Origin of the sequence: Bacillus sp. FSL R7-0685 (genome assembly GCF_038002425.1) — a bacterium.
Classification (GTDB): Bacteria; Bacillota; Bacilli; order Bacillales; family Bacillaceae; genus Bacillus; species Bacillus subtilis.
The window spans coordinates 3,197,272-3,253,910 of the sequence record NZ_JBBOCN010000001.1 but is presented as its reverse complement, the minus strand read 5'-3'; the positions used below and the strand labels follow the sequence as shown (position 1 = coordinate 3,253,910).

The following is a 56,639-nucleotide window of genomic DNA, read 5'->3' as shown; positions in this document are numbered from 1 at the left end:
CAATGACTGCCGCACCCTCTTGCAGAAAGCTTTTTGCGGCGGCTTTCCCGATGCCGGACGTCGAGCCGGTGATTAAGACGAGTTTGTCTTTTAGCTGTAAATCCATAAGAATCATTCCTTTTGATTGATGATGGTATTAAGTATACAAGATCAAATTTAGTGTTTACGAGGATTTTGCTTCCATACACAATATGGGGAAAAGTCATTCAGGACACATATACAAGCCTGTCAGTCATATAGTATAATTACTCCGAAAAACGGATACGAATGTCAAATAGGTGCCGGTCCGTGAACAACAGCCGGCTTAAAAGGGAAACCGGTAAAAGCCGGTGCGGTCCCGCCACTGTAATTGGCAAAGCGCCAAGAGCCAGGATACCTGCCTGTTTGATCAGCACGAATTCTGCGAGGACAGATGATGTGTAAACAATAGGCTTTTTTGTGTTGTTTACAGCATCTTTACCGTCGTAGAGATGCTTTTTTAGTTCGTTTAGGAGGAAAAGATTATGAAAAAACGAGCCGGGATATGGGCTGCGCTTCTGTTGGCTGCTGTTATGCTGGCAGGCTGCGGCAATCCTGCGGATCAGAAGGATTCAAAGACAAAACAAAAAACAGAAGCGTTTCCTGTCACCATTGATGATGCGTCAAACCAAGATGTAACCATCAAAAAAGAGCCAAAAAAGATTGTTTCATTAATGCCGAGCAACACAGAAATTACATACGCACTCGGCCTTGGTGACAAAGTGGTCGGTGTCACCACAAACGATACCTATCCAAAGGAAGTCAAAAAGGTTGAGAAAGTCGGAGATATGAATGTAAACGTTGAAAAAGTCATTTCTCTAAAACCAGATCTCGTTCTGGCCCATGAGTCTTCCATGTCAGCATCAGCAGATGCCATCAAACAGCTGAAGGACGCGGGCATTACAGTGCTGACTGTCAATGATGCACAATCATTCTCCGAGGTGTACAAATCAATCGAAATGATCGGAGAAGCTGGCGGGGCGGAGAAAAAAGCTGATCAGCTCGTGAAACGCATGAAATCAGATCTAAAGGATATTAAAGAAAAAGCGAAAACCATTTCAAAAGACGAGGAGAAAAGCGTATTTATCGAGGTTTCTCCTGATCCTGACATTTATACAACCGGAAAAGATACGTTTATGAATGAAATGCTGAATGTCATCCATGCTAAAAACGCAGCTGCGGATCAGACAGGATGGGTGCAAATGACAGACGAGGCGATCGTAAAACTCAATCCTGATGCAATTGTTACAACGGACGGTGTGAAAGCGAAAGCTGTGGAAAAACGCGATGGCTGGAGCGAAATCAATGCTGTGAAACATCATCGTGTATATGATGTGGACCCTGATCTTGTGACACGTTCCGGTCCCCGTCTGATCGAAGGGGTCGAAGAACTTGCGGAAAGCATTTACCCGGATACGTTTAAGGAATAATCGTTATGCCGCATATATCATTGGTTTCTCATTTTTAGCCGTGAGCATCATCTTAGGAATTTCTTGCGGCAGCCTGCATATTCCTATTCCCGCTGTTTTTCGTGTCTTTTGGCATCAAGGTTTCGGCGGCTCTATCGGTTCTGATGATCCGATGTACACTAATATTATGATGAATATCAGACTGCCGAGAGTTGTGCTGGCCGCCCTTGTGGGGGCGGCTCTTTCTATTGCAGGGGCCGCTTTTCAAGGATTGTTGAAAAATCCACTTGCTGATCCCTATACGCTAGGTGTGTCATCCGGTGCTTCAGTCGGAGCTGTTGTGACTCTGTTCTTAGGTCTGCACCTTCCTGTCATCGGAGAGTTTACACTCCCGGTTGTGAGTGTAGCCGCGGCACTTGCCACGATGGCGGCAGTCCTTTTCTTCAGCCGCCTCGTTCATGCTTCGATGTCTGTTTCCACCCTCATTTTGACCGGTGTCATCACCAACTCTTTTTTGGGCGCATTTATTTCTCTTATCATCGCCTTGACAGGAGACAACCTGCTTCCGATTGTGCATTGGCTGCTTGGCAGCGTCTCAATGAGGGGCTGGAGCTATGTTATTTTGTTTCTCCCGTTTTTTCTTTTGGGAATCACTTTATTGATTATAAACGGAAGGGAACTGAACGTGATGACATATGGAGAAGATAAAGCAAAGCTTCTTGGAGTCAGCGTTCAGCAGAGGAAGATGATGATTTTAATAGCCGGATCTCTTTTGACGGGAAGCGCTGTGGCAGTATCGGGCACGATTGGCTTTGTCGGCCTTGTGATTCCGCATATCACAAGGCTTTTGTGGGGAACCGACCATCGGCATTTACTGCCGCTGTCCGCCTTGCTCGGGGCAGGGTTTCTCGTTTTAGCCGATCTGCTTTCCAGAACCATCATTGAGCCGATTGAACTGCCGATCGGGATCATTACGTCCTTGGCGGGAGCGCCTGTGTTCGCTCTTATTTTAATTCGGCAGCACCGCGGGGGGAGAAGCTTATGATGAAGGCAGAAGGGCTGTCGGGAGGATACGGGGACCGCCGCCTAATCAACAATGTCAGCTTAACAGTGGAGAAAGGAGAATTTCTCGGAATTCTCGGCCCCAATGGAAGCGGAAAAACCACGCTTTTGCACTTGCTGACAGGTACGCTGCCGGCCAAGGAAGGCAGGGTTTATCTGGCCGGAAAACTGCTGGCGGACTATAAACCGAAGGAACTGGCGCAAATCATGGCTGTCCTGCCGCAAAAAACGGATCAAGCCTTCACCTTTACCGTCGAAGAAACTGTAGCCTTTGGCAGATATCCATTCCAAACGGGGCTGTTCAGACAGCAGACTGAAAAGGATGAAGCCATTGTACAGGAAGCAATGGAGCAAACAGGAGTGGCCGATTTTGCGCAAAAGCCGATTCGCGAACTAAGCGGAGGGGAACAGCAGCGGGTGTATTTGGCACAAGCTTTGGCGCAGCAGCCGCGTATTTTATTTTTGGACGAGCCGACTAATTTTCTCGATCTGGCTTATCAAAAAGACCTGCTTGATCTGATCAAACGCCTGACGAGAGAAAGCGGATTGGCAGCTGTCAGTGTTTTTCATGATCTGAACACCGCAAGCCTGTACTGTGATGAGCTCATGTTTATGAAAAACGGTACCGCCGGGCCTAAGCAAAAACCGGAATATGTTGTTACAGAACAAAGCATAAAGGCGGTGTACGATACAGATGTCACCGCCTTGGTACATCAAAGCTCACCTAAACCGATGATTGTGGTTCAGCCTGAAAAAGATAGCGTGAAGCGGCAGTCTATCCCATTTGAAGCATTGCTCCAAGCGGGGCGTGATGACATTCTTCTGCAAACGGAAATCCCGCTTCGAACATTGTCCTCGACGCCTATCGGTGCAGGGTTTTCGTGGAGCAGGACGCTGATCCATAAACGGCTGCCAGATCAGCCAGATCCGATAGAAGGACTTACGGCCTGTCTTTCAGAAAGCGGTTTTCAACTGCAGGAGACGTGTGCGATGGCTTCTTCAGAAAGACTTGACCGTTTCGTGTATCGAACATATGAAGACGGAGAGTTATCCGTTTTTATATGCGTTCAGACCGGCTTTTCGATTTGGATTTTGATTAACGGCTATGCGGCAGATCAATTCTTCATCAAAGCTCTTATGGCTGCCGAAGCAGAACGGACGAAAGTGCTGGGAGACGGAGGAGGCACAGGTGATATTCTCATCGCCGCGACTCAAACTCAGCAATCAGAAAACATAGAACAGCGGCTGAACCAATTGATAAAGAAAGGGACAGCTGAATGTATAAAAGAGGCTGCTGAGTTGTTTGAATAAGTCTGTAAAGGAGATTCAGGGTATGAAACTATATACAAAAACAGGCGATAAGGGACAAACGGGCTTAGTCGGGGGCAGAACGGACAAGGACAGCCTACGCGTCGAAAGCTACGGCACGATTGACGAGCTTAACAGCTTTATCGGGCTTGCTTTGGCAGAGCTTTCCGGGCAGCCCGGCTTTGAAGATCTGACAGCCGAGCTGCTGACCATCCAGCATGAGCTGTTTGACTGCGGAGGCGATCTGGCAATCGTCACAGAAAGAAAAGACTACAAACTAACGGAAGAATCTGTTTCCTTTTTAGAAACGCGCATTGATGCCTATACTGCAGAAGCGCCGGAACTGAAGAAATTTATTCTTCCAGGCGGATCAAAGTGTGCTTCGCTTCTCCATATCGCACGCACCATTACAAGGCGGGCAGAACGAAGAGTGGTGGCGCTGATGAAATCGGAGGAGATTCATGAAACAGTGCTGCGTTATCTCAATCGTCTGTCCGATTATTTCTTTGCCGCCGCCCGGGTTGTAAATGCAAGAAGCGGTATTGGCGATGTAGAATATGAAAGAAGTGCCATTGTGTTTCGGGACCGAAACAGCAGTGAATCATAAAAAGTGAAAACGAAAGCCGGCGTGTTCAAATACATGCCGGCTTTTTTTGTTTTTCACTCTGTCAATTTCCCATTTTACGACAAAAAATGAACCTTATGAATTATTGACTGAAAAATGGAAAAATGAGATATTGTAATAAATAGATGTAAAAAATAGGCAGTGGGGGGCTCTGATGGATGGTGAAATTGATTGAAAGTGATAGCATCTGGAAGAGAAATTTCAATTATCTGTTTTTCTCAAGAATAGTCAAGATATCCGGCGATATGTTCGCATTTAATTCAATATTATGGTTTTTAATTTATGACGGCAAAGGTGCGATCGGCACTGCTTTATTGATTGCTGTCACGTTTTTGCCGGAAGCCGTTCTGGCGCCTGTGACGGGGCCTTTTATGAAACAGACCACGCTGAAATTTTGGATGTACTTTTCAGATCTGACAAGGGCGGCGATTGTTTTGATTATCCCTCTATGTCATTTTGCGGGCTTCTCTCCGCTGTGGTTTGTCATGACGCTTATGATTGTGCATTCAGCTACTGGAGCTGCCTACAATCCCGCCTCTATCGCTTTGATCCCTCAAATCGTCAATGAACAGGGCATTCAAAAAGCAAACGCTGTGCTGCAATCCTCCGCTCAAATTGTACGGCTTGGGGCTGTCACATTATGCGGCGCTTTTCTTACATTTATCAGTCCTTCTTATACCATGCTTATCGCGCTTGTGCTCTATTTGGTGTCAGGTTTTCTCGTTCTTTTTATTAAGTACACTGCGGTTGAATCTCAATCAGAGTCTGCGGTTGTTACACAGAGAGGCACATATATCGGAAGACTGAAACGCGGCTTTAGGCTCGTCAGAAAACACCAGATTTTATATCCGCTCGCCATTTACTGTATCTTTATGAATTTCGCGGCTGCCCCATGGGAAGCGCTCTCTGCCGTATACGTAGCGGAAGATTTAAACGGCCAGCCGATCGTATACTCGCTTTTAAAGGCCACCACCGCCGCGGGCGCGTTTTTATTAGGATTTGTGCTGGCGAAAGTCAAAGTAAACAGGTACGGCCTGCTATTTGTTACTGCCGGCATTATTGAAGGATTTGCTTTCTTTATTACCGGGATGAACACCTTTTTGCCGCTCGTCTTTTTCGCTGCGTTTACCTTTGGCGCCGCAGTCAGTGCTGTTAATGTTCCTGAGTACACGATTATCCAGACGTCTGTGGATAGTGAGGATCAGCCGCAGGTTTACGCCGTTATACATATGATCTCCAATATTTCGATCCCTGCCGGAGCTGTCATTTGCGGGTATGCCGCAAATGCTTTCGGCTCAGGTAAAGTGATCGCTGTCGGCGGGATTGTCGAAATTATTGCGGGTATCGGAATCTTGCTGTTTACAAAACTGGCCAAAGCAGAAAGGTCCGACCTAATTAAAGAAAGGGAAGCAAGTGTTCATCTGTAAAGGGTTTTAAAACGCCATGCCTCGTGCATGGCGTTTTTTTGTGCCGATGGGTCCGGTGCGAGATACGACTCCGGTCTTATATAAAAATCAATCTCTGATTCGTTTTGCATATCTTCCAACTTGTATAAGATGAGACAAGGAAAACGAAAGGAGGATCTGCATGAAGATCAACAAGAAAACAATAGGCGGATTCTTATTAATTGTATTTGGGATCTCTGTCTTTTTTGGAGGAGGAAGCTTTGGCTTTATCATCCCGCTCGCCGTCGGGAGCTTAATGACATACGCAGGAATCAAAAGGTTTGCTGCGGGAAAAACCATCACGGGAATCATCGTGGGCGGTATCGGAGCGATAATGCTCATTTGCTCACTTCCATTTGTCGTCGGAATCGCGCTGGCGGCCGCTATGGTGTATTACGGCTGGAAGCTGATGAAAAACGGATCAGCTGATAACGGTGTATCATCTTTTGATCCTGAACCGGCTTCTGCTGCCTACCAATCTCACTTTGATGACGAATGGGAAGAATTTTTGAAGAAAAAATAATATCAATATATTAGGAGGAATCAGGTATGGTATTAAAAAGAATCAGAGACATGTTTGTTGCGTCAGTTCATGAAGGACTTGATAAAATGGAGAATCCAAAGGTAATGCTGAATCAATATGTACGCGATATGGAAAGCGACATCGCAAAAGCAAAGCAAACAATTGTGAAACAGCACACGATTGCCTATCAATTTAAGAAAAAATATGAAGAAGCCGCTGAAGTGGCTGGCAAACGGAAAAATCAGGCACAGCTTGCATTTGACGCGGGTGAAGAAGAACTGGCGAAAAAGGCGCTGACTGAAATGAAGTATTTAGAAGGGAAGGCGGCCGAGCATAAAGCGTCCTATGAACAGGCAAACAGTCAGCTGGCTGATCTGAAAGAGCAGCTGGCTGCACTTGAAACAAAGCTTCAGGACGTAAAGGATAAAAAACAGGCGCTGATTGCGCGGGCAAATGCGGCGAAAGCTAAAGAGCATATGAATACGACATTTGACAAAATTGACAGTGAAAGCGCGTATCGTGAATTTTTACGTATTGAAAATCGTATTGAAGAAATGGAAATCCGCGCGAATTATTCAAAGTCAGCGGAAGCCGGCACAGAACTTACACGTAAAGAATTCGCAGACGATGTGGAAGCGGAGATTGAAAAAATGCGGACACTCTCACTGCAAAAATCAGACCAGACACAAGCGGCAAATGAATAAGCGGAACGGGGAAGGATTTGCGGTCAAGTCCTTCCCTTCCGCACGTATCAATTCGCAAGCTTTTCCTTTATAATAGAATGAATGAGAAGGATGAAACCGAATGAAAAAAATGCTTGGCAAACTGTTGATCACTGCCGGTATTCTGGTTTTTTTCGCCGTCGTCGTAAAAGATGTGTTTGCTGCAGGCCTGGGTTTCATAAATGGCACAGAAGCCGATTCAGCCAGCGCATCGCCGCGGGACATTGACAGCATGGTCATTGAGTCGGATAGCAAGGATGTCCGGATTATAGCGGAAGAACGAAGTGACATATCGGCAGGCATTTCAGGAGACTCAGGAAAGTTATTTGTTACTGAAAACAATAGAAAACTGGAGCTGACCGTAAAGGAAAAAGAATTTCAATTTTTGAATGGGTTTAACCGTTCAACTCTTATCGTCAGGCTTCCGTATGATTATAAAGGTGATCTGGCAGTACGAACCTCAAGCGGCGACGTGTCTGTAGCCGGGAATGACCATCTTGCGCTTTCCGGGCTGAACGCAGTATCTGCGAGCGGAAATACGAGCGTGACGGACGTCCGCCTTCAAGACCTGAAAGTGAAGGCATCATCGGGGGATGTTTCCATTTCAAATACCGTCTCCAAAACAGCCGGCATTGATTTAGCTTCAGGGGACGCAAATCTGGTTCATGTATCAGGCTCTCTTGATGTGAAAATGACTTCAGGAGATTTTAATGCTGTATTGAAAAAGGTAACCGGTCCCGTATCTGTCACGCTGACAAGCGGTGATGCCAATCTAAGCCTTCCCAAAAACGGCAGCTTTACAGTCAAAGCGAAATCAGCGAGCGGTGACGTCAGTTCGCCGTATTCTTTTGCTGACAAAGCACATAAAGAACAGCATCACATCACAGGCACGCAAGGAAGCGGCCGACATCCAATCGACATCAAAACGGACAGCGGGAATCTAGCGATACGGTAGCACCAGGCAGAAGAAAGGAGGCGGACACCAGGAATGACAAAAAAACAGCTTCTCGGATTGATCATTGCTTTATTCGGCATCAGTATGTTTTTGCAAATTATCGGAATAGGCGATCTGCTGTTTTGGCCGCTCTTTTTTCTGATTGCCGGCTATTTCCTTAAAAAATATTCCCGTGATTGGCTTGGCTCCGTCATGTATATCTTTGCCGCGTTTCTATTTTTGAAAAACCTCTTCAGCATCACCTTTAATTTATTCGGCTATGCGTTTGCCGCATTTCTGATTTACGCCGGCTACAGGCTTGTCAAAGGGAAGCCGATATTCGAACCGAATGAGAAACAGGTCAACCTCAATAAAAAAGAACATCATGATCCGCCAAAAGATGTAAAACATCCCGACATGCGCAGCTTTTTTATCGGAGAGCTGCAAATGATGAAGCAGCCGTTTGACCTGAATGATTTAAATGTCTCTGGTTTTATCGGTGATATCAAAATCGATTTGTCTAAAGCAATGATTCCCGAGGGAGAAAGTACAATCGTCATTAGCGGAGTCATTGGAAATGTTGATATTTATGTACCATCGGACCTTGAAGTGGCTGTCAGCTCGGCTGTTTTTATAGGGGATATCAATCTGATCGGCTCGAAGAAAAGCGGATTAAGCACGAAGGTATATGCCGCGTCAACCGATTTCAGCGAGTCGAAGCGCCGGGTCAAAGTGTCCGTTTCTTTATTTATCGGTGATGTGGATGTGAAGTACGTATGAGAAAAAAAATGCTTGCCAGCCTCCAATGGCGCGCCATCCGCATGACAACGGGAATCAGCCTGCTCCTTTTTGTTTGCCTGATTTCCTTTATGATGTTTTACTATCGGCTCGATCCGCTTGTTTTGCTGTCATCTAGCTGGTTCGGAATTCCGTTTATCCTGATTTTGCTTCTGATCAGCGTGACCGTCGGTTTCGCCTCAGGGTATATGTACGGCAACCGGTTGAAGACAAGGATTGATACATTAATTGAATCCATTTTAACCTTTGAAAACGGCAATTTCGCTTATCGGATACCGCCGCTCGGTGATGATGAAATCGGCCTGGCTGCTGATCAGCTGAACGAAATGGCGAAGCGCGTGGAACTTCAAGTCGCATCCCTCCAGAAACTTTCCAATGAACGTGCGGAATGGCAGGCTCAAATGAAGAAGTCGGTTATCTCAGAAGAACGCCAGCGATTGGCCAGAGATCTTCATGATGCGGTCAGCCAGCAGCTCTTTGCAATATCGATGATGACATCAGCCGTGCTGGAACATGTCAAGGATGCTGATGACAAAACAGTCAAGCGGATCAGGATGGTAGAGCATATGGCAGGCGAAGCCCAAAATGAGATGAGGGCGCTGCTGCTCCATTTACGGCCTGTTACCCTTGAAGGAAAAGGGCTGAAGGAGGGCCTTACGGAGCTTTTGGACGAGTTCCGAAAAAAGCAGCCGATTGATATTGAGTGGGATATACAGGACACAGCGATATCCAAGGGTGTTGAAGACCACTTGTTCAGAATCGTGCAGGAGGCCCTTTCAAACGTATTTAGACATTCAAAAGCGTCAAAAGTAACCGTGATTCTGGGCATAAAGAACAGCCAGCTCCGTCTGAAGGTGATTGATAATGGAAAAGGCTTCAAAATGGACCAGGTGAAAGCATCCTCATACGGATTGAATTCTATGAAAGAACGTGCAAGTGAAATCGGCGGGGTCGCCGAAGTGATTTCAGTAGAAGGAAAAGGCACCCAAATCGAAGTGAAGGTCCCGATTTTCCCGGAAGAAAAAGGAGAGAACGAACGTGATTCGAGTATTATTGATTGATGATCATGAAATGGTCAGAATGGGGCTCGCGGCTTTTTTGGAGGCGCAGCCCGATATTGAAGTCATCGGCGAAGCATCGGACGGCAGCGAAGGTGTTCGGCTTGCTGTGGAACTGTCGCCTGATGTCATTTTAATGGACCTTGTCATGGAGGGCATGGATGGCATTCAAGCTACAAAGCAAATTTGCCGGGAGCTTTCTGACCCGAAAATTATTGTGCTCACTAGCTTCATTGATGATGACAAAGTGTACCCGGTTATTGAAGCTGGCGCGCTCAGCTATCTGTTGAAAACCTCAAAAGCGGCAGAAATCGCCGATGCCATCCGCGCCGCAAGCAAGGGAGAGCCGAAGCTGGAGTCAAAAGTGGCGGGAAAAGTATTATCCAGGCTGCGCCACTCAGGTGAAAACGCGCTCCCTCATGAATCGCTTACGAAACGGGAGCTCGAAATACTCTGCCTGATCGCAGAAGGAAAGACAAACAAAGAAATAGGCGAGGAACTGTTTATTACGATTAAAACAGTCAAAACACATATTACGAATATTTTATCAAAGCTGGATGTCAGTGACCGGACGCAGGCGGCGGTGTACGCACACCGAAATCATCTCGTGAATTAGGCGGCTGTTATTTGTTTGCGCCTTTCGTTCCGAAGTCTCTGACAATCACATTGACCCGGTAGTCTATTTCCGCATTGCTGAAATAATCATCATCCCATTTTCTTGAGATCTTTTTCCACTTTTGAGGATAATGAATTCTGACTTGGTTTCCCAATCCGGTCACATCCGCTTTGATCTCTTTCTGCAGTTTCTCTGTAATAAATGTCGTTACTGTTTTGTGTACTTGTTTTTCGACTGTCTTTTCAATGCTTTTAATATATGAATCCTTAAACGAATCTTCACTAGGATTCCAGTCCTCAGATAGACGACCTTCAATATTGCGGGTAACGGTGAATTTGAACTTTCCGTCCTTGTATGCCGTCTTGATCTTCCGATTGCTCGAATATACTTCATAAGAAAAGAGATGGCCATCGCGCTTCAAGTCAATGACGCCTCCTTCGACAGTGCCTGAAAATAAGTTGATATTTTGAATCTCAATCGGGGTGAGATCCCGGTGCCATAATTTGTTTTTGATGATAGAGGCTCCGTTTATCGCGAGCTTGCCGTTTTCTTTACCGACATGAGGGATGAGGAATGAATCGTCAGAGGTTAAGTGTTCTGAGATCTCCCCCAATGTAACTGGCTCCATCATTCTGATCGTCACCTTATTCTTCTCTGTCAGATCATATATCACGTTGGATGCGGGTTCGCCTTCATCATTCATTTTAAATATATCCTTAGTTCGGCCGTTGGTGATAAAGACGTAGGAACTCCTCCTTGTTCCGTTGTCTCTGACAAACTGGTTAATGATCGCGTCCATTCCAATTTGATCCGCAATCACGCTTTTGGAAAGCAGAATGAGACGCAAATGCTGTGAAAACGTAGGATTATGCTTTAATGCAGAGGTTCTCATCATTTGATGGACAGTTTCACCCTTTGTGATAGAAAGCTGTGTCGGGTCAGACGAAGAGCCCTCCTTGGCGCTGATTTTTTTCGGCACGAGAATTTGCTGTGTCAGCTCTAAATTTTCATCGTCAGGCTTGTCTAGCCCTACTCCGATCACTAAGCTTAATTCCTCGATATTCTCACTGTCCCAGCATCCGGACAGCAATAGGGTGCATATACACATACATAAAATCCGGATTTTCATTTTGCTGTAATCCTCCTCTTGAGAGCTACAATGAAAAAGAGAATGAAGGGAAGCAGAAACAGGCAGACGAAAATATAGCCGAGATAATCGCTGTACATCATGACTTGATTGGCGTCATCCGGCCAGAGAGAAAAATAAAAGACCGTTATGCCGATAATCACCATGCTTGTTTTAGTCGATAACCCAAACGTCTTCTTTAGCCCGTTAGCGGCAAAATATCCGTAAATGACAAAAGTCGTGAAAAACTGGATAATCCAGACGACCAGTAAAAAGGATTCAAACCGTTCAATGAATATGCCTTTAAGCTCAAAGGACTGAAAGAGAGAAATGGTCGGCCAAATCAGCGTTTTCACCTCGGGAGCGGTCAAAGCTCCGACAACGAGAATATACGTCAAGATATATAAAATAATCGGAATCAAAAATCCTATAGATGCATACCTGAACGTGTATTTCTTTTTCTTCATATGTTCAGGGAGAAACAGCATTACTTCCATTCCTAAAAAAGAGATGGAAACGACGGTAAGGGAGTTTGCAATGGGTCCAAGGCCTTCGCCTAAAACAGGACGCAAATTATTGATATCAAAAATTTTAAAACTGATCCCGAACACAATCAGCAAAATAATAATGGTTACCGTTAAATAAAAGGGAAACAGCCGCGACACATCACTTAAGCCCCCAACGATTAAATAAATACCGCAGCAAATAAACGTTAAAATAATGACTTGAATTGGGGTTCTCTCCAACAGGAAAAACTTCACCATTTCAGCCATTGCCCGGGTCTCGAAGCTGGCTACGCCGAGGAAATAGCCGCAGATCAAAAGGCCGATGATGCTGCCGATCCATTTCCCAAGCCCTTCCTTCAAATATTCAAAGAGTGAAGGGTATTGATGTTTTTTCTGAATGAGCGTGTTTAAATAAATGAAGAAAATAAAAATGAAACCTTCTAATATCAGCGTGATCCAGCCGTCAGGCGTATTAGCCTTAGTGGTCAGCGCTCGCGGCAATGTTAAAAGTCCGGCCCCAAGCATTGTATTTGCAACAATAGAAATACCTTGAAAGGTATTAAGTTTCAGTGGAGTCTGTTTTTGGCTCATTTGGATTATTCGCCTCTTTTGGTTTGTTTTTAATTGGGAGACGGATAATGGAGTCATCCGTATTTTTCAGGCTAAAGAATCCGTTTGGCGAAAAATACGGAGACCCAAAGCTCGTTTGTCTCGTTAAGTGCGTATAAACGACAAGCATAAATAAAATAATGCCGTACAGCCCTAAAATAGCGGCGGAAAACATCGAAATAAAACGCAGCACCCGGAAAGACAGACCCATTCCGTATTGAGGAACGGTAAAGGATGCCAGGGCAATGACACTGACGACAATGACCATAATCGAACTGACGAGATTCGCTTCTACAGCAGCCTGTCCGATGACTACGCCCCCAACGAGGCCGATCGTCTGTCCGAGCGGATTGGGGAGTCGCAGTCCGGCTTCCCTTAGCAGCTCGATGGTGACTTCCATCAGCAGGGCTTCAAATATCGGAGGGAACGGCACGTTTTCCCTGTTCGCCGAAATCGTGACGGCGAGTGCGGTCGGCAGCAGCCCCTGATGGAAGGAAACGAGTGCAATATAAATCGATGACAAAAACAAGGTGATGAAGATAGACGCAAAGCGCAGCGACCGGATAAGAGATGCTGAAATCCAGCGTTCATAGTAGTCATCCGGGGATTGCATCAGGATGCCGAGAGAAACCGGCACCAGCAGCACAAATGGTGAACTGTCGACCAAAATTGCCACACGGCCGTTAAACAGGGCTGAAGATACTTTGTCAGGTCTTTCCGTATTTTGAATCTGCGGAAATGGTGAATATTTATTATCTTCAATGAGCTCCTCGAGCGTTCCGCTGTCCTGGATATCTTCCAGCTGGATATTTTTAAGCCGCGCCTTCACTTCTTTTATGACGGACTTTTTTGCTTTGCCTTCAATGTACATAATGGCTGCAGGCTTCAGCTTGTTTTCGCCGATCATGATTTTTTTGGTGATCAATTTCGGATGAGAGGTTCTTTGTCTGATCAGAGCGAGATTTGTATCAATATCCTCTACAAACGCTACTTTTGGGCCCCGAACCACTTTTTCAGTTGTCGGCTCTGTCAGGCTTCTTGTTTTTTTCTTTCCTGTGGTCAGAATATAGGCTTTATCCAATCCGTTGATAAACACAGCACAATTGCCGTTGAGAATCGATTCAATCGTTTTTTTTGCAGTTTCAACAGGTCTTGCGTCAAGCTGGTCAAGGCGTTTTTTGACCTGGTCAAGCGTTAAGGTCTCCTCATCTTTAATCAAAGTTTTAATGGCTTCTGACACCTTATTCTCATCAGTCATTTCACTGAAATAGAGATAGTAAAAAACCAGTCCGTTCGCAAGCATTTTTTTGTTTTTCACCAGATCATCGTTTTCTTTTAATTTTGGCAGCACCAATGCTAAATTATCGTGTATATATTCCTTAAACTCTGTTTGTTCCAATGAGGTCACCTCTTATCCAAAACCTTAGTAGAGGTTATCTTTTCCTGTTAAAAAAATGATATACTGTGTTAGAGTATTTCATGGAGTAAGTTTTTTTATGAAAGCGGAGGATACGAAGTGGCACAGGTAAGGCTAGCTGGAAAACAAGAAGAAATTGAACAGCTCATTAGATCATTTGAACAGCATTATGATGTCTCTTATACATCAAAGGAGTACGGAAGGACGAATCCAAAATACAAATATTCAAAGGATTCCCGCGTATATCTTGAATTAAAATTAAAATCTGCCAAGATCGAAAAATAAAAAGGATTTTTTGTGTCATTGGCGAATTATGATCTATTGAAGCAACCGTTATGGAGGGATACATAAATGGAATACAGAATTGAACGAGACACCATGGGAGAAGTAAAAGTTCCTGCTGATAAATTTTGGGGCGCCCAAACACAGCGAAGCAAGGAGAACTTTAAGATCGGTTCTGAAAAAATGCCGATGCGTGTTGTGAAGGCGTTTGCAATTTTAAAACGAAGCACTGCTCTAGCTAATAAACGCCTCGGCAATCTGGACGCTGAAAAAGCAGAAGCGATTGCAGCGGTTTGTGATGATGTGCTCAAAGGCAAGTACGATGACAACTTCCCGCTTGTCGTATGGCAGACCGGAAGCGGCACACAAAGCAATATGAACATGAACGAAGTGGTAGCCAACCGTGCGACTGCTTTATTAAAAGAGAAGAACTCTGATCAAACGATTCATCCAAATGATGACGTGAACCGAAGCCAAAGCTCAAACGACACATTCCCGACTGCGATGCATGTTGCCGCTGTTTTGGCTGTTTACGAGCAGCTTGTGCCGGCGCTTGATCAGCTTCGCAATACACTGGATGAAAAAGCAAAAGCATACAATGATATTGTCAAAATCGGACGCACGCATCTTCAGGATGCTACGCCACTGACCCTCGGACAGGAAATCAGCGGATGGGTTCACATGCTGGACCGTTCGAAGGAAATGATTTTGGAAGCGACAGATAAAATGCGTGCGCTTGCAATTGGTGGAACGGCTGTCGGAACGGGTATCAACGCTCACCCAGAGTTTGGAGAGCTTGTCTCAGAAGAGATCACTAAGCTGACCGGCCAAACGTTCAGCAGCTCGCCGAATAAATTCCACGCGCTGACAAGCCATGACGAAATCACTTATGCGCATGGCGCATTAAAAGCGCTTGCGGCTGACTTAATGAAAATCGCGAACGATGTCAGATGGCTCGCAAGCGGACCTCGCTGCGGCATCGGGGAGATCGTCATTCCTGAAAATGAGCCGGGAAGCTCCATTATGCCTGGTAAAGTCAACCCGACACAAAGCGAAGCGTTAACAATGATCGCAGCGCAAATCATGGGGAACGATGCGACAATCGGCTTTGCGGCGAGTCAGGGGAACTTTGAACTGAACGTGTTTAAGCCTGTTATTATTTACAACTTCCTGCAATCTGTGCAGCTGCTCAGTGACGGCATGAATTCATTCCATGATAAATGTGCTGTCGGTATTGAGCCTAATAAAGAAACCATTCAGGAAAACCTGTCAAATTCATTAATGCTTGTTACGGCGCTGAACCCGCATATCGGTTATGAAAACGCGGCGAAAATCGCCAAGCTTGCCCATAAAGAGGGATTGACGCTCAAAGAAGCAGCTTTGAAGCTTGAATTGCTGACAGAGGAGCAATTTAACGAAATGGTTAAGCCGGAAGACATGGTAAAACCAAAGGCGTAATAGAAAGAAAGAACGGCTGCTTTTTAAGCAGCCGTTCTTCTAAATATGTTGCTGTTTTAATAAATATTTAAGCTGCTCCGCATCTTTGGCGAGAGCTTCAGACTCCGTCAGATTATGAATCATTCCTTTTATGATCGCCAGCTTCGGTGTTTTTTTCTTCATTTCTGCTTCAAGTATGTCCAAGCTCTCCGATAATTCAAGAGAGGAGTTTGTGTTTAAGCTGTTAATTTTGTCACGTAGGCTTTTCACAATCGATTCAGTCAGCGGGTCAGGCCGTCCGTGCGTAAGAGGCCCGAATAAAGAGCTCGCCTCTTCCAATGTGATGAAAGGCTTATCGTTTCGTTCAGACATGCCTTTTACCATATCATCAATTCGATTCATAATGATATCAGCTAATTGAGACGGCTTCACAGTGTACCCGAGCAAAATCATGCATTCCAGGTAAATCTGGCTGATGCCCTCTATTAAAAAACAAAGCTCAGCAGTGTAGGGTTCCGCTTTTTTTCCATAGATGTTCAGCAGGCTGTCGATATGAAATTGAAGTGAGGACTGGCGGATTTTTTTTGCGCATTGCTCCACTTCTTCTGTGTAAGGCAGAGAACCCTCCTTCAACTGCATGCTGATAAAATCTTTGTGTTCAAGAATGTTTTCATAGAGGACGGTCAGCTGTTTACGGTAAGCCGTTCTGGGGCTGTCGCCCTTCGTTTTAATATTTAAAATTCGGGTAAACGTTTTATCATAATAGTAGTTCAGCATAGAGAGAAGAAGCGCTTCTTTCGAAGGAAAATAAATATAAAAAGCGCCTTTAGATATTTTGCATTCTTTTGCGATTTCCTGGACTGATGTTGAATTGTATCCTTTTTGGGCAAATAGTTTTAAGGCTGTTTCAATAATCAGTTTTTCTTTTTCCTTCAATGGTTCCACCCTTTCGGAGCCCGGAGGCCTGCTAGGATATGACCATATAGTCACACCGTCTGTTATAAAATTAACCTTATTGTAACTTGTTTTTTTATCATGTATTATTTATATTATAAATTGAGATGACCGAATGGTCAAAGCTCAAGCGAAAGGGTGAATCTAGAATGAGAGAATTGGACGAAATGATCAGCCGCTTGCGAAACAGAGGAATCAAAGTGGAGAAAGTCAAATATCCGAAGCAGACCTTGTCAGAGAAAAAATGGGTTCATCAATGCAAACAGCCGCTCAAAACAAATTACAGAGATTTTAACGGCTATTCTTTCACATAAAAAAATAGACTGCAAAACATCTACAGTCTATTTTGGCACTGCTATGCGGTATGTTACACCCGTTTTGTCATTTTCAATTGAGATAGATGCCTTATGAAGAGTTAAAATTCGTTTTACGATGCTTAGACCAATGCCGAATTCGCCTTTCTTCCCTTTATTAAAAGGCTCATAGAGGCTGGAGAGCATCTCATCTTCAATATGCGGACCGTCATTTTTAATGGTGATCACGATATTTCGATCATCTTGTTTCATGCTGATTTCTATTTTTGTCTCAGCATAGCGGATTTGATTTTCCAGAATGTTTTCGAGGAGTTTGTTCCATTGCTCCGGATCGCCCGGCATCAAAATATCCTCTTCTACATCAATTTCCCACGATAGTTCTTTCCGCGCCCACTTCAATCGTTCGATGACTTCTTCTGTCACTTCCACAATACTGAACATGTCGTGCTGCACTTTTTGCTTCGCTAAATAATCCAGCTTCGTTAAATATAATAAATCCTTTATTTTTTTCTCCAGCTTAAGGGCTTCGCATTCAATAACATCTACAGTGTTTTCAAGGTCTCCTTTAGGAAAAATCCCGTCTTTAATTGATTGTGTATAGCCTCTGATGACCATGACCGGCGTTTTTAAATCATGAGAGATATTTTGCAATAGAGTTCTTTCAGTTTCATCCTTTTGCACAAGCTTTTGGCGCATCTCTTCGATGGTATGGCCCAATTTGCCGATTTCATCTTTCCGATCCACTTTTACTGGGTCATCCCAATCCTGTTCAGAAATCCGTTTGACGTGTTTTTCAAATGATACAAGAGGCCTTGATAAATACTTTGCAAGCCAAATAGCCGGAATCCAGCTTAATAAAATGACGACAGCTATAATAAACAGAAGCTGTTTGAACAAGGTATAGGCCAAATCGTCCCGATAAGAATCAAGCGCGTAAGAGAGCATCATCGCTGATTGTCCATTGACGGAAAGTCCCTTTTTAATGACAAAAAACACTTTCTCTCCATTGACGTCGGCGCTGTAACGTTTCTTTTTAGCTTCCTGCTTATCAGCCAGCTTGTACACCTTGTGGATAAATGAAGATGACAGAATGCTTAAATCCTTGTCTGAAGAAGCCTCTTCATTTTCAGGAAGGAGCACGTGCTGTACGGAGCGGACAGTTGTCGGCGCCGTCGCTTCCTCGCTGTAATAGCGCCTTTCAATCGAACCTGGCAGGCGGTACTCTGTCAGAACATGCTGCTCATTTTCAATCGTCGTATACGTTTCATTAGTGAAAAAATCTCGCAGCGTGTTTGAAAATAACACAAGCAGTAAAATCGATATCGCTAACAGGATGCCGGATATGACAACCCATATCTGAAACGCGAGCGGCTTGTTTTTCATGATGACATCATCCTGTAGCCGAAACCGTAAATCGTCTCCACCTTCAATTCAGGCATCTTTCTGCGCAGTCTCCGGACGAGATCATCAACTACCCGGTCTGTTCCGAAGTAGTCATGTCCCCACACTTTTAGGAGGATATCCTCACGAGAGTATGGATGCCCTTTATGATGGATAAATAATAGCAGCAGATCAAATTCCTTTGACGTCAAATTGATGATATTCCCGTTTTCGTCATAGACCTCGCGGGCGTCTTCAGCGACCCGATACGAGGAGACGGCAATTTCATTTTTTTGGACAGGAGGAGCTTCCTTATATACGAGCTGCAGCAGCTTTTGCACACGGATAATCAGCTCCCGCGGCAGAAACGGCTTTGAAATGTAGTCATTGCTGCCAAGCTCTAAGCCAAGCACTCTGTCAATATCCGCATCTCGGGCGGAAATAAAAATGACCGGCACGTCAGGATCTTTCGCCTTGATTTCTTTTATTAATGTATAGCCATCGGTATCCGGCAGCATGATATCGAGAATCCATAGGTGGGGAGACGGTGTCATTTTCTTTCTGGCGTCTTCACCTTTCGTAAAAGATGTAATGTTCCAGCCCTCATTCTCTAAATACTTCGTCAGCAGTTCATTCAGGTTATCCTCATCTTCAACTAGATAAATGGTGTATGACAAGGCTCTTCACATCCTTTCAACGTCATTATAAACTAGTTTTAACATACGGCAGGCAATTTTCATAATTTCACATATTCTTTTCATTTTTATCCCACAATGTTTGTTTATGATATGGTTAAGGGAAGAAAGGAAGAGAAAAAGAGCGAGGAAGATGTAGGATGATCAAACATATTCTATTTTGGTGCTTTGCTTTTCTCCTCATTATTGGGACAATTGAACTTGTACATGCGATGAATATGTAACGATAAATGAATAACCGTTAAAGGAGTGTAAGAACATGGATTATCGACGTGATGGCCAAAACGATCAACATCAAACTGAACCTTCACATACAGAACAGCAGAATACAGAAAACCAGAAGCTGATTGGACATTCTGAACAAGAATTGCTTGACGCGCCTGTGTCGTATGAAGCGGGACGGCAGGAAACGGCTTCTGCTTTAGAAATGGAAAAGCAAGAAACGGCTGTGAAAAAAGAAAAGAAACGGAGAGCCGCATGGCTGAGCCCGATTTTAGGCGGTATTATCGGCGGGGGCCTCATGCTTGGCATCGCGCCTTATCTGCCGTCAGACCAAAATCAGGCGACCGAGACCGCTTCCGCAAATAAACAGGTGCAGTCTGATAATTTTACAACGGCGCCGATAACGAACGCATCAAACATCGCTGATATGGTAGAGGATTTAGAGCCTACGATTGTCGGAATCTCAAATATCCAAACCTCTCAAAATAACACATTCGGCACAGGAGGAGGCTCCAGCTCAGAAAGTGAAAGCGGAACCGGGTCAGGTGTTATTTTCAAAAAAGACAGCAATAAAGCGTATATCATTACAAACAACCATGTCGTTGAAGGCGCGAACAAGCTGACTGTTACGCTATACAACGGAGAAACGGAAACTGCCAAGCTTGTCGGCAGCGATACCATTACTGATTTGGCAGTTTTGGAAATCAGCAGCAAGAACGTCAAAAAAGTGGCGAGCTTTGGTGATTCTTCACAGCTGCGCACTGGCGAAAAGGTAATCGCTATCGGTAACCCGCTCGGACAGCAGTTTTCCGGTACGGTGACACAAGGCATCATTAGCGGATTGAACCGGACAATTGATGTGGATACAACACAAGGGACGGTGGAAATGAACGTGCTGCAAACTGATGCAGCGATCAATCCGGGGAACAGCGGAGGCCCATTAATCAATGCAAGCGGCCAGGTCATCGGCATCAACAGTTTGAAGGTGAGCGAAAGCGGCGTGGAATCACTTGGATTTGCGATCCCAAGCAATGATGTCGAGCCGATTGTTGACCAGCTGCTGCAAAACGGGAAGGTGGACCGTCCGTTTTTAGGCGTGCAGATGATTGACATGTCACAAGTTCCTGAAACCTATCAGGAAAATACGCTCGGTCTGTTTGGAGATCAATTGGGCAAAGGTGTTTATGTAAAAGAAGTTCAAGCAAATTCGCCGGCAGAAAAAGCAGGTATTAAATCTGAGGATGTCATTGTCAAACTAAACGGTAAAGACGTGGAAAGCAGTGCGGATATCCGTCAGATCCTTTACAAAGACTTAAAAGTCGGAGATAAAACAACAATCCAAGTGCTGCGAAAGGGAAAAACGAAAACGTTGAACGCAACACTGACCAAGCAGACAGAAAGCAGTTCAAGCTAAGAAAAAAACAAAAAGCTGAACCCAAATAGGGTTCAGCTTTTTTTATCCTAAATAAGAGGAAAGCATCCACACTTGTTTTTCAACTTCTTCAATTAATCCGACAAACAAGTCCGCTGTCGCATTGTCTTGATTTTCTTCAGCCAGGCCGATCACGAATTTAGATTCGCTGCTGATTTGTTTGTAGTCGTTTACCAATGCTTGTACCATTTCTGATGCTGATGTTTCGTTTCCGCCGTCTGTGATAGATGCATGCTCAGTGTATTCTTTCACTGTGGCAACAGGCTGTCCGCCAATCGCCAGCAGGCGCTCAGCGATGGTATCCACTGTTTCAGCCGCATGGTCATAAAGTTCTTCAAATTTCTCGTGCAATGTAAAGAAATGAGGCCCTTTCACATACCAATGGAAACGGTGGAGCTTAGAGTATAAAAGAAACCAGTTTGATAATTGTGTGTTCAGTGAATTCTCAACTAATGTTTGATTTGTTTTTGCGTTTTCAGTTTTCATAAGATAACGTCCTCCTTGTGATCTGTTGTTTTAATTATATCATATACTAAATAAAAATCAATACTAAATTATAATAATTATAATTTAGGTTATTTGAATAGCTTTTTCTTCAGGATAGACTCCCACGCAGACCAAGGAAAAAGCGATCGGAATAGCAGGGTGAGCTTGATGCCCTTTCCGATCGGGTATCGCAATTTCTTTATGTGCTGTTTTGTTGCCAATTGATAAATGAGGTCGGCAACCTCTTGGGGATCTCCGCTTTCTTCTCCGTTTTTTTCAACGTAGGAAAGGATCTTTTTATAGTATTGATGATAGGCTGAATCGTCAGCAGGCACCGACATAAAATTTGATAATGACGTTGACCAGATCGATGTCTTGTATGAGCCCGGCTCGATCAAAGCGGTTTCGATACCGAACGGAAGCAGCTCGATACGCAGGCTTTCAGAAAAACCTTCCAATGCATGCTTAGAAGAAACATATGGCGACAGCGCTGGGAATCCGGTCAGTCCGCTGATGCTGCTCACGTTTATAATCTTTGCGCCGCCATGCTTTCTTATGTAAGGCAGAACGGTTTTTGTCACATGGATCACACCGAAGACGTTCGTTTCAAATTGTTGTCTGAAATGTTCCATCGGCACATCCTCGACAAAACCTCCATAAGCCGTTCCGGCGTTGTTAACGAGTAAGTCGATCGGGGCGTAAGCACTAACGGCTTTTCCGAATGAGACTATAGATTGTTCATCGGTGACATCGAGAGCTGTAATGAGAATGGAATCAGACACATTGTGTGCTGCAGCCAATTCCCGAAGCTGTTCCGCTTTTTCAGGCTGTCTTGATGTGGCTATCACGAAAAATGATCGGGCAAGCTTTACAGCTGCCAGCAGACCGAAGCCGCTGGACGCTCCTGTTACGATGGCTATTTTTTTATTCATCCTATACCTCCTATTAAACTGCTATAGCTATTGTACAATCCTGAACAGGAAATGACGTCTGAAAAAAGAAATTTTTATACAACAATTCAGAATTGTTCTATAATAGAACGAAAGAAGGAAAGGGGTTTTGTGATATGGCGCTGCAAGGGGTAGGCCAAAGATGGGATCTTGATTCATTTTTTAAGGGCGGGAGCCAATCGGAAGAATTCAAAGGATATATTGAGAAGCTGTCACTAAGTCTGCGTGCATTTCAAGACAGGACTGATGCGTTTCAGGTGCCTGAATCGCCTGAAGAGGCTGAAGGGCTGACCGCGTTGCTTGATTTATTCGAACAGACATCCGTCAAACTTCAGCAGGCCGGCGCTTTTGTTGCTTGCCTCCAGGCCCAGAATATCAATGATCAAAAGGCTATAGAGCATCAGGCACTCATGAACCGGCTTTCCGCAGATTTTCAATCGTCGCTCGTTACATTAGATCATAAACTAATGGACATTGATCAAGACGTGTGGAATGAATTGTTAACAAAACCGGGATTGCGCGATGTTTCTTACATATTAAATGAAAGAAGACAGAGGGTTGCCGAAAAGCTTAGCCCCGGTAAAGAAAAACTGATCGGGAATCTTGCCGTGGACGGATATCACGCTTGGAGTGACTTATACAATATGGTTGTCGGGAAAATGACGATCCCGTATGAGGAAAACGGTGAAAACAAGCAATTGTCTGTCGGTCAGGTGGAGAATATGATGGACCATCAAGACCGTACTGTCAGAAAAACAGTATATGAACGTTTCCGCCAAGCTTGGGAGAGCAAGCAAGATATTTTCAGCAGCACGCTGAATCATTTGGCGGGATTCCGGCTTGAAACCTATAAAGCGCGCGGCTGGGAGAATGTCCTGAAGGAACCGCTGCAAATTAACAGGATGAAAAAAGAAACACTTGATACGATGTGGCAGGTCATCACTGAAAACAAGCAGCCGTTCGTTCAGTTTTTGAACCGGAAAGCATCCATGCTCGGCCTTGAAAAGCTTAGCTGGTACGATGTTGAGGCGCCGATCGGTTCTAACGGAAAGGCCTATTCGTATGATGAAGCCGCAAATATCATTACCAGCCAGTTTTCAACGTTTGGCAAAAAGCTGTCCTCATTCACTGAAAAAGCGTTTCGGGACGGCTGGATTGAGGCGGAAGACAGGAGTGGAAAAAGAGTCGGCGGCTTTTGCACCAGTTTTCCTGACAGCGGGGAATCCCGGATTTTCATGACATTTTCGGGCAGCGCCTCAAATGTCTCTACTCTTGCGCATGAACTCGGGCACGCGTTCCATCAGGAAGCAATGCTCGACGTCAGGCCGTTAAACCGCTCCTATGCCATGAATGTTGCAGAAACAGCTTCAACGTTTGCAGAGATGATAGTCGCGGACGCGACTGTCCAGCAGGCCGAGACGAGGGAAGAAAAGCTTGTTCTTCTGGAGGATAAAGTGCAAAGAAGTGTTGCGTTCTTCATGAACATTCACGCAAGATTTCTATTTGAAACGAGATTCTACGAGGAACGAAAGCGGGGAGTGGTACCGGCCAGCCGCTTGAATGAGCTGATGGAAGAGGCGCAAAGAGAGGCATACTGCAATGCGTTAGAAGAATATCATCCGCTTTTTTGGGCATCAAAGCTTCATTTTCACATCACGAGGGTGCCGTTTTACAATTTCCCTTATACATTCGGCTACCTGTTTTCTCTTGGCATTTACGCGCTGGCGCTTGAAGAAAAAAATGCATTCGAAGAGAAGTATATGGCGCTATTGCGCGATACGGCTTCTATGACAGTGGAGGATTTGGCGATGAAGCATTTGGGCGCTGACATCACAAAGCGCGATTTCTGGGAGAATGCCATCAAGCTGGCTGTGCGTGACGCCGAAACCTTTTTACAAATGACCGAATCTTAAAGAAAAAGCCGTGGCGTTAAATGCCCCGGCTTTTTCAATTCTTCTCTGAATGAGGATTTCATTCTCTGGATATACCTAAAATAAATGGAATCCTACAGGGGGGAAACATATGCATTTGATCAGAGCAGCCGGGGCTGTATGTCTCGCAGTGGTTCTGATTGCGGGCTGCCGTTTCAATGAAGACCAGCAGCAGGCAGAAGGAGAAAATACAGCCGTCACCCAGCTGAAGTCCGTTCCCTACAGTAATTTTTCGCTTCGTGTGAGCTACGGGGATGGTGAGCATAACCGTTATGAAGGAATCTATACAAAGAACGGGACTCAGGAAAAAGCGGAAATACAGGATAAGCTCTCCGGTGTCGATCAGGAGGGAGAAGAAGCACTGGATGAGATGAAAATGATTTTGAGCGAGCTTTCCGTGACAGACCAAATGGCTGAAACAGAAGTGATACACAGTGTGCTGGCAGCATTTAATCTGGACAGTCATTATGATCATATCGATTTAAAATTGAAACTGAAGGACGGCTCCATCAGAGAAATCAAGAAGTAATCTTGTGATAAAAAACCCATAAACGTCAATTATGTCCATAAAACTAATTGAAAATGATTTTCAAAGTCAGTGTTTTCTGCTACAATGAGGGATATATGACCATATCAAATGGCTGAATATCGGAATCACTTGCATTGATGACAATTGACTTAAAAGCATGTATATAGAAAACGTGCAATACATAGTGCTGCTAAAAGCCAGCAAAAAGGAGCGGTTATGGGTATGAGTGCAATTTCTACAGAAACGCTGAGCTTAGGATACGGGGATGCCGTTATTATTGATGAGTTGAATTTAACAATTCCCAAAGGTGAAATTACCGTATTTATTGGCAGCAATGGCTGCGGAAAATCGACACTTTTACGTTCATTAGCGCGCCTGATGAAGCCGAGAGGCGGTTCAGTGCTGCTGGAAGGAAGAGCCATTGCCAAGCTTCCGACGAAGGAAGTCGCAAAAGAGCTCGCAATCCTGCCCCAAGGTCCTTCGGCTCCAGAGGGGCTGACGGTGCATCAGCTGGTGAAGCAAGGAAGATATCCTTACCAAAACTGGCTGAAGCAGTGGTCAAAAGAGGATGAGGAAGCAGTTGAGAGAGCGCTTAAAGCAACAAAGCTTGAGGACATGGCTGACCGTGCCGTTGATTCTTTGTCAGGCGGACAGCGCCAGCGGGCTTGGATTGCGATGACGCTTGCCCAGGAAACGGATATCATCCTTCTTGACGAGCCGACGACGTATTTAGACATGACGCATCAAATTGAAATTCTTGATTTGCTGTTTGAGCTGAATGAAAAGGAAGACCGGACGATTGTTATGGTTCTCCATGACTTAAACTTGGCGTGCCGCTATGCGCATCATCTTGTGGCCATAAAAGATAAACGGATTTATGCAGAAGGCCGTCCGGAAGAGGTCATCACTTGTGATCTTGTGCAAAATGTGTTTTCTATGAACTGTCAGGTTACACAGGACCCGCTCTTCGGAACGCCTCTTTGCATTCCTCATGGCAGGGGCAGATGCATTGTCCAGGAAGCGGCTTTCACATCACATGGATAAATAACGCAGCGAAGGAGCTTTCAATTGAGAAAGCTCCTTGCTGTTTTTTCGAAAGGAAGATGGCAAATGGAACAAAAACTTCAGGAGCAGCTGGATGGATTGCTGGAGAAGTATACTGAGCTTCTGCTTGGTGAGACAAACGATGAGCTAAAAGAAGAAGTGAAGCAATGGATTTTGTACACGCATATAGCCAAGAGCATGCCACCGCTCGCTAAGCATTGGAATGCGACATACCCCGACGCAAAGCAGGGCATTAAAGAGATCATTCAGCATATTAAGGAATTAAATGAAGCGCATCGAAACAAACAATAGCCAAAAAGCAGTCTGTACATTATAGCAGACTGCTTTTTTGTGATTCAGCCGTTTTATCTGGCGTAAAGGAATCCATAAAGGTTCTCAGCGCGCTGCTGATAAACGAATCTTTTCGAACAATAAACTCTGTTTTCATCTGGCTGAGCGCTTCAGGCAGCGGGTACAATCGAATTGATCCTTCTGCTTCATGTTTCTGCACAACCGTTCTTGGCAGCAACGAGATGCCAAGACCTGCTGTAACCCCGCCGATAATTGCTTCAAGCGTCCCAAATTCCATAATGACCGGCTGTGTGACACCGACGGAGCGCAGCCATTTTTCAAGTGTTTCTCGATACGAACAGCCTGTGCTGTAAACGAGAATCGGCTTTGTGATGGCTTCCTCAACATCGGGCACGGAGGCAGCCGAAACAACTACTGGTTCTTCCTCAAACGCAGGATAGGATTCGAGCTCAGGATGATGGCATTCGCATCCGATAAACGCGCCATCCAATTCATAACGAAGAACTTTATCAAGGAGAAATTGCGTATGTCCTGTTGTTAAAGATAGCTGGACGTTTGGATGTTCTTCATAATAAGATGCCAGGAGCTTTGGAAGCCTTACCGCGGCGGTTGTCTGAGTGGAGCCGATCATAAGCGGCCCGCTTGGTTCTGCGGAGGATGAGAGCGCTTTAGACGCTTCATCAAGCAGGCCGATAATTTTATTTGCGTAGTCCAGCAGCAATTTTCCGCTTGCAGAAAGTGTCATGCCCCGATTATGGCGCAAAAACAGTGTGGTACCCAGCTCAGCTTCCAATTGCTGAATTCTGGCCGTGACATTCGATTGTACATAGCCAAGCTGCAGGGCTGCTTTCGTAATGGTTCCTTCACGAGCTACCATTTGAAACACACGTAAATCTCCGCTTTCCATTTTGAACTCCTCCGTTCGTTTGCTATCAATCTAAGTGATATCTAGTATCTTTAACAATCATTATACGTAACATCAAAGCTGGATTACAATGGAATCAGAAATATACTTTAGTCAACAGCAAGGAGTGGCGGCAATGAATGTCTTGAACAAAATAGCTCTCGTAACGGGGGGCGGCACAGGAATCGGAAAAGCAGCCAGTATGGAATTGGCAAAGCGCGGGGCGATTGTGGCGGTGAATTATTCACGCTCGCAATCAGAAGCGGAGGAAACAGTGGAAAAGATTCGAAAAGCTGGCGGGCAAGCCTTCGCCATCCAAGCAGATGTATCCAAAAACAGTGACGTGCAGGATATGGTTCAAACAATCGTGAAAACATACGGCCCGATTGATGTTTTAGTCAACAATGCCAGCATTACACGGCATATTCCAATGGATAATCTTGAGGCTGCGACAGAAGACATATGGGATGAGCTGTATGCCGTCAATGTGAAAGGGATGTTTTTCTGCGCGCGGGCAGTGGTTCCGTTCATGAAGAAAAGCAAGGCCGGGGCGATCGTAAACGTCGGCAGCATCGCAGGGGTAACTGGTGCCGGCTCATCTATGCCTTATGCAGTATCAAAATCGGCGGTGCACGGTTTAACGAAATCATTGGCCCACGCCTTAGCGCCTGAAATCAGAGTGAGCGGTGTAGCACCAGGAGCTGTGGCAACGAGATGGTGGGCCGGACGGGAAGAAAAAATGAAAAGCATGATTGGCTCTTTGCCGCTGCGGTGTATTGCTGAACCAGATGATGTTGCCAAATTGATATGTTCACTAATTGAACAGGAATCACTCACAGGCCAAATTATCACAATTGACAGCGGACAGACGCTGTAAAGAAAGGGATGCAGGGAGATGCCATTTGTACAGATTCATTTACGGTCGGGAAGAAGCGAAGCGTGGCTTCAAAAACTGAGCAGGACTGTCCACCAATCGATGATTGAAGAAATCAATGTGCCGGAAGATGACTATTTCCAAGTCATCAGACAATATGAAAAAAGCGAATTTTTTTATGATCCATTTTATCTCCAAGTCGAGCGAACTGATGAACTGATATACATTCATTTTACACTGAAACAGTCAAGAACAACTGAACAGAAAAAAGCACTTTACCGCTCAATCGCGAGCCGGATTCATTCCGAGCTTGGTGTCAGAAAAGAAGATGTGTTTATCATGCTGGCCGGAAATCAGGCTGAGGATTGGTCTTTCGGAAATGGAAGAGCCCAGATGATTGAATAAAAAACCCCGCGGATTGATACCCGCGGGGTGCTCTATTAATGGGAAGGTGATTCAACGGCTTTTGCCGCCTTCTCTTTTTCTTGTTGGTCTTCCGCTTTCTTATTTGATAGCTTGATAGGTTTTAAGAACAAGGTGAATACGGCTCCGACTGCGATAAAGATCAGGCCCGTATAAAACACGCTGTGGAGCGAATCCATCAACGATGTTTTTAAAATCGGCACAATATGGGATGAGAAAGCCGCAGGGATTTGTTTGACCGCGTCCGGACTGAACAGCGATTGCAGCAACCCTTGCGGATTTGTATCAATCATACCCTTTAGCTGGGCGGCAAACGAGCTTGCCTGTGCCGGAAGAGAGTCTAAATATGGAACCAATTTATCTGTTAATAGATTTCCTGATCTCGCATTCATTACGGCTCCCAGCATGGTAATGCCGAATGTTCCGCCGATAGAACGGAAGAATTGGCTGGATGAAGTGACAACTCCCAGCTCCTCTTTCGAAAAGCTTTCCTGTAAAGCCAATGTCAGAATCGGCATAACAAGACCCATTCCCAGACCAATAATCGCCATAAAAGATGTAGCGACAAGCTTGCTCGTGTCGAGATCCAATGTCGTTAACAGCAGGAATCCGCCGGCCATAACCAGCATGCCTGCAATGATTTGCGGTTTAATCCCGATTTTATAAACAAGCTGTCCGCCGATGATACTTGTAATAATCATAGAAATCATCATCGGTGTCATAATTGTACCCGATTCAGACGCACTTACACCGACAATTCCCTGCATAAAGAAAGGAACAAACGTAATGGCGCCAAACATACCGATACTCATAAAGAAGCCGATCAAGTTTAGAAATGTAAATGTTCTGTTTTTAAATAAATACATTGGCAGGATTGGCTCTTTTGCTTTTGATTCTACGATGATAAAGCTGACAATGCCGATCAGTGCGAGAGCGAACAACCCAAGAATCTGCCATGAATCCCATGCATAATCTTTTCCGCCAAAGCTTAAGGCGAGCAGGAGGCTGACCACACCGACAATCATTGTGAAAATACCAGCGATATCGAAGTTGATCGGGCCAGTCTGCTGGCGTCCCTGTAATCCTCTGGCAATAAAAATAACCGCAATAATTCCGACTGGCAGGTTAATATAGAAAACCCATTTCCAGTTTAACGAGTCTACAATCCAGCCGCCGATTTGCGGCCCAATCACTGAAGCCAGCCCGTAAATTGCGCCAAAGACACCTTGGAATTTAGCACGCTGTTTTCCTGTGAACAAGTCACCGATGACAATCATCGCCATCGGCATCATGATGCCTCCGCCGATGCCCTGCAGTCCACGGAAGATAATCAATTCTGTCATGTTGTTGGCCATTCCGCATAAAGCAGAAGCTGCCATGAAAATAATTAAACCTGATACATAGACAATGCGGCGTCCCAATAAATCAGCCAGTTTACCGGCAATTGGAACAATGGTTGTTGATGTTAACAAATATGCAGTTGTCAGCCAGGTCATCATGCTCAAACCGCCCAGGTCACCGACAATTTTCGGCATGGCCGTTCCGACAATGGTACCGTCAAGGGCTGAAAAAAACATGGCAATAATTAAGCCTGTTATTAATAACGTTCGTTTTGATTGTTTGCCTTCTTTACTCATTTTCATCCGTTTCCTCTTTTCATGTTTTGCTTTTCATCCGTTTCTGCTGCTTGTGCGAGCTTTGCTGTAATATGCGCCGCCTGCAGCATCTCCTCCTCCGTCAAAAAGGAAAGATAGCGCGCCATAATGGCCTTTCTGCCTGCCAAAACCTCCTCGAACTTTCTGTCTCCTTCGTCAGTAAGACTGAGATCAATCACTCGCCTGTCTTTTGTGTTGTGTGTTCTGGCGATAAGATTTTTTTGTTCAAGGCGATCTGCCATCAGCGTCACCGCGCTTGGCTTCACCTCCATACGCTCGGCAATTTCAGAAACTTTGAGGCTGCCGTGTTTCTTTAGGCTGGCCAGCACAAACAGCTGCGCTGGGGTGACACCTTGTTTCTCCATGCTTTCCAGCATTTCAGGCTGTATCTTTTGAAAGAGCGCCTGAAGCGATAATTGAATATCGGACATTAACTGATCCGCACTCTTCATATTCATTTCCCCTCTGTTACATACACTGTATATATATTTTAATGACAAAATAGTTAATGCTTATTAAATATAAATAAGCGTAAATGAAAAGTCAACTGATTTTACACAAAAAAAGGATAGATGCTCGAAAGAACATCGTATCCTTTTTGCTAATGTTGTTATTGCTGATAAGGAGACTGCTGCTGAATGGTCTGCTGGAATTTTTGATAGGACTGCTGCAGCTTTTGTGCATCCTCCGCTTCAACAGAATACCATCCATATTGGAACATGAGATCATATAGTTTTCTTTGCGCTTTTTGTGACTCATCAAAAATGGATTGAATATCCTGATAAAGAGACTCGTGGCTGAATTCGTGCAAGGCAGTGCAATAAGCTGTTGTCATGTATTTTTCGGTTGTCAGCAATTCGTTGACGAAATCTCTGTCATTCATTTCCGATGTTGTCGGTACAGGTGTCTGCGGGTTGCTGATTTTTTGATTTTGCTGATTCATTCTGGCGCCTCCTTATTGGATGTAGCCGGACTGCTGCTGGCCTGGCTGCAGGTGCTTTAATATTCTTTGATAGTGATCATGATGCATGTGTCCGACGCGGTCGAGTTCTTGCTTTAACGTTTGATCCTGGCACTGCTGCGCCATAAAATGCGCTTTTTTCATCGCGAGCAAATTCCAGTTCAGCATGTCATTGAGATACAAATGATCCTTTGTCGAAATAACGGAAGGCGGCATTTGAGATTGCTGCTGATTATCCATTGTGATCCTCCTTTGATTTCTGTTCATTTTATAGTTTCCTTCAGACTGGGAGTTATATACAGGTGTTTTGAAGATGACGGCGGGAGGGAGTCGGATGTTGAGACATGTGTTTTTATTCTTATCTCAAAATAAAACACTTACCAAGTTCGCAAAAGCATACGGAACGCGGCTTGGAGCACGAAGGTTTGTCGCAGGGGATACGATTGAATCGGCGGTTAAGACCGTCAAAAGGCTAAACAGATCCGGTTTGTGTGCAACAATTGATTATTTAGGCGAGTATGCAGCTACGGAAAAAGAAGCAAACCAAGTCGCAGAGGAATGCAAGAAAGCCATTCAAGCCATTGCCGAACATCAATTGAATTCAGAGCTTTCACTTAAGCTGACCTCAATCGGGCTCGATCTTTCAGAAGAACTTGCTCTTACTCATTTGCGCGCCATTCTTTCCGTTGCGAAGCAATATGATGTTGCTGTGACCATTGATATGGAAGACTATTCTCATTATGAACAGACACTTTCTATTTACAGGCAATGCAAACAGGAATTTGAGAAGCTCGGCACAGTCATTCAGGCGTATCTGTACCGGGCGGCAGAAGATATCAGAAAGATGCGGGACTTAAAGCCGAATCTCAGACTTGTAAAAGGCGCTTATAAAGAATCTGCGGCTGTAGCGTTTCCCGACAAAAGAGGCACGGACCTTCATTTTCAGAGCTTAATAAAGCTGCAGTTGTTAAGCGGGAACTACACGGCTGTCGCCACACATGACGATGACATCATTGCATTTACGAAACAGCTCGTCGCCGAACATCAAATCCCCGCATCGCAATTTGAGTTTCAAATGCTATACGGCATCAGGCCGGAGCGTCAGAAGGAACTCGCCAAGGAAGGCTACAGAATGCGTGTGTATGTCCCATATGGAACGGACTGGTTCAGCTACTTTATGAGAAGAATTGCCGAGCGGCCTGCCAATGCAGCGTTTGTGTTAAAAGGGATTTTGAAAAAGTGAAAGCAGCCGCGGGAAGCAGCTGCATTATGATTGTTCCATGTTATGTTTTTTATACTGCTGATTTTGACTTGTCCGTTTTCCGCCGCCGTAATGCTGAGTCGGACCGGCATCTCCCTTTACGCTCGCCGCGCTGACTGCCGCTGAAGACGGATTTTTTTTCTCTCGTACCATTCCCTTCACCTCCGGGCTTAAGTTGCCCGACTTTTATAGGCTTCATACAAAAAAATAACAAATTAGCTATTGAAGTCGAACCGGAAATCTTTTAAGATGAAAGAAGAAACGGGTTTCATTTTTTTTAGTCAAAAAATGAATGACTATTCATTCAATGTTCAAGGGGGATATCTCATGCACAAACACATTCGGAAGGCAGCCGTTTTAGGATCGGGGGTAATGGGTTCCGGGATAGCGGCGCATTTGGCTAACATCGGAATTCCTGTCCTGCTGCTAGATATTGTGCCGAACGATTTGACAAAGGAAGAGGAAAAAAAGGGGCTGACGAAGGACAGTCCGGAGGTGCGCAGCAGGCTGAGCCGGCAGGCGATGAAAAAACTGCTGAAACAAAAGCCCGCTCCCCTCACATCAGCGAAAAATACCTCCTATATTACACCGGGCAATCTGGAGGATGATGCAGAAAAACTGAAAGAAGCAGATTGGATTATTGAGGTCGTTGTCGAAAACCTTGAAGTCAAAAAGAAAATTTTCGCTTTTGTGGATGAACATCGAAAGACTGGAAGCATCGTCTCAAGCAACACATCCGGCATATCAGTGCAGGAAATGGCTGAAGGCCGGTCGGATGATTTTAAAGCCCATTTTCTCGGAACGCATTTTTTTAATCCCGCACGCTATTTAAAGCTGCTGGAGATCATTCCGATTAAGGAAACGGATCCTGATATTTTAAAGTTTATGACAGCTTTCGGAGAAAATGTCCTCGGGAAAGGTGTTGTTACAGCAAAGGACACACCGAACTTTATCGCAAACCGCATCGGGACTTACGGGCTTCTCGTGACAGTCCAAGAAATGCTGAAAGGCGGCTATCAGGTCGGGGAGGTTGATTCGATCACAGGACCGCTGATCGGCAGGCCGAAAAGCGCTACCTTTAGAACGCTTGATGTGGTCGGTCTCGATACATTCGCCCACGTTGCCCGAAATGTGTATGACAAAGCTGATGGCGATGAAAAAGAAGTGTTTCGCCTTCCAAGTTTCATGAACGATATGCTGGAAAAAGGGTGGATCGGAAGTAAGGCCGGCCAAGGCTTTTATAAAAAAGAAGGAAAAACGATTTATGAGCTTGACCCAGTGACGCTTACTTACGGCGAGCGGACAAAAATGAAAACACCGGCACTTGAAGCGGCAAAACAGGCAAAAGGGACAAAAGCCAAAATGAAAGCGCTTATTTATTCGGATGACAGAGCTGGCCGATTGTTGTGGAATATCACATCTCAAACCCTGCTTTACTCAGCCGAGCTGCTTGGCGAGATTGCCGATGATATTCATGCGATTGACCAAGCCATGAAGTGGGGATTCGGCTGGGAACTGGGTCCTTTTGAAATGTGGGATGCCATCGGCCTCAAGCAGTCAGCGGAAAAGCTTGAGCAGCTTGGAGCAGATATGCCTGGCTGGATAAAAGAGATGCTGGATAAAGGAAATGAAACCTTCTACATCAAAGAGAACGGAACGGTATTTTATTATGACCGCGGCGAATACAGAGCCGTGAAAGAAAACAAAAAACGAATTCATTTACAAGCACTTAAAGAAACAAAAGGCGTGATTGCGAAAAACAGCGGAGCAAGCTTAATTGACCTTGGAGATGATGTGGCCCTTCTTGAATTTCATTCGAAAAGCAATGCGATCGGCCTCGATATCATTCAAATGATCCACAAAGGATTAGAGGAAACAGAACGGAATTACAAGGGGCTTGTCATCGGCAATCAAGGGAAAAATTTCTGCGTCGGCGCGAATCTCGCCATGATCTTAATGGAAGTCCAAGATGACAACTTTTTGGAAGTTGATTTTGTGATCCGCCGTTTTCAGGAGACGATGATGAAGATCAAATACAGTGCGAAACCGGTCGTCGCCGCGCCATTTGGCATGACGCTCGGCGGAGGAACGGAAGTATGCCTGCCTGCGGCGCGTACTCAAGCGGCAAGCGAAGCCTATATGGGCCTTGTTGAATCAGGTGTCGGCCTCATCCCTGGTGGAGGGGGAAACAAAGAGCTGTACATCAATCATCTACGCCGTGGCCTTGATCCGATGAATGCGGCAATGAAAACATTTGAAACGATTGCGATGGCGAAAGTGTCCGCTTCCGCTCAAGAGGCTCGTGAGATGAACATCTTAAAAGAAACGGATCAGATCAGCGTGAATCAAGACCACCTGTTATACGATGCGAAGCAGCTGGCGGCATCTTTATACGATACCGGCTGGCGGCCGCCTGTAAAAGAAAAGGTCAAGGTGCCGGGAGAAACCGGTTATGCGGCACTCTTGCTTGGCGCTGAGCAGATGAAGCTGTCCGGCTATATATCTGAGCATGATTTCAAGATCGCGAAAAAACTCGCTTATGTCATTGCGGGCGGAAAAGTGCCGTTTGGTACAGAGGTTGATGAAGAGTATTTATTGGAGATCGAAAGAGAAGCGTTTTTGAGTTTGTCAGGAGAGGCAAAATCTCAAGCGAGAATGCAGCATATGCTTGTGAAAGGTAAACCTTTACGGAATTAGGAGGGAGCTTATGAAAGAGGCAGTCATTGTGTCAGGTGCAAGAACACCGGTTGGAAAAGCAAAAAAAGGATCGTTGGCCACCGTTCGCCCGGATGATTTGGGAGCGATTTGTGTAAAAGAGACACTGAAACGGGCAGGCGGTTACGAAGGCAATATTGACGATTTGATTATTGGCTGTGCAACGCCTGAAGCGGAGCAGGGGCTTAATATGGCGAGAAATATCGGTGCGCTCGCGGGCCTGCCGTACACGGTTCCGGCGATTACAGTTAACCGTTATTGCTCTTCAGGCCTTCAGTCTATTGCATATGCAGCAGAAAAAATTATGCTGGGCGCCTACGATACAGCGATCGCCGGCGGAGCGGAATCCATGTCGCAAGTTCCGATGATGGGGCATGTTACCCGTCCGAACCTTGCTTTGGCAGAAAAGGCACCGGAATATTATATGAGCATGGGCCACACAGCCGAGCAAGTCGCGAAAAAATACGGCGTCTCCCGTGAGGATCAAGACGCGTTTGCCGTTCGCAGCCACCAAAACGCTGCTAAAGCCCTTGCAGAAGGAAAATTTAAAGATGAAATTGTACCCGTAGAAGTGACGGTGACAGAAATCGGAGAAGACCATAAGCCTATGGAAAAACAGTTTGTGTTTTCTCAGGATGAAGGTGTTCGCCCGCAAACGACTGCAGACATCTTATCGACATTGCGCCCGGCCTTTTCCGTTGACGGGACGGTGACTGCGGGCAATTCCTCGCAGACAAGTGACGGAGCGGCGGCTGTCATGCTGATGGACCGGGAAAAAGCCGATGCTCTTGGCCTGGCGCCGCTTGTGAAATTCCGCTCCTTTGCAGTAGGCGGCGTGCCGCCGGAAGTGATGGGAATCGGACCGGTGGAAGCGATTCCGCGCGCTTTGAAGCTTGCCGGACTTCAGCTGCAGGACATCGGCTTGTTTGAACTGAATGAAGCTTTTGCCTCACAGGCCATTCAAGTAATCAGGGAATTGGGAATTGATGAAGAAAAAGTGAATGTCAACGGGGGCGCAATCGCGCTTGGACACCCGCTTGGCTGTACGGGCACAAAGCTTACACTCTCACTCATCCATGAAATGAAACGGAGAAACGAGCAATTTGGAGTCGTGACCATGTGTATCGGCGGCGGGATGGGAGCGGCCGGTGTATTTGAATTATGCTAAAGGGGGAAAAACAAATGGCAAAAAAAGCGGCTGACGTACAAAAAGGCGGCGGATTTTTAATCGAGGATGTCACATACGATCAAATGTATACACCGGAGGATTTCACCGACGAGCATAAAATGATTGCGAAAACAACAGAGGATTACATCGAGCAAGATGTTCTCCCTCATATAGATGATATCGAAAACCATCAATTCGAGCATTCTGTCAGACTGTTGAAGAAAGCGGGCGAACTAGGGCTGCTTGGCGCCGATGTGCCGGAAGAATACGGCGGGCTCGGCCTAGATAAAATCAGCTCGGCACTCATCACTGAGAAATTTTCGCGTGCAGGAAGCTTTTCTCTTTCTTATGGCGCGCATGTCGGTATCGGTTCCTTGCCGATCGTCTTTTTCGGGTCAGAAGAACAAAAGAAAAAATATTTGCCTGGACTCGCTTCAGGCGAAAAGATCGCCGCTTATGCTCTGACTGAGCCTGGCTCTGGGTCTGATGCACTTGGAGCAAAAACAACAGCTGTGCTGAATGAAGCAGGAACCCATTATGTATTAACAGGGGAAAAACAGTGGATTACCAACTCTGCTTTTGCCGATGTATTTGTGGTTTACGCTAAGGTAGACGGCGACAAGTTTTCAGCCTTTATTGTAGAAAAAGAGTTCCCGGGTGTCTCCACGGGACCGGAAGAAAAGAAAATGGGAATCAAGGGATCATCGACAAGAACCCTCATTCTGGATCAAGCTGAAGTGCCAAAGGAAAACCTGCTCGGAGAAATCGGCAAAGGGCATGTCATCGCCTTTAATATTTTAAACATCGGCCGTTACAAACTGGCGGTTGGCACAATCGGCGCATCTAAACGCGTCATCGAGCTGTCTGCGGCATACGCAAATCAGCGCCGCCAATTTAAAACGCCGATTGCTGGTTTTTCATTGACACAGGAAAAAATCGGGACAATGGCCTCAAGGCTGTATGCGATGGAAAGCTCTGTATACAGAACCGTCGGGCTGTTTGAAGACAATATGAGCCAGTTCACGGCCGAAGATCTCAAGGACGGCCGGCAAATCGCCAAATCGATTGCGGAATACGCCATCGAATGCTCTCTGAATAAGGTATTCGGCTCTGAAACGCTTGATTATATCGTTGATGAAGGCGTGCAGATTCATGGAGGCTACGGCTTTATGCAGGAATACGAAGTAGAAAGGGCCTATAGGGATTCAAGGATCAATCGGATTTTTGAAGGCACAAACGAAATCAACCGGTTAATCGTGCCAAGCACCTTCCTGAAAAAAGCGCTTAAAGGCGAGCTGCCTTTATTCGAAAAAGCGCAGTCGCTGCAGGAAGAACTCATGATGCTTATGCCTGAAGAGCCTGGAAGCGGCGTCTTAGAGCAGGAGAAATATATCGTCAAGCAAGCCAAAAAAATTGCGTTGTTTGCTGCCGGCCTAGCCGCGCAAAAATACGGAAAAGCGATCGATCGTGAGCAAGAAATTCTCGTGAACGTAGCGGATATCGTCAGCAATGTATACGCAATGGAATCAGCCGTGCTCAGAACGGAAAAGGCCATTGCCGCACAAGGCGCTGAAAAAGCAGCGCAAAAGGTGCTGTACACAGAAATTTTCGTTCAAGAGGCCTTTAACGAAATCGAAGCGCATGCAAAGGAATCCCTTATCGCAATGGAAGAAGGAGATTCACTCCGCATGATGCTTTCCGCTCTGCGCAAGCTGACACGCGTAACGCCTAAAAACGTGATTCAGAAAAAACGCGAGGCGGCGGCAGGCATTTTTGAGGCTGAGAAATATACTGTCTGATTGGCCATGAGCTCCGCATGCGCGGAGCTCTTTTTTAAGAAGCACTGTTTTAGGTTTTTAAAACAAACTGTGTTAAAATAACCTCGATTATTTTATTGAGGGGGAAGAAGATGTCGTTAACTTTTTACTGGTACCCTAAATGCGGAACGTGCCGCAAAGCAAAGAAGTGGCTTGAAGAGCATGGGAAAGAAATAAACGAAATACATATTGCTGAGCAGCCGCCAAGCAAAGAAGAATTAAAAGCGCTTTATGAAAAAAGCGGGCTGGATCTCAAGAAATTTTTCAACACGAGCGGCATGAAATACCGCGAGCTCAATCTCAAGGAAAAGCTGTATCATATGTCAGAGGACGAACAGCTCGAACTGCTGGCTTCAGATGGTATGCTAATTAAACGCCCGCTTACAACAGACGGCGAAAAAGTGACTGTCGGATTTAAAGAAGACCAATTTGAAGAAAACTGGGCTTAATGTAAATTTTTTTTGAAAAGTGTGGTATCTTCTTATTGTAGTGCTGTAAAAAATGGAGGGATTCAATTGAGCATACCAAAAGATTTGCGTTACTCAGGAGAACACGAGTGGGTAAAAGTTGAAGGAGAAAAAGCCAGAATCGGAATTACGCATTTTGCCCAGTCCGAACTAGGCGACATCGTGTTTGTCGAACTTCCTGAAGTGGGCGCTGAAATCAAAGCGGACGAGCCATTCGGCAGTGTTGAATCCGTTAAAACGGTATCTGAGCTTTATGCACCGATTAACGGAACGGTTGTGGAAGTAAACGAAGATCTTGATGACAGTCCGGAATTCGTCAACGAATCTCCGTACGAAAAAGCATGGATGATCGTCGTTGAGCCATCTGACGCTTCTGAAATTGAAAAACTGATGACAGCAGAGCAATACGAAGAGATGACACAAGAAGACTAAAACAGGATAGCCGTAAAAGCAATTGGACACGCTAACGTTATGGGAGGTGTCCAATATGGCTTTCGACAAACAAAAGCTCGATGTCACCAATGACGTGACAGGCCGCTTTCAAAATGGCCGGCTCTCGTTATATCATGATAATGAGATGATCGGCCAAATGACAAGCATGAATGAATATGAGCTTAAGTCCGGTTATTCCTTTGAAAATGAGAAATTTTATAAGACAGCCGATGTGGTCTCTGGAGACGACGCAAAATATGTAGATTGTGACTACGAAAACGGCTGGTGTTAATGTTGGCGGTGAATTTCACTGCCTTCTTTTACAATCTGAACATTTCAAATTTGACGCGGCAGGTGAACAAGATGAAGATGGATGAGCTGGAAAAGGTTATGATTGTCGAGGGGAAATCAGATAAAGAGAAAATCGAAAGCGTCCTGAATGAACCGATGCGCATTATCTGCACAAACGGAACAATCAGCCAGCTGAGGCTCGAGGAATTGGCTGACGAGCTTTATGATAAAGACGTCTATATATTAGTTGATGCTGATGAATCAGGTGAGAAATTGAGAAAACAGCTGAAGCGTGAATTTAATGAAGCCTGCCATCTCCATGTCGACAGAGCCTATAAGGAAGTAGCGGCTGCGCCCAGGCACCATATCGCTTCTGTATTGCTGCGTGCGAATCTGAATGTCCATACTATTTTTCTTGAAAGAAAGTCCCGAGGTGTATAGCATGAAAGAACTCCAAGAACACGAACTTGATCACATTGAAGATGATGTGTACCTTCTATATTTATATACTCCGTTTTGCGGCACCTGCCAGCTTGCAAGCAAAATGCTGACAGTGGTGAAAGAAATGCTGCCGGATGTCGCCTTCTATCAAAACAATGTCAATTACTCTCCGACATTCGCAAAAGCGTATCAAATTGAAAGCGTCCCTTGTTTTCTGCTGTTTAAAGGCGGAAAGATGGTCGAAAGAGGATATGCATTTCATTCCGTTTCTTATTTATATGAGCTGATCAAACAAAAATCATCTTCCGCATCCCATTTATGACATATTTCTCAGCATATCCAATGAAATTGTCGTTCGTTTTATAAAGGGGTTCTTGCGACAAAGAGAGAAATGTGTATGTATGACCAACAAATAGGAGGTTGTACATATGGAGAAAGCGGAAGTTTTAGAAGATGAGTATCAGCATCTGTTTTTAAAACCCCTTTTGAATGCCTCAACATTGCTCATTACCTTCCAAGGAGAAGCAGAAGCCTTAACCGTCTCAATAAACGAACAGGGAGAAATGAAAAAAGTTTCTCCGCCCCAAACGTCCAACCTGACCTTTTACGGAAACCAAACGGAAATTATTGATTTATTGCACGGAGACATTTCCCTTCAGCACCTTATTCAGAGCGGAAGCCTCAAAGTAAAGGGGTCATTCAGGGCCCTGTTAAAGCTGGAAGCCATTCTCTGGCTGACAAATGGATTTTTTCAGAGGATTTTAAAAAATTAAAAAATAATAAATTATTATAATAGTAAAAGTTGACATCATTTATTTTATTGACATTTAATCATTCGCCGTGCTATTCTACATTAAGAATTTCCGGACGAAAAAGACTATATATTTCTCTTATCAAGAGAGGTGGAGGGAAGTGCCCTATGAAGCCCGGCAACCATCAACACTGTTGAAATGGTGCCAATTCACACGAAGCGTTCAGCTTTGAAAGATGAGAGAAAGGCATTTTATATAAGCCTTTCTGCTCAAGTGTGCAGAAAGGCTTTTCTTTTGCAGAAAAAACCGGAAGATTTCTTAGAATAGTGTTAAGGCAGGTGATTGCTTTGATCAATCTTCAGGATGTTTCAAAAGTTTACAAGTCGAAACATGGAGATGTCAATGCTGTCCAAAACGTCTCGCTTTCCATTAAAAAAGGTGAGATTTTTGGAATTGTAGGATATAGCGGAGCTGGTAAGAGTTCCTTAATCCGTCTGCTGAACGGCCTTGAGAAACCAACCTCAGGAACCGTGGAAGTGGCGGGAACCAAGATTAATGAAGTAAATGGACGCGGTTTAAGAAAAGCACGCCATGAGATCAGTATGATTTTCCAGCATTTCAATTTGCTTTGGTCGCGGACTGTCAGAGATAATATCATGTTTCCTTTAGAAATTGCCGGGGTGAAAAAGAGCGAGCGGATCAAGCGCGCCAATGAACTGATTAAACTGGTAGGTTTAGAAGGAAAAGAAAAATCTTATCCGTCCCAGCTGAGCGGCGGTCAGAAGCAGCGTGTCGGAATTGCCAGAGCGCTTGCAAACAATCCGAAGGTTCTTCTTTGTGACGAAGCGACATCAGCATTAGATCCGCAAACGACAGATTCAATTCTGGATCTATTGTCCGATATTAATGAAAGACTCGGTTTGACGATTGTGCTGATTACGCACGAAATGCATGTCATCCGCAAAATCTGCAACAGAGTCGCCGTCATGGAAAACGGCAAGGTGGTCGAAGAAGGCGAGGTTCTCGATGTCTTTAAAAATCCAAAGGAACAAATGACAAAACGATTTGTTCAACAGGTGACAGAGCCGGAAGAAACGAAAGAGACGCTTCAGCACCTTCTTGATGATACAGCATCAGGAAAAATGGTTCAGCTCACATTTGTCGGTGAGTCAGCTGAACAGCCTCTGATTACAGAAATGATCAGAAACTTCAATGTCAGCGTCAATATTCTGCAAGGGAAAATTTCGCAGACGAAGGATGGGGCTTACGGTTCACTGTTCATCCACATTGACGGAGACGAGGAAGAAGTGCAAAACGTGATCCGATTCATTAATGACAAACAGGTGAAAGCAGAGGTGATCACGAATGTTTGAAAAATACTTCCCGAACGTTGATTTAACTGAATTATGGAACGCGACATATGAAACACTTTATATGACGCTGATTTCTTTACTGTTTGCTTTTGTCATCGGGGTCATCCTCGGCTTGCTGCTCTTTCTGACGAGCAAAGGAAGCCTCTGGCAGAATAAAGCGGTCAACTCAGTGATTGCGGCCGTTGTTAACATATTCAGATCGATTCCGTTCCTTATTTTAATTATTTTACTATTAGGTTTTACGAAATTTTTAGTCGGCACGATCTTAGGGCCAAACGCCGCATTGCCGGCGCTGGTAATCGGCTCGGCACCATTTTACGCGCGCCTTGTTGAAATCGCGCTGCGTGAGGTGGATAAAGGTGTGATTGAAGCAGCTAAATCAATGGGCGCGAAAACGTCTACGATTATTTTCAAAGTGCTGATTCCGGAATCAATGCCTGCTCTTATTTCTGGCATTACGGTTACAGCCATTGCTTTGATCGGCTCAACGGCAATTGCCGGAGCCATTGGTTCAGGAGGCCTTGGAAACCTTGCGTACGTAGAAGGATATCAGTCTAATAACGCTGATGTTACCTTCGTTGCTACTGTGTTTATTTTAATCATCGTGTTTATTATTCAAATCATCGGTGATCTAATAACAAATATTATAGACAAAAGATAAGGGAGGATTTACATTGAAAAAGCTATTTTTGGGTGCATTACTGCTTGTATTTGCAGGAGTTATGGCTGCCTGCGGTTCGAATAACGGCGCTGAATCCGGCAAGAAAGAAATTGTCGTTGCGGCAACGAAAACACCGCATGCGGAAATTTTAAAAGAAGCTGAACCATTGCTGAAAGAAAAAGGCTATACGCTGAAAGTGAAAGTGCTTAGTGATTACAAAATGTACAACAAAGCTTTAGCTGATAAAGAAGTGGACGCGAACTACTTCCAGCACATTCCTTACCTTGAGCAAGAAATGAAAGAAAACACAGATTACAAACTTGTGAATGCCGGTGCTGTTCACTTAGAGCCATTCGGTATTTACTCTAAAACATACAAATCACTGAAAGACCTTCCAGACGGTGCGACAATCATTCTGACAAACAACGTTGCTGAACAAGGCCGTATGCTTGCAATGCTTGAAAACGCTGGATTAATCACTCTTGATTCTAAGGTAGAAACAGTTGACGCAACATTGAAAGACATTAAGAAAAACCCGAAAAACCTTGAATTCAAAAAAGTAGCGCCTGAATTAACGGCAAAAGCATATGAAAACAAAGAAGGAGACGCGGCCTTCATCAATGTAAACTATGCGATCCAAAATAAATTAAATCCTAAAAAAGATGCAATTGAAGTAGAATCAACGAAAAACAACCCATACGCTAACATCATCGCAGTAAGAAAAGGCGAAGAAGATTCTGCAAAAATCAAAGCGCTGATGGAAGTTCTTCACTCTAAAAAGATCAAAGACTTCATCGAGAAAAAATACGACGGAGCTGTGCTTCCTGTATCTGAATAAGACTGAAACCCCGGATGAGAATTCCGGGGTTCAATTATTGACAAAGCCCTAAAACGATATTCGTTTTAGGGCTTTGTCATCTTTTCAGCGTGATTGAAAACCCTTGAAGTCTAGGAAGGCCGAGCATTGGAGCGGAGCGAATGTTGCAATTCGTGAGCACCAACGCGCAGGTCTGACAACGAATGCGAGGGTTTGCTGACACGGTGAAACCCGGGATGAGAATTCCGGGGTTTTTTTCGCGTATTTTCCTAAAAGCTGTTCATAATAAAAAGGAATGTTAAACAGATGGAGGGATTTTCTTTGAATCAAGACAGAGGAAGCATGCAGGACGCGTTAAAACAATATAAACATGGTTTAGGCACATTTGAACAAAAGATGCCGCTGATGGGAAGGAAATTTAACGAATTTACTGAACAGTGCTTTGCCGGGAATTCTCTGACTGAAAGAGAAAAACAGCTGATCGCCCTCGGAATTGCCATCAATGCTCAGGACGAATATTGCATGATCTATCATACAAAAGGCTGTCTCGATCAGGGAGCGACAGAAGAAAACATTCTCGAAGCCGTCAGTGTGGCAGCGGCATTTGGAGGCGGCGCAGCTTTCAGCCAAGGCGTGACAGTCGTTCAACAGTGCATTGAGGAATTCGGAAACACCACGCATTAAGAGAAGGAATATTCCGAAAAACCATTCTCATTTGTTCTGAAAGGATGCTTTCGTCTCATCTGCCGCTATTTCACGCCAAATCGTTTTTGCGTCATCCAACGCAGCACTGGTACAATAAAAAGCAAATATATGAAGGGATTGATTCATTATTTGCAGCAGCCAGGACAGACTGAACCTCGATTATACGTCAGAAATGGAAAAAGCGATGCAGCTGTCACACGGAATTGGATACGAGGAATATGGACGCCGGCTGGAAACAAGAATGAAAGTAGAGCGGCAGAGAGAGCTTGATTACGAAAAAAGCAAGCGGATTTCTGCGGGAGCTTATTGAGAAAATCAATCTTTTAAAAAAGGGTGGGAATCCACTCTTTTTCTTTTTCAATCGCTTTAATAAAGTGCTGATCTTTGTTAAACTTGAGGAATGTGCTAGGCACGATAAAAAGTTGTATTTACTTTTCATTTGTTATAAAATTAGAATGAGAATAAAATGAGAATAATGATTATATATTTTTGGAGGTATAGATATGGCTGCTTCAACATTAACGATCAAAGATCTTCACGTTGAAATCGAAGGGAAAGAGATCTTAAAGGGTGTAAACCTTGAAATAAAAGGTGGAGAATTCCACGCAGTAATGGGCCCGAACGGAACTGGTAAATCCACTTTATCAGCTGCTATTATGGGGCATCCTAAATATGAAGTAACAAAAGGCAGCATCACGCTTGACGGCAAAGATGTACTGGAGATGGAAGTGGACGAGCGTGCGCAGGCAGGCTTATTCCTTGCGATGCAGTACCCAAGTGAAATCAGCGGTGTGACAAATGCCGACTTCCTTCGCTCAGCAATCAACGCGCGCAGAGAAGAAGGCGATGAAATTTCTCTCATGAAATTCATCCGCAAAATGGACGAAAACATGGAGTTCCTTGAAATGGACCCTGAAATGGCTCAGCGCTATCTTAACGAAGGCTTCTCAGGCGGGGAGAAAAAACGCAACGAAATCCTTCAATTAATGATGATTGAACCGAAAATCGCCATCCTTGATGAAATTGACTCAGGTCTTGATATTGACGCTTTGAAAGTTGTATCAAAAGGGATCAACAAAATGCGCAGCGAAAGCTTCGGCTGCCTGATGATCACTCACTATCAGCGCCTGTTAAACTACATCACTCCGGATGTTGTTCACGTTATGATGCAAGGCCGCGTTGTAAAATCCGGCGGTGCAGAGCTTGCTCAGCGTCTTGAAGCAGAAGGTTATGACTGGATCAAACAAGAACTTGGCATTGAAGACGAAACTGTTGGCCAAGAAGCGTAAGCGTTAGGGGGATTAATATGACACTAGGTACAAAACTATCCGTAGATCAGGAGTATCTCAAAAGCTTTTCCGAAAAGCACCAAGAACCTGCCTGGCTGAAGAACCTGCGCTTACAGGCTCTTGAACAAGCTGAGGATCTGCCGATGCCGAAACCTGACAAAACAAAAATCACAAACTGGAACTTCACGAATTTCGCGAAGCATACAGTGGATAACGAACCGCTTTCTTCATTAGAAGATTTGACTGATGAAGTAAAAGCGCTGATCGACATTGAAAACGAAGATAAAACATTATACGTACAGCGTGACCAGACGCCGGCACATCTTTCTCTTTCTCAAGAATTGAAAGACAAAGGCGTCATCTTCACTGATATTCTGACTGCTGCACGCGAGCACAGCGACTTGGTGGAGAAATACTTTATGAAGGACGGCGTGAAGGTTGACGAACATAAGTTAACTGCACTTCACGCGGCTCTTGTTAACGGAGGAGCATTCCTTTATGTTCCGAAAAATGTTCAGGTGGAGACGCCGGTTCAGGCTGTTTATGTCCACGAAAGCAATGATACAGCTCTATTCAACCACGTGCTGATTGTGGCTGAAGACCACAGCTCTGTAACATATGTAGAAAACTACATCAGCACTGTAAACCCGAAAGACGCTGTCTTCAATATTATCAGTGAGGTCATCACAGGTGATAATACCAGCGTGACATACGGTGCGGTGGATAATCTGTCAAGCGGTGTGACAACTTATGTGAACCGCCGCGGTGCTGCGCGCGGACGCGACAGCAAAATCGAGTGGGCTCTTGGCCTGATGAACGACGGCGACACGATTTCCGAAAATACAACAAACCTTTACGGTGACGGCACATACGGCGATACGAAAACGGTTGTTGTCGGAAGAGGAGAGCAAACAGAAAACTTCACAACACAAATCATCCATTTCGGTAAAGCTTCTGAAGGCTATATCTTGAAGCACGGTGTGATGAAGGATTCCGCTTCTTCTATCTTTAACGGAATCGGCAAAATCGAACATGGCGCTTCTAAAGCGAATGCGGAGCAAGAATCACGCGTGCTGATGCTCAGCGAAAAAGCACGAGGAGACGCAAACCCTATTCTTTTAATTGACGAAGACGATGTAACTGCAGGACATGCGGCATCTGTCGGCCGTGTGGACCCTATTCAGCTTTACTACCTGATGAGCCGCGGAATTCCGAAAGAAGAAGCAGAACGCTTAGTCATTTACGGATTCCTTGCACCGGTAGTAAATGAACTTCCGATTGAAGGCGTTAAGAAACAATTAGTTTCTGTTATCGAAAGGAAAGTGAAGTAATGAATATCACAGATATTCGTGAACAGTTCCCGATCCTTCATCAGCAAGTGAACGGACATGATCTCGTTTATCTCGACAGCGCGGCGACTTCCCAGAAGCCGCGTGCTGTCATTGAAACACTGGATAAGTATTATAACCAATACAATTCCAATGTTCACCGGGGCGTCCATACACTTGGAACCAGAGCGACAGATGGTTATGAAGGAGCGCGTGAAAAAGTCCGCAAGTTTATTAACGCGAAGTCAATGGCTGAGATTATTTTCACAAAAGGCACGACCACATCACTGAATATGGTGGCGTTAAGCTATGCGCGCGCCAACCTGAAACCTGGTGATGAAGTGGTCATCACCTACATGGAGCATCATGCGAATATCATTCCGTGGCAGCAGGCTGTAAAAGCAACTGGCGCCACATTAAAATATATTCCGTTGCAGGAAGACGGAACGATTTCTTTAGAAGACGTCAGAGAAACGGTCACAAGCAACACAAAAATTGTTGCGGTGTCTCATGTATCTAATGTTCTCGGCACGGTCAACCCGATTAAAGAAATGGCGAAAATCGCTCATGACAATGGGGCTGTCATTGTGGTGGACGGTGCACAAAGCACGCCTCACATGAAAATTGACGTGCAGGATCTCGATTGCGACTTCTTTGCGCTTTCTTCCCATAAAATGTGCGGACCTACCGGTGTTGGTGTGCTGTACGGAAAGAAAGCCCTGCTGGAAAACATGGAGCCTGCCGAATTCGGCGGTGAAATGATTGACTTTGTCGGGCTTTATGAATCAACTTGGAAAGAGCTTCCGTGGAAATTCGAAGCGGGTACGCCGATTATTGCAGGAGCAATCGGCCTCGGTGCCGCCATTGATTTTCTCGAAGAAATCGGTCTTGATGAGATTTCCCGCCATGAGCACAAGCTTGCAGCTTATGCGCTTGAACGCTTCCGCCAGCTTGACGGCGTAACGGTTTACGGGCCGGAAGAGCGTGCCGGGCTTGTCACATTTAACCTTGATGATGTTCATCCGCACGATGTGGCGACTGTGCTTGATGCGGAGGGAATTGCAGTCAGAGCCGGCCACCATTGTGCGCAGCCGCTGATGAAATGGCTGGATGTAACTGCTACTGCAAGAGCAAGCTTTTATCTGTATAATACAGAGGAAGAGATTGATAAGCTTGTGGAAGCTCTTCAAAAGACAAAGGAGTATTTTACAAATGTCTTTTAATGCAAACTTAGATACATTGTACAGACAGGTGATTATGGATCATTACAAAAACCCGCGAAATAAAGGGGTTTTAAATGACAGCATTGTTGTGGATATGAACAATCCGACATGCGGCGACCGCATCAGACTGACAATGAAGCTTGACGGAGACATCGTGGAAGATGCGAAGTTTGAAGGGGAAGGCTGTTCCATTTCAATGGCATCCGCTTCGATGATGACTCAGGCGATTAAAGGGAAAGATATTGAAACTGCCCTTTCCATGTCTAAGATTTTCTCGGATATGATGCAAGGGAAAGAGTATGATGATTCTATAGATCTCGGGGATATTGAAGCCCTTCAAGGCGTTTCAAAATTCCCGGCCCGTATCAAATGTGCAACCCTGTCATGGAAAGCACTTGAAAAAGGAGTCGCGAAAGAAGAAGGCGGCAATTAAAAGGATTGGAGTGAAAATGGATGGCTAAAAAAATGCCTGATATTGGTGAATACAAGTATGGTTTTCACGACAAGGACGTTTCCATTTTCCGTTCAGAGCGCGGATTGACAAAAGAAATCGTAGAAGAAATTTCTCGCATGAAAGAAGAGCCTCAATGGATGCTTGATTTCCGCTTGAAATCACTTGAGCATTTCTACAACATGCCGATGCCTCAATGGGGCGGAGATTTAAACTCATTGAACTTTGACGAAATTACGTACTACGTAAAACCGTCTGAGCGTTCAGAGCGTTCTTGGGATGAAGTTCCTGAAGAAATTAAGCAAACATTCGACAAGCTCGGTATTCCTGAAGCTGAACAAAAATACCTTGCGGGGGTTTCTGCTCAGTACGAATCTGAGGTTGTATACCACAACATGAAAGAAGATCTTGAAGCGCAAGGCATCGTCTTTAAAGACACTGACAGCGCGCTGAAAGAGAATGAAGATATTTTCCGTGAGCACTGGGCAAAAGTAATCCCGCCGACTGATAACAAGTTTGCGGCGCTTAACTCAGCTGTTTGGTCCGGTGGATCTTTCATCTACGTGCCTAAAGGCGTGAAGGTTGAAACACCGCTTCAAGCTTACTTCCGTATCAACTCTGAGAACATGGGTCAGTTCGAACGTACACTGATCATTGTTGACGAAGAAGCAAGCGTTCATTATGTTGAAGGCTGTACTGCGCCTGTTTACACAACAAACTCACTTCACAGTGCGGTCGTTGAGATCATCGTGAAAAAAGGCGGCTACTGCCGTTATACAACGATCCAAAACTGGGCGAACAACGTTTACAACCTTGTAACAAAGCGTACAGTCTGTGAAGAAAACGCAACAATGGAATGGATCGACGGCAACATCGGTTCTAAGCTGACAATGAAATATCCGGCTTGTATCCTAAAAGGCGAAGGCGCGCGCGGTATGACGCTTTCTATCGCTCTTGCGGGTAAAGGCCAGCATCAGGATGCAGGTGCGAAAATGATTCACCTTGCACCAAACACATCATCTACAATCGTATCAAAATCGATTTCAAAACAGGGCGGAAAAGTAACGTACCGCGGAATCGTCCACTTCGGACGCAAAGCGGAAGGCGCCCGCTCTAACATCGAGTGCGATACGCTCATTATGGATAACAAATCAACTTCAGACACAATTCCTTACAATGAAATCTTAAATGATAACATTTCATTGGAGCACGAAGCGAAAGTGTCTAAAGTATCTGAAGAGCAGCTCTTCTACTTGATGAGCCGCGGTATTTCTGAAGAAGAAGCAACTGAAATGATCGTAATGGGCTTCATCGAGCCATTCACAAAAGAGCTTCCAATGGAATACGCAGTTGAAATGAACCGTTTGATTAAGTTCGAAATGGAAGGTTCTATTGGATAATGATGAAAACTCCTTTGTTTATCAAGGGGTTTAGAGATAGTTTTTAAAATGGCCGGCGTGCCGAATTTGATTGTAGAAGACGAACTTTTGAAGTTCGTCTTCTTTTATTTTTCAGAGACATATCCACTGTTATTTTAATGGTTTTAATTCCTTATCGATTAGAATATTTCAGACCTGCGCCGGATAGGTTCAGTTTCTATATCACGCAACCATACAGTTGCTTATACTTGACATGCAACTAATGAGTTGCTTATACTCAATATATGAATTGGAACAAAGACGCTATATTCAAAGCACTCGGCGATTCGACTCGGCGGCTTATATTAGACGAATTATCTGAACGCAACGAGCTGACGTTGTATGAACTTACGATACGTCTTATTACAAAGTACGACCTTTCTATTACGCGACAGGCGATAGCTAAACACCTTTCTGTACTGGAGGATGCAGGACTCGTAACATCAAAACGAAAGGGAAAATATCGAGTACTTATATTCAACAACGAACCGCTTAAAAATTTGCTGAAAGGATGGATAGAGTAATTTTATAAAATCAGAACAGGGCCTCTGATAAATGTGTGGGTTGTTTTGCTTGTAGCCAGATTGTTAGCATAGTACCATGCTTCATTCATATGGAAGGAGGGAAAAACAGTATGAAAATCGTTGTTACCAGTATATTTGTACAAGATCAAGACATGGCACTGGAGTTTTATACAGAAAAACTTGGGTTTATAAAAAAGGAAGACGTTCCCATGGGGAAATTCAGGTGGATAACGCTTGTTTCTCCAGATGATCAAGACGGAACCGAGCTTTTACTCGAACCGAATGAACATCCTGCCGCTAAGGAGTATCAAAAGAAGATATTCTCCGAAGGCCTCCCGGCCACAATGTTTGGCGTTGCAGATATTCAAAAAGAGTACAACCGATTAAAGGAAAAAGGCGTGACGTTTACGATGGAACCGACAAAAATGGGCGAAGTCACAATAGCTGTCTTCGACGATACATGCGGTAACCTTATTCAAATTGTACAGAAGTAACCGATTCAGTCGCGTCCTTTTTGTATGCAGAAGAAAAACCGCTGGCCGAGGGGCCGCGGTTTTTTACTCTTCTTCTGTCTCCTGATTGATAATTTGCTTTACAGATGATCTGCTGTTATTTTCTCTGTTCATCTCTCGCAATTGAGTATAAGCCATATCGAATTCCTCTTTTGTCATCTGCTTTGCGGCTAATGCAGAGCATAATATAGCAAAAGCAATTGGCATTGTATCAATGTGAATGTCGATATGGACCTCTGAGTTGCCGCTGTTTTTGATAACAGATTCAGTAGTGGGTATCTCTTGAGTATGTCTGTTGAGAGGAATGATGTTTTCGTTCATTAGTCTTCTCCGTCTTGTGACTGCGCCTGTGCCTGATCCTGATCTGTATTCACGTTGACCACGACTTTTGCATTACCGCTGTTTTGGACTTTTGCGACTGCCGCATCGCGTCTGTTTTCTTCATTTTCATGACGATTTTCGCTCATGGTATCATCCTTTCTCTATTGATAGTGACAGGATATTCGTTAGGAGAGTAAAGAGATTGGACGAACTTCGCGGTTTTTCCACATTAGGGCAAAAGGTCGAAGGAAAGCATTTGATTTGGTAAAATGAATAGACATTATAATAGAAAAGGTGTTTGCATATGAAATCGTACATCATCGTCGGCGCAGGGATTCTGGGCGCGTCGACGGCTTATCATCTCGCAAAATCAGGCGCTCGCGTTACTGTCATTGATCGGAAAGAGCCGGGACAAGCGACTGATGCGGCGGCGGGGATCGTCTGTCCATGGCTCTCGCAACGCCGTAATCAGGATTGGTACCAGCTTGCTAAGGGGGGAGCCCGGTACTATAAGGATTTAATCCATCAATTGGAAGAGGACGGAGAAACAGATACGGGATACAAGCGTGTCGGTGCTATCAGCATTCATACTGATCCGGCGAAGCTCGATAAGATGGAGGAGCGGGCGTATAAGAGGCGGGAGGATGCGCCGGAGATCGGTGAGATTACCCGCTTGTCCGCGAGCGAGACGAAAAAGCTGTTTCCGATTTTGGCTGATGGCTATGAATCGGTTCATATCAGCGGTGCCGCCCGTGTGAACGGAAGAGCGCTGTGCCGGTCGCTTTTAAGCGCTGCGGAGAAACGCGGCGCAGAGATCATCAAAGGAAATGCATCCCTGCTTTTTGAAAACGGAACAGTCACCGGCGTACGAACAGATACAAAGCAGTTTGCGGCAGACGCGGTGATTGTGGCGGCGGGGGCATGGGCCAATGAAATCATGAAGCCTCTTGGCATTCATTTTCAAGTGTCTTTTCAGAAAGCGCAGATTATGCATTTTGAAATGATGGACACGGATACAGGGGCGTGGCCGGTTGTGATGCCGCCGAACGATCAGTACATTCTTTCGTTTGATAACGGCAGAATTGTAGCCGGCGCCACACACGAGAACGATGCCGGTCTTGATGATCTGCGTGTGACAGCCGGAGGCCAGCACGAAGTATTGAGCAAAGCGTTAGCCATTGCACCGGGTCTTGCTGATGCGGCTGCTGTTGAAACAAGAGTGGGCTTCAGGCCGTTTACACCGGGTTTTCTGCCGGTCATAGGGGCTGTGCCGAATGTTCAAGGCCTGTACGCTGCTAACGGTTTGGGCGCTTCTGGACTGACGATGGGGCCGTTCTTAGGTGCAGAGCTCGCAAAGCTAGTTCTCGGAAAGCAGACAGAATTAGACCTTAGTCCTTATGATCCAGCCGGAGCACTTGCATAATAAGTAAGAGCATGACAAACAAATATAATAAAGCTGTTCTAGCTTTTCTTTTCTGTATGTGTTAGCATTTATCTTTAATGAAAAAGAGGACGTGAACTGATTTTGATAAAAATTGATATACCCGCACCGAATGTCACCATCACTGAACGACAGCAGTCAGCTAATGATAACGAGCCGAAGATAAAACCGATTCACGGATTCATCGACTTTCACCAGATCCCAAGGGACAAAGGCGGCATTTTTATGTTTTACAACATTCATGACGAGCTGCTGTTTGTCGGTAAAGCTAGAAAGTTAAGACAGAGAATTAAGAAGCATTTCGAAGACACTGTTTCACCGATCAAACATCACAGAGATGAAGTATATAAAATCGAGGTATGTGTAGTTGATGATCCAATGGAAAGAGAGATTTACGAAACATATATCATCAATACACAGCACTCGAAGTACAATATAGACAAGGTATTTTTTAAATAAGACGTCAGTCTGCAGATTGAACAGCGAAGCCAGAGCTTAAGTCAAGTTCTGGCTTTTGATTTGGGCATTTTTTCGCATATAGACCCTTTGTCTGTCATTCGAATAAATTAATGAGAAATTTCAGAAAATAATATTGACAATCCTACCCGCGGACTTTAATATAACAATATATAATGTTATATAACGTTATATAATAAAAACGGGGAGTGAAGGATTTGAGTCAGGCCACAGCAAAAGTAAATCGTGAGGTTCAAGCTTTCTTGCAGGATTTGAAAGGGAAAACCATTGATCATGTATTCTTTGTCGCATGCGGAGGGTCTTCTGCCATTATGTATCCGAGTAAGTATGTGTTTGACAGAGAGTCAAAATCAATAAACTCCGACCTCTACAGCGCCAACGAATTTATTCAGCGCAACCCTGTTCAGCTTGGTGAAAAGTCTCTTGTTATTTTGTGCTCGCATTCGGGAAATACCCCGGAGACAGTCAAAGCTGCTGCGTTTGCAAGGGGCAAGGGCGCACTTACGATTGCGATGACGTTTAAACCGGAGTCTCCTTTAGCGCAGGAAGCGCAATATGTTGCCCAGTACGATTGGGGTGATGAGGCGCTTGCGATCAATACAAACTATGGCGTTTTGTATCAAATCGTTTTTGGAACCCTGCAAGTATTAGAAAACAATACGAAATTCCAACAAGCAATTGAAGGCTTAGATCAATTGCAGGCTGTATATGAAAAAGCCCTTAAGCAGGAAGCTGACAACGCCAAGCAATTTGCAAAAGCCCATGAAAAAGAAAGCATTATTTATACCATGGCAAGCGGTGCAAACTACGGTGTCGCTTACTCCTACAGCATCTGCATTCTCATGGAAATGCAATGGATTCATTCCCACGCCATTCATGCCGGAGAATATTTTCACGGACCGTTTGAAATTATTGATGAATCCGTGCCGTTTATCATCCTGCTCGGTTTAGATGAAACAAGACCTCTTGAAGAGCGGGCGCTTACCTTCTCGAAAAAGTATGGCAAAAAGCTCACTGTGCTTGATGCTGCATCTTACGACTTCACTGCAATTGACGATTCAGTTAAAGGCTACCTTGCTCCGCTCGTTCTCAATCGTGTGCTGAGAAGCTATGCAGACGAGCTGGCAGAGGCGAGAAATCATCCTTTATCTCATAGAAGATACATGTGGAAAGTTGAGTATTGATCTGAAAATGAGGAACCATTATGCATTAGACTATAATGTTATATAACATTATAGTCTAATGTCCAGAGGAGGCCAACCCTTTGAAGAAAATGTTGTTGTTCTTGATCATTGCAGCTGTCAGTATGCTCACCATTGCAGGCTGTTCGAGCCAAAGCAGTTCAGCGGACGGAAAGGTGACATTGAAATTTTTCCACAGATGGCCGAAGGAGCCGGAAAAAAGTTATTTTGAAGAGGTTGTTAAGGAATTTGAAAAAGAACACCCAGATATCGATATTCAAATTGAAGCCGTTTTAAATGACTCCTATAAAGATAAAATTAAGGTCATGCTGGGAACCACCAGCCCTCCTGACATTTACTTCTCTTGGAGCGATGAGTTTGCTTTTAAATTTATCAGAGGCAATAAAGCACTTGATCTCTCGTCCTACTACAAAAATGACACCGATTGGTCATCACAGCTCGTTCAATCGCAAATTACACCATTTACTTATGAAAACAAGCAATATGGCGTGCCGTGGCAAATGGACGCTAAATCATTCTTCTATAATAAAGACATTTTCCAAAAGCTGAATCTTGATCCCCCGAAGACGTGGGATGAATTAATCGATGTGTCAAAAAAGCTGAAAGAACATGGCTACACACCGATCAGCTTCGGAACAAAGGCGACTTGGACAATCTCGCACTATATCGGCACGCTTAATCAGCGGATGGTCGATGAAAAAACACGGGAAAAGGACTATAACGCCAAAACGGGTGAATTTACTGATGAAGGCTACGTAAAAGCACTTGAAAAGCTTCAAGAGCTGATGCCTTACTTTAATAAACATGTAAACTCCGTCGACCACGAATATGTGAGACAGCAATTTAAGAGCGGAAAGTCGGCGATGATATATGCGGAAACAGCGGAAATCAAGCTGGTTGAACCGGTTAATCTCGGGATGTTCCCATTTCCTGAAATCAGCGGACAAAAAGGATCTTCAGAAGCGTTAACGGGAGCGCCGGAAGGATTCATGATTTCCTCAAGAACAAAACATCCGAAGGAAGCAATGGAATTTTTGCAGTTCTTGACGTCGAAAAAAATGGGCGAAAAGCTCGTGAAAGATGTCGGGAAATACAGTGCAGTGCAAGGTACGGCTACTGAAGAAAATGCAACAGCTATTCAGCGTGAAGCCGTTCAGCATATTGTTGATGCCAAATCAATGGTTCCATGGTTTGATATGGATGTCGATGTTGAAGTCGCAGATGCGTACCTAACAGGCGTCCAGCAAATGCTTGGCGGCGACATGACACCGCAGCAGGTGATGAAAGCCGTTCAAAAGGCAGCAAAGCAGGTGAGGGCGTCAGCTGAATAAATCAAAGAAAAGGTGAAGCTTCGCACCTTTTCTTTTTATAAAGGAGATGAGATACCCTTGGTCAATCAGAATAAAATAATCCCCTATTTGTTTTTGGTGCCCGCTCTCGTTTTTTTACTTTTCGTTTATATCCCGATTTTTGAGAATGTATTCCTCAGCCTGTTTCAGTGGAGCTCATTTTCTCCGGAAAAAACGTTTATCGGCTTAAAAAACTATGTTGAATTATTTCATGATCCTGTCTTTTATCAGGCACTGACCAATAACGTGCTTTACGCAGTGATCTCAATTGTATGCCAGGTGTTTGGCGGTTTGATTTTGGCGGCGGTGCTTGAGGATAAGCTGGTCAGAAAATGGTCGCCGTTTTTTCGTACCGTTTTCTTTTTGCCGGTTGTCATCTCAATGACTGTGATCGCGCTTTTGTTTGATTTTATTTACAATCCGGAGACAGGGCTTTTGAATCAGCTGCTTCAAGCCATCGGTCTTGATCAGCTGACGAGGGCCTGGCTCGGGGATGACAGCACAGCTATGCTTTCTGTCATTTTTGTGTCCCAGTGGCAATCTGTCGGTTATATTGCGATGCTGTACATTGTGTCGATTCAAAAAATACCGGATGAACTGTATGAAGCGGCCCGGCTTGACGGCGCGGGTAAAATTCAGCAGTTTTTTCATATTACTGTTCCCCAGACGAAAGAGATGTCTTTTGTTGCGGTGGTCATGACGCTGACCGGGGCCTTTACGGTCTTTAATGAGCCGTACATTTTGACAGGCGGCGGGCCGGGAAACGCGTCAGAAGTCTTGAGCACGTTTTTATATAAAAGCGCCTTTACAAAGGATATGATGGGCTACGCCTCAGCGATTGCCACTGTCGTGTTAATCATTACGCTTGCACTATCGCTCATGCAAATGAAGTTCTTTAAAACCGGAAAGGAGGAGTAACTGATGCTGCCTCAGAAGAAGACAGATTCGTTCAGGTTGGAGCCTGTGCCTGACCAGCACATTGAGGTGAAAGATAAGCCTAGACGAAAATGGTATATCGGAGAAACGTCTGTGTGGGTTTTTCTGTTTCTATATCTGATTGCGATTGCCTATCCGCTTCTCTGGATGGTGATGAGCGCCTTTAAAAACTCTGACGATATTTTTGAGCACAGCTGGTCGCTGCCGTCTTCGTGGCATCCGGAAAATTTTGTTTCCGCCTGGAACCAGGGGATTTCTTCTTATTTTATGAACAGTGTCATCGTTACGGCGCTGACGTGTGTGATCA

66 protein-coding genes and 2 riboswitches (2 of these 68 only partly in view) are annotated in these 56,639 nt (G+C 44.8%); of the genes, 49 read left to right on the top strand and 17 right to left on the bottom strand.

The genetic code is table 11. From position 1 onward, the window contains the following. Positions 1–106, bottom strand: the beginning of a protein-coding gene (locus MKY50_RS17040) for an SDR family NAD(P)-dependent oxidoreductase (protein ID WP_015384617.1). 686 nt of this gene lie to the left of the window's left edge; 106 of the gene's 792 nt are visible here — the first part of the coding sequence; the start codon lies at positions 104–106; its stop codon lies off the left edge, out of view. A gap of 153 nt (positions 107–259) precedes the next feature. Next, positions 260–398: riboswitch (cobalamin riboswitch) on the top strand. A 105-nt stretch (positions 399–503) separates the two neighbouring features. Here MKY50_RS17040 and MKY50_RS17035 point away from each other — a divergent pair. From MKY50_RS17035 to liaR, 11 genes are all read left to right on the top strand, one after another. After that, positions 504–1,448, top strand: a complete 945-nt coding sequence (locus MKY50_RS17035; RefSeq protein WP_341116980.1) for an ABC transporter substrate-binding protein — start codon at positions 504–506, stop codon at positions 1,446–1,448. Next, positions 1,411–2,472, top strand: coding sequence for a FecCD family ABC transporter permease (locus tag MKY50_RS17030; protein ID WP_046381317.1), 1,062 nt, complete (start codon positions 1,411–1,413; stop codon positions 2,470–2,472). The genes MKY50_RS17035 and MKY50_RS17030 overlap by 38 nt, the downstream gene beginning before the upstream one ends. Then, a complete protein-coding gene (locus MKY50_RS17025; protein WP_341117334.1) occupies positions 2,472–3,800 on the top strand; it encodes an ABC transporter ATP-binding protein in 1,329 nt (442 codons plus the stop codon). Before MKY50_RS17030 ends, MKY50_RS17025 begins: the two co-directional genes overlap by 1 nt. A 22-nt stretch (positions 3,801–3,822) precedes the next feature. Further along, positions 3,823–4,404 (top strand): cob(I)yrinic acid a,c-diamide adenosyltransferase, encoded by a 582-nt coding sequence (locus MKY50_RS17020; protein ID WP_003228501.1) that lies wholly within the window; start codon positions 3,823–3,825, stop codon positions 4,402–4,404. A 176-nt stretch (positions 4,405–4,580) separates the two neighbouring features. Beyond that, complete coding sequence (locus MKY50_RS17015; RefSeq protein ID WP_019712956.1) at positions 4,581–5,849, top strand: MFS transporter; 1,269 nt, start codon at positions 4,581–4,583, stop codon at positions 5,847–5,849. A 160-nt stretch (positions 5,850–6,009) separates the two neighbouring features. Further along, positions 6,010–6,390, top strand: coding sequence for a cell envelope stress-induced membrane anchor protein LiaI (liaI, locus tag MKY50_RS17010; protein ID WP_341116979.1), 381 nt, complete (start codon positions 6,010–6,012; stop codon positions 6,388–6,390). 26 nt (positions 6,391–6,416) lie between these two features. After that, complete coding sequence (gene liaH, locus MKY50_RS17005) at positions 6,417–7,094, top strand: stress responsive protein LiaH (RefSeq protein WP_003228506.1); 678 nt, start codon at positions 6,417–6,419, stop codon at positions 7,092–7,094. A 100-nt stretch (positions 7,095–7,194) separates the two neighbouring features. After that, positions 7,195–8,067, top strand: a complete 873-nt coding sequence (liaG, locus tag MKY50_RS17000; protein WP_341116978.1) for a LiaG family protein — start codon at positions 7,195–7,197, stop codon at positions 8,065–8,067. 33 nt (positions 8,068–8,100) lie between these two features. Continuing rightward, entirely contained in the window at positions 8,101–8,826 is a 726-nt protein-coding gene (gene liaF / locus MKY50_RS16995; protein ID WP_003228510.1) for a LiaRS two-component regulatory system accessory protein LiaF, read from the top strand. Then, positions 8,823–9,905 (top strand): two-component system sensor histidine kinase LiaS, encoded by a 1,083-nt coding sequence (liaS, locus tag MKY50_RS16990; RefSeq protein WP_003244464.1) that lies wholly within the window; start codon positions 8,823–8,825, stop codon positions 9,903–9,905. The genes liaF and liaS overlap by 4 nt, the downstream gene beginning before the upstream one ends. Further along, positions 9,883–10,518 carry a two-component system response regulator LiaR gene (gene liaR / locus MKY50_RS16985; protein WP_029318425.1) on the top strand — a complete coding sequence of 212 codons (636 nt, stop codon included), beginning with the start codon at positions 9,883–9,885 and terminating at the stop codon, positions 10,516–10,518. The genes liaS and liaR overlap by 23 nt, the downstream gene beginning before the upstream one ends. A gap of 7 nt (positions 10,519–10,525) precedes the next feature. Here the strand turns inward: liaR and gerAC are convergent, their stop codons facing one another. From gerAC to gerAA, 3 genes are read right to left on the bottom strand one after another with little or no spacing between them, the layout of a single operon-like run. After that, complete coding sequence (gene gerAC, locus MKY50_RS16980; RefSeq protein WP_341116977.1) at positions 10,526–11,647, bottom strand: spore germination receptor protein GerAC; 1,122 nt, start codon at positions 11,645–11,647, stop codon at positions 10,526–10,528. Further along, complete coding sequence (gerAB, locus tag MKY50_RS16975; RefSeq protein ID WP_341116976.1) at positions 11,644–12,741, bottom strand: spore germination receptor protein GerAB; 1,098 nt, start codon at positions 12,739–12,741, stop codon at positions 11,644–11,646. The genes gerAC and gerAB overlap by 4 nt, the downstream gene beginning before the upstream one ends. Further along, the gene (gerAA, locus tag MKY50_RS16970; RefSeq protein ID WP_033884692.1) at positions 12,710–14,158 is read right to left on the bottom strand and encodes a spore germination receptor protein GerAA; all 1,449 of its coding nucleotides are present in this window, start codon (positions 14,156–14,158) and stop codon (positions 12,710–12,712) included. Before gerAA ends, gerAB begins: the two co-directional genes overlap by 32 nt. Before the next feature lie 117 nt (positions 14,159–14,275). Between gerAA and MKY50_RS16965 the strand changes: the two genes are divergently transcribed. Continuing rightward, on the top strand, positions 14,276–14,461 hold the full coding sequence (locus MKY50_RS16965) for a YvzF family protein (protein WP_003244599.1): 186 nt from the start codon (positions 14,276–14,278) through the stop codon (positions 14,459–14,461). A gap of 66 nt (positions 14,462–14,527) precedes the next feature. Then, positions 14,528–15,916, top strand: coding sequence for a class II fumarate hydratase (fumC, locus tag MKY50_RS16960; RefSeq protein ID WP_003228523.1), 1,389 nt, complete (start codon positions 14,528–14,530; stop codon positions 15,914–15,916). A 39-nt stretch (positions 15,917–15,955) separates the two neighbouring features. On the opposite strand, the gene MKY50_RS16955 is transcribed toward fumC, so the two are convergent. Then, a complete protein-coding gene (locus MKY50_RS16955) occupies positions 15,956–16,831 on the bottom strand; it encodes a TetR/AcrR family transcriptional regulator (RefSeq protein WP_003243192.1) in 876 nt (291 codons plus the stop codon). A gap of 167 nt (positions 16,832–16,998) precedes the next feature. On the opposite strand from MKY50_RS16955, the gene spxO reads away from it, so the two are divergent. After that, a complete protein-coding gene (spxO, locus tag MKY50_RS16950) occupies positions 16,999–17,163 on the top strand; it encodes an anti-adapter protein SpxO (RefSeq protein WP_003221681.1) in 165 nt (54 codons plus the stop codon). A 27-nt stretch (positions 17,164–17,190) separates the two neighbouring features. Here the strand turns inward: spxO and cssS are convergent, their stop codons facing one another. Together cssS and cssR are read right to left on the bottom strand one after the other, a co-directional pair. Continuing rightward, the gene (gene cssS / locus MKY50_RS16945; protein WP_003228527.1) at positions 17,191–18,546 is read right to left on the bottom strand and encodes a secretion stress-responsive two-component system sensor histidine kinase CssS; all 1,356 of its coding nucleotides are present in this window, start codon (positions 18,544–18,546) and stop codon (positions 17,191–17,193) included. Beyond that, positions 18,543–19,220 carry a secretion stress-responsive two-component system response regulator CssR gene (gene cssR / locus MKY50_RS16940; protein ID WP_003228529.1) on the bottom strand — a complete coding sequence of 226 codons (678 nt, stop codon included), beginning with the start codon at positions 19,218–19,220 and terminating at the stop codon, positions 18,543–18,545. Before cssR ends, cssS begins: the two co-directional genes overlap by 4 nt. A gap of 277 nt (positions 19,221–19,497) precedes the next feature. Between cssR and htrB the strand changes: the two genes are divergently transcribed. Next, positions 19,498–20,874, top strand: coding sequence for a serine protease Do-like protein HtrB (gene htrB, locus MKY50_RS16935; RefSeq protein ID WP_015251256.1), 1,377 nt, complete (start codon positions 19,498–19,500; stop codon positions 20,872–20,874). A gap of 42 nt (positions 20,875–20,916) precedes the next feature. Here the strand turns inward: htrB and mrgA are convergent, their stop codons facing one another. Next, entirely contained in the window at positions 20,917–21,378 is a 462-nt protein-coding gene (gene mrgA, locus MKY50_RS16930; protein WP_003228537.1) for a metalloregulation DNA-binding stress protein MgrA, read from the bottom strand. Positions 21,379–21,467: 89 nt separating this feature from the next. After that, entirely contained in the window at positions 21,468–22,310 is an 843-nt protein-coding gene (locus tag MKY50_RS16925; protein ID WP_033884689.1) for an oxidoreductase, read from the bottom strand. A 134-nt stretch (positions 22,311–22,444) separates the two neighbouring features. On the opposite strand from MKY50_RS16925, the gene MKY50_RS16920 reads away from it, so the two are divergent. The 4 genes from MKY50_RS16920 to MKY50_RS16905 all read left to right on the top strand — a co-directional run bounded on the left by MKY50_RS16920 (position 22,445) and on the right by MKY50_RS16905 (position 26,144). Then, complete coding sequence (locus MKY50_RS16920) at positions 22,445–24,241, top strand: M3 family oligoendopeptidase (protein ID WP_341116975.1); 1,797 nt, start codon at positions 22,445–22,447, stop codon at positions 24,239–24,241. A gap of 109 nt (positions 24,242–24,350) precedes the next feature. Next, positions 24,351–24,788, top strand: coding sequence for a YusW family protein (locus tag MKY50_RS16915; RefSeq protein ID WP_213379895.1), 438 nt, complete (start codon positions 24,351–24,353; stop codon positions 24,786–24,788). A gap of 216 nt (positions 24,789–25,004) precedes the next feature. Further along, the gene (locus tag MKY50_RS16910) at positions 25,005–25,832 is read left to right on the top strand and encodes an ABC transporter ATP-binding protein (protein WP_010886609.1); all 828 of its coding nucleotides are present in this window, start codon (positions 25,005–25,007) and stop codon (positions 25,830–25,832) included. A 24-nt stretch (positions 25,833–25,856) separates the two neighbouring features. Beyond that, positions 25,857–26,144: a YusU family protein gene (locus tag MKY50_RS16905; protein ID WP_021480568.1), complete on the top strand. Its 288-nt coding sequence runs from the start codon at positions 25,857–25,859 to the stop codon at positions 26,142–26,144. A gap of 19 nt (positions 26,145–26,163) precedes the next feature. Here the strand turns inward: MKY50_RS16905 and MKY50_RS16900 are convergent, their stop codons facing one another. After that, complete coding sequence (locus MKY50_RS16900) at positions 26,164–27,051, bottom strand: LysR family transcriptional regulator (RefSeq protein ID WP_015714676.1); 888 nt, start codon at positions 27,049–27,051, stop codon at positions 26,164–26,166. A 133-nt stretch (positions 27,052–27,184) separates the two neighbouring features. On the opposite strand from MKY50_RS16900, the gene MKY50_RS16895 reads away from it, so the two are divergent. Next, entirely contained in the window at positions 27,185–27,925 is a 741-nt protein-coding gene (locus tag MKY50_RS16895) for an SDR family NAD(P)-dependent oxidoreductase (RefSeq protein WP_341116974.1), read from the top strand. An 18-nt stretch (positions 27,926–27,943) separates the two neighbouring features. Next, a complete protein-coding gene (locus MKY50_RS16890; protein WP_015251261.1) occupies positions 27,944–28,327 on the top strand; it encodes a tautomerase family protein in 384 nt (127 codons plus the stop codon). A gap of 35 nt (positions 28,328–28,362) precedes the next feature. On the opposite strand, the gene mdtP is transcribed toward MKY50_RS16890, so the two are convergent. The 4 genes from mdtP to MKY50_RS16870 all read right to left on the bottom strand — a co-directional run bounded on the left by mdtP (position 28,363) and on the right by MKY50_RS16870 (position 31,201). Further along, positions 28,363–29,988 carry a multidrug efflux MFS transporter MdtP gene (gene mdtP / locus MKY50_RS16885; protein WP_021480565.1) on the bottom strand — a complete coding sequence of 542 codons (1,626 nt, stop codon included), beginning with the start codon at positions 29,986–29,988 and terminating at the stop codon, positions 28,363–28,365. Beyond that, positions 29,985–30,452 (bottom strand): MarR family transcriptional regulator MdtR, encoded by a 468-nt coding sequence (mdtR, locus tag MKY50_RS16880; RefSeq protein ID WP_015251263.1) that lies wholly within the window; start codon positions 30,450–30,452, stop codon positions 29,985–29,987. The genes mdtP and mdtR overlap by 4 nt, the downstream gene beginning before the upstream one ends. A gap of 158 nt (positions 30,453–30,610) precedes the next feature. Continuing rightward, positions 30,611–30,943: a spore coat protein gene (locus MKY50_RS16875; RefSeq protein ID WP_003222766.1), complete on the bottom strand. Its 333-nt coding sequence runs from the start codon at positions 30,941–30,943 to the stop codon at positions 30,611–30,613. A 12-nt stretch (positions 30,944–30,955) separates the two neighbouring features. Next, entirely contained in the window at positions 30,956–31,201 is a 246-nt protein-coding gene (locus tag MKY50_RS16870; protein WP_003228567.1) for a hypothetical protein, read from the bottom strand. Between the two features lie 94 nt (positions 31,202–31,295). On the opposite strand from MKY50_RS16870, the gene MKY50_RS16865 reads away from it, so the two are divergent. After that, complete coding sequence (locus MKY50_RS16865) at positions 31,296–32,204, top strand: proline dehydrogenase (protein ID WP_341116973.1); 909 nt, start codon at positions 31,296–31,298, stop codon at positions 32,202–32,204. Positions 32,205–32,228: 24 nt separating this feature from the next. Here MKY50_RS16865 and MKY50_RS16860 read toward each other — a convergent pair whose 3' ends face one another. Next, on the bottom strand, positions 32,229–32,375 hold the full coding sequence (locus MKY50_RS16860; protein ID WP_003240817.1) for a YuzL family protein: 147 nt from the start codon (positions 32,373–32,375) through the stop codon (positions 32,229–32,231). Positions 32,376–32,549: 174 nt separating this feature from the next. On the opposite strand from MKY50_RS16860, the gene MKY50_RS16855 reads away from it, so the two are divergent. The 21 genes from MKY50_RS16855 (at position 32,550) to glxB (ending at position 50,588) form a co-directional block, all read left to right on the top strand. Continuing rightward, complete coding sequence (locus tag MKY50_RS16855) at positions 32,550–34,919, top strand: 3-hydroxyacyl-CoA dehydrogenase/enoyl-CoA hydratase family protein (protein WP_341116971.1); 2,370 nt, start codon at positions 32,550–32,552, stop codon at positions 34,917–34,919. Positions 34,920–34,929: 10 nt separating this feature from the next. Next, positions 34,930–36,105 (top strand): acetyl-CoA C-acetyltransferase, encoded by a 1,176-nt coding sequence (locus tag MKY50_RS16850; RefSeq protein ID WP_003228574.1) that lies wholly within the window; start codon positions 34,930–34,932, stop codon positions 36,103–36,105. 14 nt (positions 36,106–36,119) lie between these two features. After that, positions 36,120–37,904, top strand: a complete 1,785-nt coding sequence (fadE, locus tag MKY50_RS16845) for an acyl-CoA dehydrogenase FadE (RefSeq protein ID WP_003244094.1) — start codon at positions 36,120–36,122, stop codon at positions 37,902–37,904. 110 nt (positions 37,905–38,014) lie between these two features. Then, on the top strand, positions 38,015–38,371 hold the full coding sequence (locus MKY50_RS16840) for an arsenate reductase family protein (protein ID WP_003222779.1): 357 nt from the start codon (positions 38,015–38,017) through the stop codon (positions 38,369–38,371). 66 nt (positions 38,372–38,437) lie between these two features. After that, positions 38,438–38,821, top strand: a complete 384-nt coding sequence (gcvH, locus tag MKY50_RS16835; RefSeq protein WP_003222781.1) for a glycine cleavage system protein GcvH — start codon at positions 38,438–38,440, stop codon at positions 38,819–38,821. Positions 38,822–38,876: 55 nt separating this feature from the next. Beyond that, positions 38,877–39,113 carry a YusG family protein gene (locus MKY50_RS16830; RefSeq protein WP_003228581.1) on the top strand — a complete coding sequence of 79 codons (237 nt, stop codon included), beginning with the start codon at positions 38,877–38,879 and terminating at the stop codon, positions 39,111–39,113. A gap of 77 nt (positions 39,114–39,190) precedes the next feature. Then, the gene (locus MKY50_RS16825; protein ID WP_003242679.1) at positions 39,191–39,553 is read left to right on the top strand and encodes a toprim domain-containing protein; all 363 of its coding nucleotides are present in this window, start codon (positions 39,191–39,193) and stop codon (positions 39,551–39,553) included. 1 nt (position 39,554) lies between these two features. Then, positions 39,555–39,875: a thioredoxin family protein gene (locus tag MKY50_RS16820; protein ID WP_003228585.1), complete on the top strand. Its 321-nt coding sequence runs from the start codon at positions 39,555–39,557 to the stop codon at positions 39,873–39,875. Between the two features lie 106 nt (positions 39,876–39,981). After that, positions 39,982–40,326, top strand: a complete 345-nt coding sequence (locus MKY50_RS16815; protein WP_003228587.1) for an SCP2 sterol-binding domain-containing protein — start codon at positions 39,982–39,984, stop codon at positions 40,324–40,326. 114 nt (positions 40,327–40,440) lie between these two features. Next, positions 40,441–40,547: riboswitch (SAM riboswitch) on the top strand. Positions 40,548–40,652: 105 nt separating this feature from the next. Next, positions 40,653–41,678, top strand: coding sequence for a methionine ABC transporter ATP-binding protein MetN (gene metN, locus MKY50_RS16810; protein WP_341117330.1), 1,026 nt, complete (start codon positions 40,653–40,655; stop codon positions 41,676–41,678). Continuing rightward, complete coding sequence (gene metP / locus MKY50_RS16805; RefSeq protein WP_003228593.1) at positions 41,671–42,339, top strand: methionine ABC transporter permease MetP; 669 nt, start codon at positions 41,671–41,673, stop codon at positions 42,337–42,339. The genes metN and metP overlap by 8 nt, the downstream gene beginning before the upstream one ends. Positions 42,340–42,352: 13 nt before the next feature. Then, complete coding sequence (gene metQ, locus MKY50_RS16800) at positions 42,353–43,177, top strand: methionine ABC transporter substrate-binding lipoprotein MetQ (protein WP_032722486.1); 825 nt, start codon at positions 42,353–42,355, stop codon at positions 43,175–43,177. Positions 43,178–43,462: 285 nt separating this feature from the next. Continuing rightward, complete coding sequence (locus tag MKY50_RS16795) at positions 43,463–43,840, top strand: carboxymuconolactone decarboxylase family protein (protein WP_014477920.1); 378 nt, start codon at positions 43,463–43,465, stop codon at positions 43,838–43,840. Between the two features lie 193 nt (positions 43,841–44,033). Further along, the gene (locus MKY50_RS16790) at positions 44,034–44,171 is read left to right on the top strand and encodes a hypothetical protein (protein ID WP_003228600.1); all 138 of its coding nucleotides are present in this window, start codon (positions 44,034–44,036) and stop codon (positions 44,169–44,171) included. A gap of 193 nt (positions 44,172–44,364) precedes the next feature. After that, complete coding sequence (gene sufC, locus MKY50_RS16785) at positions 44,365–45,150, top strand: Fe-S cluster assembly ATPase SufC (RefSeq protein ID WP_014477918.1); 786 nt, start codon at positions 44,365–44,367, stop codon at positions 45,148–45,150. A 17-nt stretch (positions 45,151–45,167) separates the two neighbouring features. Beyond that, positions 45,168–46,481: a Fe-S cluster assembly protein SufD gene (sufD, locus tag MKY50_RS16780; RefSeq protein ID WP_032722484.1), complete on the top strand. Its 1,314-nt coding sequence runs from the start codon at positions 45,168–45,170 to the stop codon at positions 46,479–46,481. Next, complete coding sequence (gene sufS / locus MKY50_RS16775) at positions 46,481–47,701, top strand: cysteine desulfurase SufS (protein ID WP_003228604.1); 1,221 nt, start codon at positions 46,481–46,483, stop codon at positions 47,699–47,701. Before sufD ends, sufS begins: the two co-directional genes overlap by 1 nt. Beyond that, a complete protein-coding gene (gene sufU / locus MKY50_RS16770; protein WP_003222809.1) occupies positions 47,691–48,134 on the top strand; it encodes a Fe-S cluster assembly sulfur transfer protein SufU in 444 nt (147 codons plus the stop codon). Before sufS ends, sufU begins: the two co-directional genes overlap by 11 nt. A 20-nt stretch (positions 48,135–48,154) precedes the next feature. Further along, a complete protein-coding gene (gene sufB, locus MKY50_RS16765) occupies positions 48,155–49,552 on the top strand; it encodes a Fe-S cluster assembly protein SufB (protein ID WP_003228608.1) in 1,398 nt (465 codons plus the stop codon). A gap of 263 nt (positions 49,553–49,815) precedes the next feature. Beyond that, positions 49,816–50,094, top strand: a complete 279-nt coding sequence (locus MKY50_RS16760) for an ArsR/SmtB family transcription factor (protein WP_015251274.1) — start codon at positions 49,816–49,818, stop codon at positions 50,092–50,094. A 110-nt stretch (positions 50,095–50,204) separates the two neighbouring features. Further along, a complete protein-coding gene (glxB, locus tag MKY50_RS16755) occupies positions 50,205–50,588 on the top strand; it encodes a methylglyoxalase (RefSeq protein ID WP_029318442.1) in 384 nt (127 codons plus the stop codon). A gap of 63 nt (positions 50,589–50,651) precedes the next feature. Here the strand turns inward: glxB and MKY50_RS16750 are convergent, their stop codons facing one another. Beyond that, positions 50,652–50,927, bottom strand: coding sequence for a hypothetical protein (locus MKY50_RS16750; RefSeq protein ID WP_003243521.1), 276 nt, complete (start codon positions 50,925–50,927; stop codon positions 50,652–50,654). Then, the gene (gene sspG, locus MKY50_RS16745) at positions 50,927–51,073 is read right to left on the bottom strand and encodes an acid-soluble spore protein SspG (RefSeq protein WP_015384584.1); all 147 of its coding nucleotides are present in this window, start codon (positions 51,071–51,073) and stop codon (positions 50,927–50,929) included. Before sspG ends, MKY50_RS16750 begins: the two co-directional genes overlap by 1 nt. A gap of 158 nt (positions 51,074–51,231) precedes the next feature. Between sspG and MKY50_RS16740 the strand changes: the two genes are divergently transcribed. From MKY50_RS16740 to MKY50_RS16715, 6 genes are all read left to right on the top strand, one after another. After that, positions 51,232–52,350, top strand: a complete 1,119-nt coding sequence (locus tag MKY50_RS16740) for an NAD(P)/FAD-dependent oxidoreductase (RefSeq protein ID WP_167408434.1) — start codon at positions 51,232–51,234, stop codon at positions 52,348–52,350. Between the two features lie 102 nt (positions 52,351–52,452). Continuing rightward, a complete protein-coding gene (locus tag MKY50_RS16735) occupies positions 52,453–52,827 on the top strand; it encodes a nucleotide excision repair endonuclease (RefSeq protein ID WP_003228617.1) in 375 nt (124 codons plus the stop codon). Positions 52,828–53,042: 215 nt separating this feature from the next. Continuing rightward, complete coding sequence (frlB, locus tag MKY50_RS16730) at positions 53,043–54,029, top strand: fructosamine deglycase FrlB (RefSeq protein WP_015251278.1); 987 nt, start codon at positions 53,043–53,045, stop codon at positions 54,027–54,029. An 80-nt stretch (positions 54,030–54,109) separates the two neighbouring features. After that, positions 54,110–55,378, top strand: a complete 1,269-nt coding sequence (locus MKY50_RS16725) for an ABC transporter substrate-binding protein (protein WP_046663935.1) — start codon at positions 54,110–54,112, stop codon at positions 55,376–55,378. A gap of 57 nt (positions 55,379–55,435) precedes the next feature. Next, complete coding sequence (locus MKY50_RS16720) at positions 55,436–56,314, top strand: carbohydrate ABC transporter permease (RefSeq protein WP_014477910.1); 879 nt, start codon at positions 55,436–55,438, stop codon at positions 56,312–56,314. 3 nt (positions 56,315–56,317) lie between these two features. Next, on the top strand, positions 56,318–56,639 hold the 5' portion of the coding sequence (locus MKY50_RS16715; protein WP_003228625.1) for a carbohydrate ABC transporter permease. 581 nt of this gene lie beyond the right edge of the window; only the first 322 of its 903 coding nucleotides appear in the window; it begins with the start codon at positions 56,318–56,320; its stop codon lies off the right edge, out of view.

Bases quoted from the DNA above. Each gene is read 5' to 3' on its own strand.
- MKY50_RS16895 (WP_341116974.1), top strand. From the start codon at position 27,185: ATGAATGTCTTGAACAAAATAGCTCTCGTAACGGGGGGCGGCACAGGA.
- MKY50_RS16855 (WP_341116971.1), top strand. From the start codon at position 32,550: ATGCACAAACACATTCGGAAGGCAGCCGTTTTAGGATCGGGGGTAATG.
- liaI (WP_341116979.1), top strand. From the start codon at position 6,010: ATGAAGATCAACAAGAAAACAATAGGCGGATTCTTATTAATTGTATTT.
- glxB (WP_029318442.1), top strand. From the start codon at position 50,205: ATGAAAATCGTTGTTACCAGTATATTTGTACAAGATCAAGACATGGCA.
- MKY50_RS16850 (WP_003228574.1), top strand. From the start codon at position 34,930: ATGAAAGAGGCAGTCATTGTGTCAGGTGCAAGAACACCGGTTGGAAAA.
- gerAC (WP_341116977.1), bottom strand. From the start codon at position 11,647: ATGAAAATCCGGATTTTATGTATGTGTATATGCACCCTATTGCTGTCC.
- MKY50_RS16760 (WP_015251274.1), top strand. From the start codon at position 49,816: ATGAATTGGAACAAAGACGCTATATTCAAAGCACTCGGCGATTCGACT.
- MKY50_RS16865 (WP_341116973.1), top strand. From the start codon at position 31,296: ATGTTGAGACATGTGTTTTTATTCTTATCTCAAAATAAAACACTTACC.
- MKY50_RS16875 (WP_003222766.1), bottom strand. From the start codon at position 30,943: ATGAATCAGCAAAATCAAAAAATCAGCAACCCGCAGACACCTGTACCG.
- MKY50_RS17025 (WP_341117334.1), top strand. From the start codon at position 2,472: ATGAAGGCAGAAGGGCTGTCGGGAGGATACGGGGACCGCCGCCTAATC.
- sufS (WP_003228604.1), top strand. From the start codon at position 46,481: ATGAATATCACAGATATTCGTGAACAGTTCCCGATCCTTCATCAGCAA.
- liaS (WP_003244464.1), top strand. From the start codon at position 8,823: ATGAGAAAAAAAATGCTTGCCAGCCTCCAATGGCGCGCCATCCGCATG.
- fumC (WP_003228523.1), top strand. From the start codon at position 14,528: ATGGAATACAGAATTGAACGAGACACCATGGGAGAAGTAAAAGTTCCT.
- MKY50_RS16890 (WP_015251261.1), top strand. From the start codon at position 27,944: ATGCCATTTGTACAGATTCATTTACGGTCGGGAAGAAGCGAAGCGTGG.
- MKY50_RS16870 (WP_003228567.1), bottom strand. From the start codon at position 31,201: ATGGATAATCAGCAGCAATCTCAAATGCCGCCTTCCGTTATTTCGACA.
- MKY50_RS16915 (WP_213379895.1), top strand. From the start codon at position 24,351: ATGCATTTGATCAGAGCAGCCGGGGCTGTATGTCTCGCAGTGGTTCTG.
- MKY50_RS16820 (WP_003228585.1), top strand. From the start codon at position 39,555: ATGAAAGAACTCCAAGAACACGAACTTGATCACATTGAAGATGATGTG.
- mrgA (WP_003228537.1), bottom strand. From the start codon at position 21,378: ATGAAAACTGAAAACGCAAAAACAAATCAAACATTAGTTGAGAATTCA.
- gerAB (WP_341116976.1), bottom strand. From the start codon at position 12,741: ATGAGCCAAAAACAGACTCCACTGAAACTTAATACCTTTCAAGGTATT.
- MKY50_RS16840 (WP_003222779.1), top strand. From the start codon at position 38,015: ATGTCGTTAACTTTTTACTGGTACCCTAAATGCGGAACGTGCCGCAAA.
- liaH (WP_003228506.1), top strand. From the start codon at position 6,417: ATGGTATTAAAAAGAATCAGAGACATGTTTGTTGCGTCAGTTCATGAA.
- MKY50_RS17035 (WP_341116980.1), top strand. From the start codon at position 504: ATGAAAAAACGAGCCGGGATATGGGCTGCGCTTCTGTTGGCTGCTGTT.
- MKY50_RS16815 (WP_003228587.1), top strand. From the start codon at position 39,982: ATGGAGAAAGCGGAAGTTTTAGAAGATGAGTATCAGCATCTGTTTTTA.
- metP (WP_003228593.1), top strand. From the start codon at position 41,671: ATGTTTGAAAAATACTTCCCGAACGTTGATTTAACTGAATTATGGAAC.
- sufB (WP_003228608.1), top strand. From the start codon at position 48,155: ATGGCTAAAAAAATGCCTGATATTGGTGAATACAAGTATGGTTTTCAC.
- MKY50_RS16790 (WP_003228600.1), top strand. From the start codon at position 44,034: ATGGAAAAAGCGATGCAGCTGTCACACGGAATTGGATACGAGGAATAT.
- MKY50_RS16830 (WP_003228581.1), top strand. From the start codon at position 38,877: ATGGCTTTCGACAAACAAAAGCTCGATGTCACCAATGACGTGACAGGC.
- MKY50_RS17015 (WP_019712956.1), top strand. From the start codon at position 4,581: ATGGTGAAATTGATTGAAAGTGATAGCATCTGGAAGAGAAATTTCAAT.
- MKY50_RS16920 (WP_341116975.1), top strand. From the start codon at position 22,445: ATGGCGCTGCAAGGGGTAGGCCAAAGATGGGATCTTGATTCATTTTTT.
- mdtP (WP_021480565.1), bottom strand. From the start codon at position 29,988: ATGAAAATGAGTAAAGAAGGCAAACAATCAAAACGAACGTTATTAATA.
- htrB (WP_015251256.1), top strand. From the start codon at position 19,498: ATGGATTATCGACGTGATGGCCAAAACGATCAACATCAAACTGAACCT.
- MKY50_RS16900 (WP_015714676.1), bottom strand. From the start codon at position 27,051: ATGGAAAGCGGAGATTTACGTGTGTTTCAAATGGTAGCTCGTGAAGGA.
- liaF (WP_003228510.1), top strand. From the start codon at position 8,101: ATGACAAAAAAACAGCTTCTCGGATTGATCATTGCTTTATTCGGCATC.
- sufD (WP_032722484.1), top strand. From the start codon at position 45,168: ATGACACTAGGTACAAAACTATCCGTAGATCAGGAGTATCTCAAAAGC.
- cssS (WP_003228527.1), bottom strand. From the start codon at position 18,546: ATGAAAAACAAGCCGCTCGCGTTTCAGATATGGGTTGTCATATCCGGC.
- MKY50_RS16740 (WP_167408434.1), top strand. From the start codon at position 51,232: ATGAAATCGTACATCATCGTCGGCGCAGGGATTCTGGGCGCGTCGACG.
- MKY50_RS16750 (WP_003243521.1), bottom strand. From the start codon at position 50,927: ATGAACGAAAACATCATTCCTCTCAACAGACATACTCAAGAGATACCC.
- sspG (WP_015384584.1), bottom strand. From the start codon at position 51,073: ATGAGCGAAAATCGTCATGAAAATGAAGAAAACAGACGCGATGCGGCA.
- MKY50_RS16910 (WP_010886609.1), top strand. From the start codon at position 25,005: ATGGGTATGAGTGCAATTTCTACAGAAACGCTGAGCTTAGGATACGGG.
- MKY50_RS16860 (WP_003240817.1), bottom strand. From the start codon at position 32,375: ATGGTACGAGAGAAAAAAAATCCGTCTTCAGCGGCAGTCAGCGCGGCG.
- sufU (WP_003222809.1), top strand. From the start codon at position 47,691: ATGTCTTTTAATGCAAACTTAGATACATTGTACAGACAGGTGATTATG.
- MKY50_RS16795 (WP_014477920.1), top strand. From the start codon at position 43,463: ATGGAGGGATTTTCTTTGAATCAAGACAGAGGAAGCATGCAGGACGCG.
- MKY50_RS16825 (WP_003242679.1), top strand. From the start codon at position 39,191: ATGGATGAGCTGGAAAAGGTTATGATTGTCGAGGGGAAATCAGATAAA.
- MKY50_RS17020 (WP_003228501.1), top strand. From the start codon at position 3,823: ATGAAACTATATACAAAAACAGGCGATAAGGGACAAACGGGCTTAGTC.
- sufC (WP_014477918.1), top strand. From the start codon at position 44,365: ATGGCTGCTTCAACATTAACGATCAAAGATCTTCACGTTGAAATCGAA.
- MKY50_RS16925 (WP_033884689.1), bottom strand. From the start codon at position 22,310: ATGAATAAAAAAATAGCCATCGTAACAGGAGCGTCCAGCGGCTTCGGT.
- spxO (WP_003221681.1), top strand. From the start codon at position 16,999: ATGAGAGAATTGGACGAAATGATCAGCCGCTTGCGAAACAGAGGAATC.
- mdtR (WP_015251263.1), bottom strand. From the start codon at position 30,452: ATGAAGAGTGCGGATCAGTTAATGTCCGATATTCAATTATCGCTTCAG.
- liaG (WP_341116978.1), top strand. From the start codon at position 7,195: ATGAAAAAAATGCTTGGCAAACTGTTGATCACTGCCGGTATTCTGGTT.
- fadE (WP_003244094.1), top strand. From the start codon at position 36,120: ATGGCAAAAAAAGCGGCTGACGTACAAAAAGGCGGCGGATTTTTAATC.